The organism is Arsenophonus nasoniae, assembly GCF_004768525.1.
In the GTDB taxonomy this organism is placed as follows: Bacteria; Pseudomonadota; Gammaproteobacteria; order Enterobacterales; family Enterobacteriaceae; genus Arsenophonus; species Arsenophonus nasoniae.
In genome coordinates this window covers 2,816,717-2,874,387 of record NZ_CP038613.1, presented here as the reverse complement: position 1 = coordinate 2,874,387, position 57,671 = coordinate 2,816,717, and the positions used below count along the sequence as shown (strand labels likewise).

Genomic DNA, 57,671 nt, shown 5'->3' with positions numbered 1-57,671 from the left:
AAAGAAACTCGACATTAGTAGTAATCAATTAACTGCTTTGCCCGACAGTTTGCCAAATCAATTAGGGCATCTTAATGTCAGTGATAATCAATTGGAAATGCTGCCAGTAATTTTCTCTGCTAAATTAAAATATTTAAATATTAGTCATAATAAATTATCTGCATTATCTAATCATTTGCCTGATGTGCTAAGATACCTGAATGTCAGTGATAATCAGCTAATGGTTTTGCCGCCTAATCTGCCGGCTAAATTAAAATATTTGAATGTTAGCGGTAACCAGCTGAAAGAATTACCGGCTCACTTTCCTGATAAACTACTTTTTCTTGATATTGACAACAATCCGCTCACTAGGGATCATACCGCTATTTCCATTGCTACTATTGAAAAGCAGACTGCACAATTACCTAAATTTTTTAGCGATACGTATGAATTAATTCCAGAATGGTTCAAATGGTTAGATCAAGCCCCCACAACGGAAGCCAAGGCTAGAAACACTGCTGTTCATCGAATGATTGATTGTCTTTGCTTGCAAGAAAGATCGCTTGATTTATCAAACTTAAAGCTAACTAGCCTACCCGATCATTTACCCAACAATCTGATAGTATTAAATGTTAACGATAATCAGCTGACAGCGTTGCCGGCGGAACTCCCATCCACTATCCAAAAGCTTTATGCTAATAATAATCAGTTAACTTCTCTGCCGGTTAGCCTACCTGAAAGGTTAATACTATTGGATGTTAACCATAACCAGTTGATGGCGTTAGGCAATACTTTACCAACTACATTGCTCGGTATAGATATCAGTCACAATCAATTGCTTCGCTTAGCGGATCATTTACCGGCGGGTTTATTATTACTCGATGCCGATCATAACCAGTTAACCTTCTTACCTGATAGCCTGCCGGCTAATTTAACGCACCTGATTGTGAGCAATAATCAATTAAAAACATTAACTAACTATTTGCCAAATTCATTAATCAGGATTGATGTCAGTAATAATCAACTTACTAACCTGCTTGATTATATTCCTGATAAATTAATAAAAATTAACTTTACCGGAAATCAACTTAAAACCAAATCGATTCATCTACCTATTAACCTTAGCTTGGCTAGTTCAAGTCAGAATGATGCAAGCTTGACCTCTGTTCGTAAGGTGTCAGATTGGCAACTGCCAGCGGTGAGTTTTCAGCATGAAGGTGAAAGCAGTCGTTTTGATGGCCAATTAATTATCCAACTGGAAAATGATCCGCTAGTGAGAGAGGCGGCGAGTCAATTAGTCAAAAAACATCCGCAAATATCGGTGTTAGTGCAGCTTGATAGTCAGGGAAATAGTTTTACGGTGCATGGTAATATCGAGCATTTGCAGCAGCAAACAAGACAGCGCTGGCAGTTAGTTGGCCATGGTCGGGAAAGCCTGCTTGATGGAGAGCATGTCAGCTTGGCCTGGCGTGAGGCTAAACCACTGGCACAGCAATTAAAAAAATTAGCGACAGATCTGGCGTTGGCGGTTTCGCCGAAACATATTAATTTAGTTGGCTGTTCATTGGCTGACGATAAGCAGCAAACCAGTTATGTCAGGCAATTTGCTGCTGCTTTAGATGAAACGATTCGCCCCTATTCAGTTTCTGCCTACTCTTCTAAGCTGATGGTCAATGATGAGGGCAGAAAACGCTTGTTTGAAACGGGTAATAAAACCACGCTGTTTTTTAATAACGAGAAAAATGACTGGCATATAGAGAAGGTGGCCGGTAAAACCGTTAATCATCTGGCAAAAACAGCGATTGAACCAGCGACCTTAGGTGCTCCTGCTAGGTTGGGGTCTATCTCTTATAAATTAATGTCTTTCATTAAAGAGGCTGAACAATTTCAGTCGATTATGAGTCAGTTTTATCAATATCATCGCTTGTCGCTACAAAAGTGGGTACCACTTTTTGCCAGTTTTAGCAAAAGTAAAGTGCAGCCGGGCAGTTATGATTTACATTTTATTCATAATGAGACCCATCAATTAAAGAAATTAGTCACTAATAATAAACATATTGTTGATTTTATTAATAAATGTAATCAATATCTGGAAATGATTATTAAAGTTTATTATTACAACGGTAAAACATTAGTTTTACGGACTAATATGACGGATGTTGATAGTGTGCGTGGATTAAATGCCGCTTTTCTGCTCAAAGAGCTGATCCCCTGGTTTGCCAATAAACATCGGCTTGGCGTAGTAGATAATGAGTTATCAGACACCCTCAGTGTGGCACTAAATATACACTCTTATCTCAATTTGACGCAAATAGTGCACGGGACAGTGGAAGATACCTTAAAGTTGGTTAATTTATATCAAATGGCTGCCTACTAGGGGCAGCAGGCAACAAAAGGATTATTGAGCCCGTTGTTTTATGGCAGCTATGTTTTAGCAGGTGTATTTAATATTGCTAGTATCGTTTTGGATAGTATTGAATTAGCGCATGCGCAAAATGATCTGCAACGAGCAGTTTTTAGTGCTCAGTTAGGGGTTGATATTACTAATTTAGTGGTTGTTGGCACAGGAATAGGCGCTAGCATGTTAGGGGCAACCACGGTTGCTACCTTTACTGGTGCGCTATCTGTCCCGTTGCTAGGGATAGAGATTGGTATCACCGCGTTGGCTGAAGCGTTTGGTAATGTCACCCATAATGTTCAGATAGTTGGCAACTATTTTGCCGATATCGATTTGGCTTATCAAGAAGGTGGCTATCGGCGGATAACGAAAAAAATCGCTGATAGTGATGCGGTTATCACAATTATGCAGCCGATTCCAGGCGCCGTCATTACTGAACTGAACTTACGCCACAATACACTGACTTATGATAGCCAATATCTTTATCGTAATGATCCTACTTATTCCAGTGGATCAGGTCACAGTAATTATTTCTTGTTCTGGCCCAATCGAGGCGTAAATCGAGATAAAAGCCAGGCGATCAATATTCGACAGGGATTGGGCTATCAAAGTAGTCAATCCAACTTTAAGCCAGGTGATGATGTTCTGATCCTGCCAGGTACGCCGATTACTTACCTAGATTATGCCTATATGATTTTACCTTTTGTCACCACACGTGATGATAGAGGTTTTGCTCTATTAAGAAAACTGGAAGAAGATGGTCGGTTTGATTTCGATTTTTATGCTTTTCCCGGTGAACGGGCAATCTATCGGCTTATACCAAATTATGTGGCAACCCCGATTAAAGTGATTTTGGACGATCGCGACAGGGATTTGGTGCTCCCTATATTACCGGTCGAGTTTCAGCGCTATATAAGTTATCAGTTGATTGGTGGTGAAGGAGAATATCGGATTAGCTTAACGAAAGGTGTATCAATAACCTTACAATCAAATCATGCCAATACACGTTGGCTATTGGATGCGCGTTATCTTAAGTTAGGCACTAGTATGCAGGTTAGCGAAGAGGGTAACTATCTCAATATAGATAATGTTATCGTCACGTTACCGAAAAATGCCAGTCGGATTACGGTAATAAATAAACAGGGAACCTTCGTCTTTGATGAAAAGAGTAAGCAAATGCATATTATCCATATGGATGCAATGCATTTCAATAATAGTAATTCACTGGATGAATATCTAAAAATGTTAGCCAATATTCAGGATCATTCGACGCCATTTGTTATCATCGATCACTATCAACCAGATAATGCAGTGGGACAGGTCGGCAGAGCTTATTATGAAATCGCTCGTAGCCGAATTATTTATACCAATCGGCCAGATGCAGCGGAATTTCTCAGCCAAGCAATGTTAGCCAAAGTTGATGGTGATAAAGCCTGGTTTTATCGCGATACCGCTATTTGGCAGGTCGAAATTAGCACGGGCCAGTTATTGCGGCAATATTTGCCATTTAGTTTTCCTGTGGTAAATGATGCCGCTATTCGTAGCTATACGATCCAGGGAAATGGTAAATTGCTGTTTGTGATTGAGCAGAATGGCATGCGCTGTGTTTATATCGTTGAGGATGCAGCGCTGAAATTGGTTGCAATTAATGGCAGTAAAGATCTTTTAACATTGTTAAATAGGATAAAACAGCTGGTAGATTTTGCAGGGCAAAATAAAAATCCGAGGTTGTTGTTATCTGAGTCTAACCAATTTGACGCTTCCCCATCCCTTAATATCGACCACTTAGATAAGCATGTTTCATCAGCTACTCTTATCCCCAGTCGGCTGGCAGAAATTGTCTATTTATCTGGCTATAAGGACGGCCAAGAGCAGCATTACTGGTTAATAACCAAGGGTAAGTATGTAAATAATGTGATCCGCTTAAACTTAGTCGCTCAATCAGAGCGTGATGCGCAACCCCATACCGATATGGTGATTGCCAACCAAACGCAGTTATCAGCACCACTGTCAGAATTTATACTTGTGGCGACTACGGTAGGGGAGTCAACCGGTTATTATTTTTATAATCCACAAACCCATGCACTCTATTTTCAACCAGATAATGGTTTGTCTAATAGCCAGGCGCAATTGGTTGCCAGCAATATTCAGTCACTTTTTCCGATTAATAATAAATTATTTTGTCAGCAAGAGGGTGGGATATTTAGTTTACTGGATAACCAGGGGAAAAACGTCTTACTCGGCGTTTCACAAGATTGGTTACGTCAGCATAGTGACGATGTTATATTAGATTTGAATAAGCTGATTGATGCGATGCCAAATTCTGCCGATTACCTCATGTTGCAGGGTTTACAGGATCGAGAGGGAAATCCGGTAAGAGCTTGGTATGATAGTAAAGCCGGTCGGATAGTCCAGGGCGGAAGTAGTTTAAATGCTAATCATGATCTGGTTTATTTAGGTTTATCAGAAGATCGGCAGGAAGCATTAATTTACGATAATGATGAGCAACAGCAATATCGTTTTTTGCAACCCGCCAATGTCACATTGACGCCGTCTGAAAGTGGACTTTTGATCTCAGATATTCCGACTGATCCTTTATGGGCAACTTTTGCTTAGTCGTCTTTTTAGATCATCATTGTCTTATTATCAAACAAAAACTGATTTTAATTATTTAGTTAGCTCTGTTGAATATCAATTTATTTGAACGCATCTATTCGGTTAATCGTTGGATGATTTATTTTTATCATTGCTATTTTTTATCTGTTTTAATGAAGATTAAGTTAGCTTGGTTATTTAGTATTGTTGGAATACGTTATTACCAAATAATGGATCATTGGGGGTTGTTAAATAATATCCAAAGGCACCAGAGCTTGAATCCTTGGCAAGCATGCCGCTATTTATGATTATCTATCTCGATCAAGTGGAGTGATAATGATTTAATAACGTTTATTCACACCTATTTTTTATTCGCGCAATGCAACTGCCAGCCACAAATTAACGCTCTTGCGGCTGGCAACAATTCTCTTTTTGTTCATCCCGTTATTTGCTAATGCTTTCGGTTTTCTAGCCATTATTTTATGCAATATTTGTTGCAGTTAACATTTTGCGTTGTTAATAAAATAGCCTAATTATTAAATTTTACTAAATTTATAAGTTATTTTTAACAATTAACCTGCATTAGGATGGCGGCACAATGGATATTACACCTGCTTTATTGAATCTGACCACTGAATGGCGTGATTGGGCATCACAACCAAACATCGATCCAGCGGAACAGAGAAGTGTTGCGCTAAGGAAATTTTTTGACTGTGTTGAGGATAAAAATTCATCTCTTGACTTATCCGACTTGTCTTTAACTTCGTTGCCTACTATACCGGAATGGGTAATAGAATTAGATGTTAGTGATAATCAGTTAACTAACTTGCCCAATAATTTACCCAAAGCATTAACTCATTTGTATGTAGGTCAAAATCAATTAACTAGCTTGCCTGAGTATCTGCCTGAGGAATTATTAGCATTGCGTGCTAATGCTAATAAGCTGACGGCGCTATCTGATCATCTGCCAAAAAACCTAATGTCTTTAAATATTTCAGAAAATCAAATAATTAGTTTGCCTAGTGAGCTGCCTGCAAACTTAAGATTATTAAATGTTGGTGATAATAAATTGTCCGCTTTACCTGATAATTTACCCTCATCATTGGGCGTTTTGTTTGTAGATAAAAACAACTTGGAGAGCTTGCCGAATAAGCTGCCCAATAGTCTCTGGTATCTTAAAGTTAGCGATAATCCATTGACTGCTTTGCCTAATCAGTTGCCATCTATGCTACAAACATTAGAAGTTAAAAATGCATTTTTGACCGCATTACCAAATTCTCTTCCTGACACATTATGGAATCTTAAGGTCAGCAATAATCAGATAACCGCGCTGCCTGCTAAACTTCCACTTAACTTGCAAGTACTCAAAATCGATAAAAATAAGTTAAGTGTATTACCCAATCAACTGCCAGAAGAGCTAAGAGAGCTGAATGTGGCATCTAATCAATTAACTAACTTAACGGAGGTGTTACCAAGTAAACTAAGTATATTGGCTGCTAGTCATAATCAATTAAAAAAGCTGCCGCAAATTTTACCCAATACATTACGTACTTTACTCGTTGATGACAATCAACTTACTTTCTTGCCATTGGATTTACCAAGTGAATTAACTAATCTCAATGTTTACTGCAATCAGTTGAAATTTTTACCTGATAAATTACCACCAAAGTTAACAATATTAGATGTTGGTGATAACCGATTAAAATTCTTACCTGACAATTTGCCGGTTAAATTAGAACAGTTATATGTTAATCGAAATCAATTGACAAAATTACCTGACCATTTACCGAATTCATTAATAGTACTTCATGCCAGTTTTAATAAGTTAAATTTAATAGCCAATAATTTGCCTAACTCGTTAGAGCACTTATTTATTGCTGGCAATCAATTAACTTCATTATCGATAGATTTGCCGCCTGGGATCATTAAATTAGATGTTAAGCGCAATCAATTAACGGCGTTACCCGAGTTACCGAATGGGATCACTTAATTAGATGTAAGACACAATCAATTAACCGTATTACCTGTTGATTTACCCACATCACTCGAAGCTTTACATGCTGCCTATAATAAACTCACTGAATTGCCGGGTAGGTTACCGACTAATTTACTTTTTCTTGATGTTAGCTATAACCAACTCACTTCACTGCCTAATGAATTTCCTAATAGCCTTCAGTTTCTCTATGTGCAAGATAATCAATTATCCCAATTACCTGCTATTATGCCTAGGTTTTTAACCCATATCGTGTTAGGTAATAATCAATTAACTGAGTTACCGCATTTTTTTGCAGATTTAATCTACCTTGATGCCAGTTACAACCGATTAACTGCGTTTCCCGTTGGTATACCTGAGGATTTGGATACTCTTATTTTGCATAATAATCAGTTGCATGCTTTACCTGCTGATTTATCTGAAGATCTAACCTTTTTTGATGTGCATAATAATCAGATAGCCACCTTACCTGAACATCTGCCTTTAATGTTAGAGTACTGTGATTTTAGTGGTAATCCATTGGACGCAATCCCGACTCGTTTTCCATTGCAATTCCCTCAATGGTTCGCTGCTGAGCATAGCATCGACATTTCAGCGGAGGCGTTAGGTAATTGGGCGGCTGATAGCAATATTACTGTTGACGAAGCTAACGGCAGGGCGATTGCCGTAGAAAGAATAACAGCTTGCATTGATAATAATAGTAATTCACTTGATTTATCCGGTTTACATTTAACCCGTTTACCCGCTCATTTACCCGCGACTATTAGCGAACTTAGAATAAATAACAATCAACTGTCAATTTTACCTAGCCATTTGCCAGCTAAGCTAAAATATTTATATGCGGCCGATAATCAGTTAAATGCTTTACCCGGCAATCTGCCTGATTCATTGGTTTACCTTGATATTAGTAGTAATCAATTGACGGCTTTGCCGAATACTTTGCCTATGATGTTACAACATTTAGATGCACATAATAATTTATTGACTAATTTGCCAACTTATATACCCGATATTTTAATGACGTTGAATGTTAGTCATAATCAGCTGGTATCCCTGCCAAATAATTTATCCAATAAATTAAAAAAACTTGACATTAGTAGTAATCAATTCACTGCTTTTCCCGACAGTTTGCCCAATCAGTTAGGGCATCTTAATGTCAGTGATAATCAATTGGAAGAAATACGGCCAGCAAGTTTCTCTGCTAAATTAAAATATTTAGATGCTAGTCATAATAAATTATTTGCATTATCTAATCATTTGCCTGATGTGCTAAGATACCTGAATGTCAGTGATAATCAGCTAACGTTTTTGCCGCCTAATCTGCCCACTCAATTAAAATATTTCAATGTTAGCAGTAATCAACTGAAAGAATTACCGGCTCACTTTCCTAATAAACTGCTTTTTCTTGATATTGACAATAATCCAGTCTCTATGGGCCATGCCCCTATTTCCATTGCTGCTACTGAAATGAAGTCGCATCCACAATTATCTGAGTTACCCCGCTCTAAATATGAATTAATTTTAGAATGGCTTGAATGGTTAAGAAAAGCACCAAAAAATGAAATACATTCCAGAAAAACTGCTTTTATGCGCATGAGTGATTGTCTTCGTTTGCAAGAAAAATCGTTTGATTTATCAAACTTAAAGCTCACTAGCCTACCCGATCATTTACCCAACAATCTGATAGCATTAAATGTTAACGATAACCAGCTGACAGCGTTGCCGGCGAAACTCCGATCTACTCTCCAAAAGCTTTATGCGGATAATAATCAGTTAACTTCTCTGCCTGCTAGCTTGCCTGCTGGATTAATACAATTAGATATTAGCCATAACCAGTTGGTGGAGTTAACCAATAATTTACCCACCACGTTGCTCGGTATAGATATTAGTTACAATCAATTGCTTCGGTTACCGGATCATTTACCGGCTGGTTTACTATTACTCAATGCTGATCATAACCAGTTAACCTTCTTGCCTGATAGCCTGCCGGCCGGTTTAACCAATTTGGCGGTTAGTAATAATCAATTAAAAACATTAACCAATCATTTGCCAAATTCAATAATGAGGATTGATGTCAGTAATAATCAACTTACTGCGCTGCCTGATCATATGCCCAATAAATTAGTAAAATTTAACTTTACCGGCAATCGACTGAGTGCTGAATTAATGCAACAGCCGATTAATCTTACCCTGGCGGCCGGTTCAAGATGGGATTATGCCAGCTTGACCTCTGATCGTAAGGTGTCAGGTTGGCAACTACCCGCGGTGAATTTTCAGCATGAGGGGGAAAGCAGTCGTTTTAATGGCCAATTAATTATTCAGTTGGAAAATGATCCGCTAGTGAGAGAGGCGGCGATCCAATTAACCAAAAAACATCCGCAAATATCGGTTTTAGTCCAGTTAGATAGCCAGGGTGATACTTTTATTGTACATGGCAATATCGAACATTTGCGGCCGCAAACAATGCAGCGTTGGCAGTTAGTCGGTCATGGCCGGGAAAGCCTTCTTGATGGAGAACATATCAACCTGGCCTGGCGTGAAGCTAAATCGTTGGCACAGCAGTTAAAACAATTGGCGACGGATTTTGGGATAACGGTTTCGCCGAAACATATCAATCTGGTTGGCTGTTCGTTGGCTGACGATAAGCAGCAAACCAGTTATGTCAGACAATTTGCTGATGCTTTAGATGAAACGATTCGGCCCTATACTGTCTCTGCCTATTCGGCTAAGTTGATGGTCAATGATGAGGGCAGAAAACGGTTGACTGAAGCGGGTAATAAAACCACGCTGTTTTTTAATAACGAGAAAAGTGAATGGCATATAGAGAAAGTGGCTGGCAAAACAGTTAATAACCTGACAAAAACAGGGATTGAACCAGCGACTTTAGGGGCGCCTGCCAGGCTGGAGGCTATCTCTTATAAATTAATCTCTTTCATTAAGCAGGCTGAGCAATTTCAGTCGACTATGAGTCAGTTTTATCATTATCATCGTTTATCGCTACAAAAGTGGCTACCACTTTTTACCAGTTTTAACAAAAGTAAAGTACAGCCGGGCAGTTATGATTTACATTTTATTCATAATGAGACCAATCAATTAAAGAAATTAGTCACTAATAATAAACATATTATTGATTTTATTAATAAATGTAATCAATATCTGGAAATGATTATCAAAGTTTATTATTACAATGGTAAAACATTGGCTCTACGCAGTAATAGTAATATAACGGATGTTGATAGTGTACATGGATTAAATGCGGCTTTCCTAATCAAAGAATTGATCCCTTGGTTTGCCAATAAACATCGGCTTGGTGTAGTGGATGGTGAGTTATCAGACACCTTAAGTATGGCACTGAATATACACACTTATCTCAATTTAACGCAAATGGTGCATGGGACAGTGGAAGATACCGTGCGGTTGGTTAATTTATATCAAATGGTTGCCTACCAGGGGCAGCAGGCAACGAAAGGATTATTGAGCCCCTTGTTTTATGGCAGCTACTTCTTAGGTGGAGTATTTAATATTGCCAGTATCGTTTTGGATAGCATTGAATTAGCGCATGCGCAAAATGATCTGCAACGAGCGGTTTTTAGTGCTCAGTTAGGGGTTGATATTGTTAATTTAGCAGTTATTGGTATAGGAATAGGGGCTAGTATGCTAGGGGCAACTACGGTTGCAACCTTTGCTGGTGCGTTAGCTGTCCCATTGGCCGGGGTAGGGGTGGGTATCACCGCGTTGGCTGAAGCATTTGGTAATGTAAGCCATCATGTTCAGATAGTTGGCAACTATTTTGCCGATGTTGATTTAGCTTATAAAGCGGGTGGTTATCGGTTGGTAACGAAAAAAATACCTGGCAGTGATATGACGATTACGATTATGCAGCCGCTACCGGAGGCCGTCATTACCGAGCTGGACTTACGCCACAATACACTGACTTATGATAGCCAATATCTTTATCGTAATGATCCTACGCACTCGGTTGGTTCAGGTCATAGTAATTATTTCTTCTTCTGGCCCAATCGTGACCTAAATCGAGATAAAAGTCAGGCGATCAATGTTCGACAGGGATTGGGCTATCAAGATAGTCAGAATTTTAAACCTGGTGAGCACGCGTTGCTCCTACCAGGCACGCCTATCAGCTACTTATATTATCATTATATGACCTTACCCTTTGTCACTGCGCGAGGTGATAGGGGATTTGAGCTATTAAGAAAACTGGAAGAAGATGGTCGCTTTGACTTTGATTTTTATGCTTTTCCTGGTGAACGCGCAATCTATAGGCTTATACCCGATTATGTTGCAACTCCGATTAAAGTGATTTTGGACGATCGCGACAGGGATTTGGTGATGCCAACATTGCCAGTGGATTTTCAGCTCTATATTAGTTATCAGTTGGTTGGAGGTGAGGGAGAATATCGGATTAGTTTAGCGAAAGAGGGATCAGTAACCTTGCTATCCGATAATGCCAATACGCGTTGGCTATTGGATGCCCGTTATCTTAGCCCGGGCACCAATCTACAGGTTAGTGAGGTAGATAACTGTCTCTATATTGATAATGTAACGGTAACGTTACCGAAAAGAGCCAAACAGATTGTGGTGGTAAATAAACAGGGAACTTATGTCTTTGATGAAAAGAGTAAACAAATGCATCTCACTCATGTGGATGGCCGCTATTTCAATAATAGTGATGCACTGGATAAATATCTTAAAACGCTAGCCGATAGTCAGTACCACTCTTCGGCATTTGTGATCATCGATGACTATCAACCGGATATTGGCGGAGGTAACGTGGGGAGAGCCTATTATGAGACCGCTCGTGACCGTATGATTTATACTAATCTGCCGGTTTCGGCCGACTTTCTGAACAAAGCGATTTTAGCCAAAGTTGAAGGCGATAAAGCCTGGTTTTATCGCGATACCACAATTTGGCAGGTCGAAATTAGTACGGGACAGTTATTGCGGCAATATCTGCCATTTGATTTTTCGGCTGCGAGTCACACAGACATCCGTAGCTATACGATCCAGGAAAATGGCCAATTGCTGTTTGTAATTGAGCAGAATGGCATGCGTTGTGTTTATACCGTTGAGGATGCAGCGCTGTATTTGGTTGCGATTCATGGCAGTAAGGCTATGTTGAACCTGTTAAATAGTCTCAAACAGCTGGTAGATTTTATTGGGCAAAATAAAAATCCGGTGTTGCTGTTATCTGAGGCTAACCAATTTGACGCTTCCCCATCCCTTGATATCGACCAATTAGATAAGCATGTTTCATCAGCTACTCTTATTCCCAGTCAGTTGGCAGAAATAGTCTATTTATCTGGTTATAATGACGGCCAAAGGCAACATTACTGGTTAATAACCAAGGGTCAGTATGAAAATAATGTGATCCACTTAAATTTAGTCGCTCAATCAGAGCGTGATGCGCTACCCCATGCCGATGAGGTAATTGCCAACCCAGCGCAGAGGTCAGCATCGCTGGCAGAATTTATTCTTGTGGCGACCGCGACAGGTGAGTCAACCGGTTATTACTTTTATAATCCACAAACCCATGCGCTCTATTTTCAACCAGATAATGGTTTCTCCAATAGCCAGGCGCAATTGGTTGCCAGCAATATTCGCTCACTTTTTCCGATTAATAATAAATTATTTTGTCAGCGAGAAGATGGGATATTTAGTTTACTGGATAACCAGGGGAAAAACGTATTAATCGGCGTTTCACAGGACTGGTTACATCAGCATAGTGACAGGGTTATATTAGATTTGAATAAGCTGATTGATGCGGTGCCACACGCAGCCGATTACCTCATATTGCAGGGCTTACAGGATCGAGAGGGAAATCCGGTAAGAGCTTGGTATGATAGTAACGTTGGTTGCATAGTACAAGCGGCAAGCAGTTTAGATAGTAATCATGAACTGATTTACTTAGGGTTATCAAACGATCGACGGGAAGCATTAATTTATGATAATGATGAGCAACAGCAATATCGTTTTTTACAACCCACCAACGTTACATTGACGCCGACAGAAACAGGACTTTTGATCTCAGATATTCCGGCCGATCCTTTATGGGCCACTTTTGCTTAGCTATATTGACATAATAATTAGGTTGTGATTGAAATAAAACCATTGATATTTCCGTTATCAATGGTTAGTTTTATATTGACGCTAGAAAATTTTCAGATTAAGAGAGAATATTTATATTGGCGAGTTTATTTTAAAAATAACTAACTATTTTAATATGTTAAATATTTACTAGTTAATTAAATGCTTCCATTCGATATATTATTCACTTGTTATTGTAATTGTTTACATTAATATTTATTTTCAACATTGAGCCGGTTTATTTTTAAACTGTCTTAACTCACTCTACTACTTATATATCACTGCTATACTCAATTTCTTTATCAATAAATTTTCCTTTATCGCAACATGTAATGCCATGTTCATATTGGAGACTTATTTCTGAAAGAATACTTATTACTGAGATAATAAATAAAATGAATGCAGAAAATAATATTAAGTTGCATATGATCGAGTGGAAAAAATGGGCGAATCAAGCGCATTTAGAACCAACAGAATATAGAGATATTGCTTTACAGAGAATAATTGATTGTTTAAAAAATAAAAGTATCTTTCTTGATTTATCGGGTTTAGGGTTAACTTCTTTACCTGATCATTTACCGAATAATATACGCTTTCTTGATATTTATAGTAATCAATTAACTCAGTTACCGAGTACTTTACCCAACGCATTAAAAAGTCTGGTTGCAAGTAATAATCAATTAATTGATTTACCTGATTATTTGCCAGAGAATTTAACTAAGCTTGATGTTCATAATAATAAGCTAGCAAGTTTACCGACTAACTTACCTGGTAATTTAGATTTACTTGATGTTCATAATAATCTGCTCACTGATTTACCTGCTAGTTTACCTACTGCTTTAAAATATATTTCTCTCAGTAGTAACAAACTAACGGTATTACCGAATCATTTACCCGATGGATTAGAAATTATAAATGTTGATAATAACCAGTTAGGTAGTTTACCTAATCATTTGCCTACAGCTTTAAACCGGTTAATTGCCAGCAATAATAAATTAATTACACTACCTAATAGCCTACCGAATGGATTAATAGAATTAAAACTTAATGATAATCAAATAACTGATTTACCCACTCATTTACCCGAGCGGTTGCAAAATCTGGATGTGACTAATAATCGGCTGAAAATTTTACCTGATAATTTACCTGATTCGTTAACCTATCTTATTGCTAATAATAATCAGTTGGTAAGTTTGCCAGAGAGTTTGCCAGGATCTTTGGCTTATCTGTTAATTAATAATAATCAATTGGTCAATTTACCTGAGACTTTACCGGCTAATTTAGTTGATCTTTATGTAAATAATAATCCGTTAATCGCCATATCCGATAAGCTACCCGATAATTTAAAGCATTTAGCTATCAATGGAGCCAGTTTAATTTCGTTACCTAATCATTTACCCAGTAATCTAATTGCCCTTAGTGTTACAAATAGCCAATTATCTTTTTTACCCGATACACTGCCGACTGATTTAAAAAGACTTGATGTGCATGGTAATCAATTGCAAAAATTACCTGCTATTTTGCCAGCGAATTTAATGAGTTTGAGCGTCAGCAATAACAAATTACTTGGTTTGCCTAATGAGTTGCCAAACATGTTAATTTATCTTAATGCCAATGATAATCAGCTAGCCGCTTTACCAAAATATTTGCCGGCAGAATTGGAATATCTGAATGTTAGTAATAATCAATTGACTAAATTAGCTGATAATTTACCAAATAAATTAAAACATATTAATATTAATGGTAATTTTATTAGCAAGTTACCTAATCATTTACCCGATTTTTTAGAAGGTCTTGAAGTACGAAAGAATAAGTTAACTGATTTGCCTAATAATTTACCCTATAACTTAGTATTACTCGATGCCAGTAATAATCATTTGGATCATTTGACTGATAAATTGCCTTATAAATTAAAAAGCCTGATTGTCAGTAATAATAAACTGACAGCCTTACCCGAAACTTTACCTCACTGGTTAGTTACCATCGATGTTAGCAATAATCAATTGAGTCATTTACCTAATGATTTACCTGCTGCTTTAAAATATCTCACCGCTAGCAATAACCAATTAAAAATGTTACCGCTCAATTTACCAACAACATTGAAAAATCTACTCATTGAACATAATTCATTAAATGTTTTGGACTATGTTTGGCCAGCTAAACTTGAAAAATTGAATATTAGCGATAACAAATTAATTAGTTTGCCGAATAAGTTACCCAATTCATTAAAAAGCCTGATTGCGCAAGATAATCAAATAACTAGTTTGCCCAAACATCTGCCCAATCAGTTAGTAGAATTTGATGTTAGTGGTAACCCATTAGTCACGCTATCTTCGGAACAATTGGGGATGCTTGCACGTTACAATACAGAAGGCCAACCTCAGACTGAATGGTCGGTGTGGGTAAAACAAGCATCAGCAGGCGAACAAAGAGATATTGCCTTGCAAAGAATTGTTGATTGCTTGAATAACAAGCATACCGTGCTTGATTTATCAGATTTAGCACTCACTTCTTTGCCTAATTACTTACCCGCGACATTAAATGAAATTATTGCTAATAATAATCAACTAACTCAGTTACCGGATATACTGCCTGATAAGTTAATAACCCTCAATGTTAGCAACAATCGATTAACGCAGCTGCCAAATAAACTAGCAGATAAGTTAATAACGCTTAATGCGAGTCATAATGAATTAAGGCATTTACCTGATCAATTGCCTAATGGGTTAATTGATCTTACGGTTACTCATAATCAATTGACGACGCTATCGAATAATTTACCTGATTCTTTAAAGTATCTAATTATCAGTCATAATCAATTTACTCAATTGCCGGATAAATTACCTAATTCTTTAAGGTATCTTACTGCTAATAATAACCAACTAAGTAGCCTACCCGATAATTTGCCTGCTTCGATAAAGTATCTTACGGTTGCTAATAATCAACTTACTGAGTTACCGAGCTCTTTGCCGAATGAGTTAATTGAGCTTACCGTCAGTCATAATCCTTTAGTTAAGTTACCGGATACGCTACCCAATACATTAAAAAATCTTATTGTTAATTCTGCATGGTTAACTGAATTGCCGAGTAAACTACCGACCACGTTAAATGTGTTGGAAGTTTATAATAATCGATTAATTAAACTGCCCGTTAATTTGCCAGATTCATTGATATTACTGGATGTGAATAATAACCAGCTACCAGTCTTACCTAAACACTTACCTGATAGTATAAAAATTCTTGATGTCAGTAATAATCAATTAACCAGTTTGCCGCTGATTATGCCAGGCATGTTAGAAAATCTTTATATTCGTAATAACCGATTGAAGACGTTGCCCAACACGCTACCGAATAAATTAAAAAATTTAGATGTTAGTCATAACCAACTCAATTTATTACCAGACCATCTACCCGATGCTCTACAGTATTTTTATCTTAGTCACAACCGATTGACTGAGTTAACCGATAATTTGCCTGATAGCTTATTAGGTTTGGATGTTGATGGTAATCAGTTAGTGACCTTACCGCATCATTTACCAAATGATTTATCTGAACTTATTGTTAGAAATAATAAGTTAAAGGCATTACCTGCGCAATTACCTAATAAATTAGAATATCTAACCGCTAACAATAATCAGTTGACAGTTATACCTAATAATCTATCAAAAACATTAAAATATATTAATGTTAGCAATAATCAATTAATTGCATTACCCGATAGTTTACCGGGAACGGTAAGACAGCTCGATGTTCATAATAATCTACTCGAAGCTTTGCCAGTGAGTTTACCGTATGCCTTATCTGTGCTGGATATTAGCAGCAATAAGTTGGCAAATTTGTCAGTTAATTTGCCTCGTCTTTTGCTTAAACTTGATGTTAGTGATAATCGCTTGATAGCATTACCTAATAATTTACCCAACGATTTACAGGTACTTGACGCGAGCCAAAATAAACTGTTTGCTTTACCCGATCACTTACCTAAAAAATTAGCAGAACTGAAACTTACTCATAACAAACTAACTTATTTACCCGATAATTTGCCTGATGAGTTAGCTTTTCTTAATGTTTCATACAATAAATTGGCGACTTTAACGGATAAACTACCCGCTAAGTTAATCGAACTCTATGTGAATGATAATTTATTAACATCTATTCCCAATCATTTACCAGAACATAAGCACGCCTTTGGCGTGAGCATCGCGGCAAAGGCGCTCTATTTCTAGGCAATTCCCTTCTCGTCTTTTATACTCTGCTCTATGTACATCCCCAGACCTGCAAAACTGCTATTTCAATACGATGACGGATGGAACCTTTTCATCGAAAATAATTACGTGGATGAATGGCAACTACTCTCTGTCGAAAAGATGCTCGCCTGCAGCACCTGCGCTATGGGCGTTCGCCGTTATTGCTGTTCTTCACCTGAATGCTCTCATTCACGCTTCTTTTGTCAAACCTGTAAATCCAAAGCCTGCAGTGCGTGTGGCCTCAAAGGCACCGAACAGTGGATTGCCCAGCAGCGCCATATTTTGCCGGATTGCGAATGGCAACATATTACCCTCACTATGCCTCACCTACTTTGGCTTTTTTTTAACAATAACTGGTACTTGCTCAACCAACTCTTTCGCTGTGCAACCCGCGCCATGCTCAAACACGCCAAGCGCCAAGGCCTAGAAATTGGCATTTTGTGCGCTGCATACTTACGGTCGCCAACTCAATCAACATCCGCATATTCATTTATCCGTCACGCGTGGGGACTCACTCAATATGACACCTGGAAACCGATTTTCTTTAAAAGAAAGACGTTGAAAAGGTCTGGCGCAGTGCGGTCATTCGACTCCTTAGGGATAACTATTTTCAGTTACAACCCAATAAATTGCCTGGCTTCGGGCACATTCGCAATTATCAGACCTGGTGCCGTTACCTCAATGCCCAGTTTCAACGTTATTGAAAGTACATTTTGCCAAAAAGACACGCGGGGCCTGGCATAATGTGAAATATCTGGGCCGTTATCTTAAACGTCCCCCTATCTCCGCTTCTCAATTGAAACACTACAGCGGCGGCACCGTGGTTCATCATTACTATGACCACCACAGCCAACAATACAGACGACAGACCTTATCCCAAGAAGAAATGATACGGCGTTATGTCAGTCATATCCCTGCGCGACATTTTAAGATAATCCGTTATTACGGTTTTTTAGCCAATCGCAAACGCGGGTGCTTATTACCGAAGGTGTATGAGGCGTTAGACATGATATCTCCTAATGTGCCTGAAAAACCTGGGTTTGGGGCCCTTATCAAAGGTTTTTTAAATACTGACTGTCACCGATCATGCAAAACTGATCCACTAACGATCATCTAAAACTGATCCACTTGGTATTATTCGCACATTTTTGTACGGATAATTTATGTTAACCAAGGAGATATTTGTGGATATTCATGTTCGCTTTGCACAAGGACAAAGCCTTCGAAAAATTGCCAGTGAGTTGGGTATATCCCGTAACACCGTAAAACATCATTTACAACAACAGACAATGCCAACTTATGCTAAAAGAAGTCAACAACCGACTAAATTATCCCCTTTAAACCTTATTTGCTTCAGCGAATTGAACTGGCTAAACCTGATTGGATCCCTGCAACAGTCTTATTTGATGAGGTAGTTGAAAACGGCTATCAAGGTGGTATTGCTCAATTACGCCGATTTGTTTGTCAATTTAAACCAAGCATTGTTCCCGAAGTAGTCGTCCGTTTTGAAACACAGCCAGGTCAACAAATGCAAATCGACTTCACCAGCATCCGGCGAGGTAAAATCGCTGAAAGCGTTTGTTGCAACGCTAGGCTATTCGCGTGCGAGTTATGTAAAGTTCTTTGATAATGAACGAGCAGAATCGTGGCAGCAAGGTTTAAGAGAAGCTTTCGACTACTTTGGTGGTGTACCACAGGAAGTATTGTGTGATAACGCAAAATCCCTCATCATCGAACGGGATGCTTATGCAGAAGGTGATCATAAATTACATGTCGAAATGCTTCAAATGTCGAAAGATTACGGGTTTAAATTGAAGGCTTGCAAGCCCTACAGGGCAAAACGAAAGGGAAAGTAGAGCGCTTTAACCACTATTTAAAACAGCTTTATCGTGCCATTAAACACCGACCTTCGTGCTCATAATCTTGAACTGGATATTGAAATAGCTAATGCAAAAGTGGGTCCATGGTTACAACGCGTTGCCCATCAGCGAATTCATGGAACAACGTTAGAGAAGCCAGCAGATAGATTAGCTAAGGAAGTTAAGTCTCTTCTACCCTTACCAGCAAGGGTTTGCCAATCTATCCCACAGACTAATACGCTTAATATCCCTATCGTACCGCCCTTGAATCTGTCAGTTTGCAACACTCAATCAGCGTATACGAAGCATTACTGGGAGGTGAACATGTTATTGCATGAACAAATTGAACACCTGTGTGAGTCATTGAAATTAAATTCTATTCCGACTCATTGGTCATCACTTGCCGAAAATGCATTGCCCAAGACAAAAGCTACGGAGAGTTTTACTGTCCCTGTTAAAATGTGAGCAACAACAACGAGATGAACGAACTCGTAATCTTTTGAGTCGGATGGCAGGATTCCCAGCACATAAAGAACTTAATACGTTCGATTTTAAGTTTGCAACGGGGATCCCCAAACAACACATACAGGAATTAAGCGCATTAACGTTTATTGAACGTAATGAAAATGTCGTGTTGCTTGGCCCAAGCGGTGTAGGCAAAAAGCATTTAGCTATTGGGTTAGGATTAAAAGCAGTACAGGCCAAGAAGAAAACCCGCTTTACCACAGCAGCTGAACTGATGTTGCAACTCTCAACTGCCAAACGACAAAATAAGCTCAAACAATATCTATCACGTTCGGTGATGGCCCCGAAGTTGTTGATTATCGATGAGATTGGATACCTGCCGTTTGGGCGAGAAGAAGCAAACCTGTTTTTCAATGTGATTGCCAAGCGTTATGAGCATGGCAGTGTCATATTGACGAGTAACCTATCATTTGGGCAATGGCCAAGTGCTTTTGCTGATGACGCAACATTAACTGCCGCTATGCTTGATCGTTTACTTCATCATTCGCATGTACTGCAATTAAGCGGTGAAAGCTACCGATTGAAAGATAAGCGGCGCTCAGGAGCAATAACTGAGTAAAACAGTGGATCAATTTTGATTGATCGGATTTAGATAAAAAGTGGATCAGTTTTCGGTGATCGTTGACACTGACCCGTACCAATGTATTTTATGTGGAAACCGATTGCGGTTTATGAGTGCGGAAAAAGGAATACACGCCGTCACTTTACTGTCAGAAAGGCGGGATAAAATGGTCAAAAAACGATGGTTACAAACCGCAGCCTAGGAGCAGTGTGCCTATTATTAGGCTTTTAGATGATAATTTAACCGAATTACTGTTCTCATGGTTAATCAACGAGAAAACTGTCAGAATTTAATAGAAATATTGAGTTCAAAACACCTCCATTAATGCCTTACTGTATTGATTGAGATTCCTAACCATGAACAGTTGGTGAAACTCGATGTTTATAATAACCCGTTAATTAAGCTGCCTGATGATTTTCCAGCCACATTACAAGATCTGGTCATTGATTCTACCTTACCGCTTCCAGAGAAAGTATTGCATCGGTTAATATCCCAAAATACCAGCAACCATTCGAATTCTATTACCGTATCAGCGATTACAGAATGGATGAAATGGACGAGTTTAGTTGATAAAGATTCGGGAGAATATAGAGACATCGCATTACAGCGGTTGATCAGTTGTCTTAAAAACGGCGAGAAGTCGCTTGATTTATCCGGTTTGGCACTAACGACTTTACCTAATCATATACCAAATAGTGTTGAAAATTTAGACGTTCACAATAATCAACTGACAACGTTTGCCGATAATTTGCCCGATAACTTAAAGCATCTTGATGCGCGGAATAATCAATTAATTTCTTTACCGACCCTTTTACCCAATACTTTAACCTATTTGGCACTGGGTAATAATCAATTAACTCACTTACCAGATTATCTGCCAGATTCATTACGCTATCTTAATGTTAGTGGTAATCAATTAAAAGTGTTGCCTGAACAATTACCCGATCAGTTAGTTTATTTTAATGCTGGTAATAATCAGTTAACTGAATTGCCAACTAGTTTGCCTGCTGGATTAGAAAATCTTTATATTCATCGTAATAAACTCACTTTTTTACCTGATAATTTACCGGATGATTTAAGAAATATTGATGTACATAGTAATTGGTTAGCGGTTTTGCCTGATAAGTGGCCAAAATTTTTACAATTTCTTTCTGTTAGCAATAACAAATTGAAGACGTTATCTAATAGCTTACCCGATGCATTACAGCATCTAAATGTCAGTGGTAATCTGCTGAGAAATCTGCCTGATCATTTACCAAATCAACTCAAAATTTTATTGGTTGACAATAATCATTTGTCTGTCATAGCCGATAATCTCCCCGCTGATTTAAATGTACTTGATGCGCATAATAATCAACTTGTTAAAATACCTATCTATTTACCCTATAAGCTTACCAGCCTTGATCTTAGTCATAATAAATTAACAAATTTGCTAACTGATTTGTCTAATAACTTAACAACACTTGATGTTAGTAATAATCGATTGAGTGATTTGCCAGATAAGTTGCCAGATAAGTTAGAAAAACTGGCTGCACATGATAATCGGCTAACAAGCTTGCCCGAACAGTTGCCAAGTAGTTTAGTAAGCCTTAATGTTAGCAACAATCAATTGGATAATTTACCTGATCATTTGCCAGAAAAATTAAGATATCTTACCGCTAATAATAACCATTTGACGCTTTTGCCGGTTAGTTTACCTTATAAAATCGAAGATTTGCATGTTCGCAACAATCAATTAACTTATTTAACTAATCAATTGCCACAAATGTTATTGAGATTAGATGTTAGTGGTAACCAATTGTGTTTATTACCAATTAATCTGCCTCATTCATTATTAGTATTAGATGTCAGTAATAACCAATTAAATAGGTTACCGGATAAGCTACCACCAGCGTTAAATACGCTTGATGCTTATAGTAACCAATTGAGTCATTTGCCTAAAGTTCTGTCAAATGAACTGCAATATATAAATGTTTATAATAATCAAATTGTTAAATTACCAGATCAGCTACCACAAGGATTAATAAAGCTAGATGTAAGTAATAATCAGTTGGCAAGCATTCCAACTGATCTACCGAATACGTTAAAAGAAATTATTTTTAATAATAATCCCGTGTTTGACAAATTGATCTCGCTACCTAATAAGTTTACCTTGACGGCATCAAGCGGAGATGCTGATACCATAGCCTCTGACCGTAATGTATCAGATTGGAAAATTTCGCCTATTCATTTTGATAATGAAGGGGAAAGTAGCCAGTTTGATGGTCAATTAATTATCCAGCTGGAAAATGATCCGATAGTAACTGAAGCTGCGCTCCAATTACTGAAAAAACATCCGCAAATATCGGTTTTAATTCAGCTTGATAGTCATGGAAATAGTTATGTTGTGTATGGCAATACAAAAGGTTTACGAGAGCAAGCTAAGCTGCGTTGGCAGTTAGTGGGTCATGGACGCGATAATCAGCTTGATGGTGATCAGGTCAGCCTGGCCTGGCGTGAGCCTAAACCGTTGGCACTGCAATTAAAACAGTTGGTGGCTGATTTAGGCATGACGGTTTCGCCAAAACACATCAATCTGGTTGGTTGCTCGTTGGCTGATGATAAGCAGCAAACCAGTTATGTCCAACAATTTGCTGAGGCCTTAGATGAAACGATTCGACCTTATTCTGTTTCTGCCTACTCATCTAAGCTGATAGTCAATGATGAAGGCAGAAAACGGTTGATGGAAGCGGGTAATAAAACCACGCTGCTTTTTAATCATGAGACAAATGATTGGCATATTGAGAAAACAGCCGCTAAAACAGTCGATAGCCGGATAAAAAATGGGATGGAAAAATCGACTTTAGGTGATCCGCTCGGGCTGGGGTCTGTCTCTTATAAATTTTTGTCTTTTATTAAGCTGGCAGAGCAATTTCAATCGACTATGATCCAATTTTATCATTATCACCAATTGTCGCTACAAAAGTGGTTACCGCTTTTCACCAGTTTTAGCAAAAGTAAAACGCAGCCAGGTAGTTATGTTTTACAGTTCATTCATCAAGAGACTCATCTACTAAAAAAATTGATTATCAATAATAAATATATTATTGATTTTATTAACAAATATAATGAATACCTAGCAATAGTTAGCAAAGCTTATCATTACAATGGTAAAACATTAGCTCTGCGGGATAATATCACTGATGCGGAGGGGGTACATGGATTAAATGCCGCTTTCCTGATAAAAGAGCTGATCCCTTGGTTTGCCAATAACCATCGGTTTGGGGTGGTGGATAATGAGTTATCAGAAACCCTTAGTACGGCAATTAATATCCACGCTTATCTTAATTTGACTCAGATAGCGCATGGGACAGTGGAGGATACCCTGAAATTGGCCAGTTTGTATCACATGGCGGTAAATCAGGGCAAACAGGCAACGAAAGGATTACTAGGCGAAGTCTTTCATTTTCATCGTGCGACTGATTTTATATTAAATTTTAGTAGCATTGCTTTGGATAGTATTGAGTTAGCTAATGCGCAAAATGATCTGCAACGTGCGGTTTTTAGTGCTCAGTTAGGGGTTGATAGCACTAATTTAGCGGTTGCTGGTGTAGGGATAGGTGCGTGGATGGCTGGAGCACAGACGACGGCTGCGTTTACTGGCGCTCTATCTGTCCCACTGGCAGGACTAGGGATAGGGGTTAGCGCGTTGGCAGAAGCGTTTGGCAAGGTAACCCATAATGTACAGATAGTCGGTAACTATTTTGCCGATGTCGATTTGGCTTATAAGCAGGGTGGTTATCGGCAGATAAAGAAAAAAATAGCTGACAGCGATGCGGTCATTATTATGGAGCCGATCCCGGGTGCAGTTATTACCGAGCTGGATTTACGCCAAAATAAACTCACTTTTGATAGTCAGTATCTCTATCGTAATGATCCTACTTATTCCAGCGGATCAGGTCACAGTAATTATTTCTTGTTCTGGCCCAATCGAGGCGTAAATCGAGATAAAAGCCAGGCGATCAATATTCGACAGGGATTGGGCTATCAAAGTAGTCAATCTAACTTTAAGCCAGGTGATGATGTTCTAATCCTGCCAGGTACGCCGATTACTTACCTGGATTATGCCTATATGATTTTACCTTTTGTCACCACACGCGATGATAGAGGCTTTGATCTATTAAGAAAACTGGAACAAGATGGTCGGTTTGACTTCGATTTTTATGCTTTTCCCGGCGAGCGCGCGATCTATAAAATTATACCCGATTATGTTTCGACACCCATCAAAGTCATTTTGGACGATCGCGATAGGGAATTGGTGATCCCTGCATTGCCGATCGATTTTCAGCGCTATATGAGTTATCAGTTAATTGGTGGTGAGGGAGAATATCGGATTAGCTTAGCGAAAGGTGTGCCAATAACCTTAGTATCAAATCATGCCAATACGCGTTGGGTATTGGATGCGCGTTACCTTAAATCGGGCACTAATATGCAGGTTAGTGAAGAGGGTGACTATCTTTATATTGATAATGTTATCGTCACGTTACCGAAAAATGCTAGTCAGATTTCGGTGATAAATAAAGAAGGGATTTTTGTTTTTGATGAAAAAAGTCAGCAAATGCATATCATTCATATGGATGCAATGCGTTTCAATAATAATTCGCTGGATGAATATCTAAAAATGTTAGCTAATATTCAGGAGCATCCGACGCCATTTGTCATTATCGATCACTATCAACCGGATAATGCGGTGGGACAGGTAGGCAGAGCTTATTATGAAACCGCTCGTAGTCGTATGATTTATACTAATCGGCCAGGTGAGGCAGAATTTCTAAGTCAAGCGGTGTTAGCTAAAGTTGACGGTGATAAAGCCTGGTTTTATCGCGATACTGCTATTTGGCAGGTAGAAATTAGCAGTGGAAAGATTATGAAACAATATCAGCCATTTAGCTTTGCAACTGAAAGTCATGACATGATTCGTAGCTATACTATACAGGGAAATGGCCAATTACTTTTTGTGATTGAACAGGGAAAGAATATGCGTAGTGTCTATATTGTTGAGGATACGGCGTTAAAATTGGTTGCCATTAATAATGATCAACGTCTATTGGCAATTCTAGATGAGATGAAAAAGCCGGTAGATTTTATCATTGAGGATCACAATAGTGGGCAGTTATTAGCTGAACGCAATAAAATTCCTTTTTTGGCGCTAGACACCCGATATGAACTTGTTTAACCAACGGCGCTTGTTCCGAGTCAGGTGGCTGATACACTCTATTTATCCGGTTATCTTGATGGACAGGAAAAGTATTATTGGATAATAACGAAAGATAAGCATGTCCATAAAACGATCAGCTTAAACCTGCCCAAAGTCAAGCCGCAAACGACTGATCCACTAGACCCTGCAAATGAGCTGCCAGAAAGTCAGTTGCCGTCATTAACTGCGATGACAGAATTTATTCTTGCGGCGAACACAACCGGTGATGCGCCCAGTTATTATTTTTACAATCCACAAAAACATGAACTCTACTTTCAATCAGATGATGGTTTATCCCATAATCAGGCGCAATTAGTTGCGAGCAATATTAAATCACTTTTTCCTATCAATAATAAGTTATTTAGTCTGCGTGATGATGGGGCATTTAGTTTGTTGGATAACCAGGGTAAAAATGTCTTACTCGGGGTTTCACAGGAGTGGTTACGTCAGCATCATGACGATGCTAAGTTAGAGTTGGATAAGCTTATTAAAGCGATGCCATACTCAACTGATTACTTAATGTTGCATGGATTGCAGGATCAGGCGGGGGATCCGATAAGAGCTTGGTATGATAGTATAGCTGGTCGGATAGTCCAGGCTGGAAGCAGTGTAGATGCGAATCATGATCTGGTTTATTTAGGGCTATCAGAAGATCGGCGGGAAGCATTGATTTATGATAATGATGAACAACAGCAATATCGTTTTTTGCAGCCCGCCATCGTCACCTTGACGCCGACAGAAAGCGGGCTCTTGATCTCAGATATTCCAGCTGATCCTTTATGGGCCACTTTTGCTTAGTCTACTTTTCAGACCATTGTTGTTTTGTTATCAAACAAAAACTGATTTTAATTATTTAGTTAGCTCTGTCGAATATCAATTTATTTGAACGTAAATATTTGGTCAGTAATTGGATGATTTATTTTTATCATTGCTGTTTTTTATCTGTTTTAATGAAGATTAAGCCAGCTTTGTTATTTAATAGGGTTGCAATAGGCTCTTAACAGATAATTAATCATCGGATTTTGTTAAATACTAGTGGCTGGATGTGGCAATATCGCGCTAGATTTTACCGGCACTATTACACATCAGAATCTTATTCTCTACGACTTGCTGCATTGCTTGTTTTCCTGGTGTGATATATTTGCGCGGATCGTTAGCATCAGGATGTTCAGATAAATATTGTTTTACTGCATCAGCAAAGGCAATCTTTAAGTCGGTGGCCACATTGACTTTACAGATCCCCAATGAAATAGATTGACGTATCATCTCTTCAGATATACCTGATGCTCCATGTAACACTAATGGAATATCAACTTGACGCTGGATCTCCGCCAGGCGTTTAAAATCAAGGTGAGGTTCATCGTGGTAGAGTCCGTGAGCCGATCCAATAGCAACGGCCAGTGAGTCTATGCCAGTTTGTGCAACATATTTTTTAGCGGCACTTGGGTCGGTATAAAAACTCTCTTTACTATCAACGATTAATTCATCTTCTTGCCCCCCTAAGCGTCCTAATTCGGCTTCGACACTTACATCGTAGCGGTGGCAAAATTGAACAACATTAGCTACTGTATCGATGTTTTCTGCAAAGGGTAGATGGGAGGCATCGATCATCACCGAGCGAACTCCGGCTTTAACTTTATGGCAGATATCGGTCAATTCTTCATGATGATCCAGATGAAGCGCAAGGGGTAGTTTGTTTAATGAAGCGGCCTGGGTGCAAATAGATACTATGTATTCAAGGCCGGCATAGGTAAAGGTACTCGGTGTACCGGCCAGAATGACCGGTGAAGCCATGTTGGCCGCAGTTTCTACCACAACTTGAATAGTTTCTAAATTGTGAACATTAAACGCCGGTATCGCATATCGCCCCCGTTGGGCATTTTTTAGCATTTCTCGGGTAGAAATTAAATACATGGTAACTCCTTAAATACCATCATTATTATGGGATCCTTTATTTTGCTGTTGTTGATGCCATAAACTGGTTAATCCTTGATGGCCACAATCCAGCGCCATATCACGAAATTTTTCTGCATCGAGACTTTGTCGTTCTAGCATCATTTCAACTGCCATTTGCATATTTGTTCCGGTTAGGACTTGCCATTGTGGATGGGGCAATGTTAACTGCGCGGCTTGATAAAAGGGTGTGCCGCCTAGTAAATCAGTAAGAAATACTAAGCCATCACCCTCATCACAAATTTTACTGGCTTGATTTAGTGCTTCATATAGATCTTCTGTTGTCATGCCTTCAGTAAAATCAATGGCAGTACATTGCAATTGTTTGCCAACAATTTGCTCCATTGCTTGCATTAAACCACTAGCAAAGCTTCCATGGCCAGTAATGACAATGCCTAACATATTTACTCCTTATAAGAATCCAACTAATTTACCGGCCAGCCCAAATAGAATGGTAATGCCGATCATTTTTACTGGTGAAAAGCCTCGTTTCAAAAAACCGTAGACGATCAGTGTGAAAGCCAGTGGTAATAAATTGGGCATTAATTTATCCAGCACATCTGTTTGTAATGCTACCTTAGCCTCACCGGCTTTTAGTACTAACGGCGTAGAGAGATGAACATAGGAAGCTACTAATGCCCCAATTACCGTCATACCGACAATAGAGGCAGCATGAGAAATATTTTTGGTATGCGTTTTTAGTATCGCAATTGCTTTAGTCCCTGCTTGATAACCGTAATGCGCTAAACCAAATCGTAAGGCAAAATGAACAATATTAAATAACAATAAGAAAACGATCGGGCCAAAAATACTACCCTGTAAAGCAAGTGAAGCACCAATACCAGCACAGATTGGTAGTAGAGTCAGCCAAAATAAGGCATCACCTATTCCCCCTAATGGCCCCATCAAGGCAACTTTAACTGCGCGAATAGTCGAAATTTTCTCTTTACTGCGCTCCATTGCTAATACTAGGCCGGATAAAAAAGTGACATCAAACGGGTGAACATTAATAAATTCCATATGCATTTTCATGGAATTGGCAAGATCTTGTGGATTTTTATGAATTTTACGTAAAGCGGGAATTAGCGTATATAACCATCCACCGGCTTGCATACGTTCATAGTTAAAAGAAGCTTGTAAAAGGAGAGAACGTAATGCCATAACATTGATGTCATAGGAAGTTAATGCTTTACCGAGGGTGTAGTGGTCTAATAAAACTGTAGAGATTTATAGCTTATAATTAAGCAAAATCTTATAGGTATAAATATGACCCGAAAAGTAAAAGTAACCTTTAGCGGAAAGCAAAAACTGGAATATGCAAAACTCATGGTTGAAGGTGGATATAGCAATATCCAAGTTGAAAAAATATCCGGTGCGGGTAAATCTGCCGTATCACGATGGAAGCAACAATATCTTGCCGAGTTAAATGGGAATACGCCTGTAAAATCAAAAGCGTTAACACCCGAGCAACAGCGCATACAAGAATTAGAAGTTCAACTTAAGCGTGCTCAGAGGGATAATGACATATTAAAAAAAGCCGCGGCTTACTTCATCCTCGACAATCAAAACTCAAAATCGTGAAGCAACTGAAAATCATGTACCCCAATTTTACGGTCACTGAGTTATGCCATCTTTTTGAAGTAAGCAGCAGTAGTTTTTATTATGAAACGAAAATACCGACAGTTGAAAATGAAAGACTGTGTGGCGAAATCAAACGTATTTTTTATACATCGGGTCAAATTTATGGCAAAAGACGTATTCAAGCCGAGTTAAAGGGTTTAGGGCACCAAATTGGCACTTATAAAATATCGAACATCATGAAATTAAATCAATTAGTTGCAATTAGACCAACGAAAAAGCACTACTATCACTCATCGGGTAACGAACATCGATATGCCCCTAATTTGCTTAAACGACAATTTTCCCCTGAACAGCATAATCACTATTATGTCGGGGATATCACGTATATTAGACATCACTATGGGTGGAGCTATTTAGCCTGTGTGTTGGATTTAGCCACCAAAGAAATTATTGGTTATGCCTTATCAACAAAACCGGATTCGAAATTAGTGAAAGAAGCCTTAGATAACGCAATTGAACGGCAATTACCGGATACGACAAGTTTGATGTTCCATTCAGATCAAGGTTGCCAATATTCATCGGAGGAGTTTAGGGCGCACCTCTTTGAACGGAAAATAACTCAAAGCATGAGTCGGCGAGGTAATTGCCTCGATAATGCCGTGATGGAAAGATTTTTTAGGAGTTTAAAGACAGAAAGACTTAACCGTTTATCGTTTATGAATCATCAATCTGTTGTCTGTGAAGTTGAAAATTATATTCAGTTTTACAATTATTATCGACGCCATTCAACGATTGGTTATTTAACGCCACATCAAAAATATCATGAACTAAAAAATGCCGCTTAGATCTTCTACAGAATTTGTTGACCATTACAGGGGTGGTATCAATATAGTCATCACTTTCTACCTGGCTGGTAGCAAGAGCTTGTGCCATGCGTTTTTCGCTTTTTTTTGCCATTTCTTCATCAGAGCCATTAAATGCCATCATTCATCTCCTGCTGATTGGTTTGTGATGGCATGTTTGCTGTCTCGCCATCATTATTACGAGTGCGGTTAAAGAAATCGATTAAAGCGATAGCAAAGGCGCCTAAAGCGATGGCGATAATCGGTAGATTAAGGAAGGTAACTGCGAGAAAACCTAAGATAAAATAAGCGACATAAGTTTTTTTCATCATGATTTTCATTAGCAAAGCGAAGCCGATTGCCGGCATCATACCACCAGCAACTGCCAGCCCATCGAGTAGCCATTGTGGGGCTTTTTGTACCATAGTACTGGCGGCGGCAGCGCCGTAATAAATCGGTAAGAAGGCAACGATAAAGTAAAAACAGAATAGAATAATAATGCCAAGATAGTTTACCCACTCAACGCCGCGCCAATTGAGATTTTTGACCATTTGATCGCATTTATGCATCATGGGTGAATAAAGCGTAAATAATAGGGTAATGCAACCTTGCACCGCAATCGAAAAAGGAATGGCAATGCCAATAGCAACTTTAGGATCAGACTGGGTGAGAATCGCAAAAGCAGTGCCAATAATACCGCCGATAACCACATTAGGGGGTTGCGCACCAGCAAGTGGCACCATCCCCATCCAAACAAGTTCTAATGTTCCGCCAACTAATAGACCGGTCTGCACATCACCTAAAATTAACCCGACAATGGGTCCTATAACAATCGGACGATGAAGATGAGTGAGCCCATCAAATAGATCAACGCCGGCAATGCCTGCTAATAAGGCGATCAATAATGCATCAGTGAACATATTTGCCTCCATTAATTCAGCAGATTGGTAATATTTTCACCCGTTTCGTCTGGCACGCGGCGAATTTCACAGGGGATGCCTAATTGACTAAGCTGACGAAAAGCCTCTATGTCACTGTGATCAACGGAAACGGTTTTATGGATCTGTTTTTTTCCTTCGCAGAAATGCATATTACCAATATTGACAAAATTGATGGGTACCTCGCCTTTTACTAGCGTCAAAACATCTTGCGGGGTTTTGCAAACAATGAAAATTTTCTGCCGCTGTGCTGCCTTATGAATAATGTCGATCGTTTTTTGTAAGGTAAAATAGCGGGTTTGGACGCCATCGGATACCACCATGTCCATTAGTGATTGCTGAACTGGATCATTGGCGGCTTCATCATTGGCAACCACAACTAAGTTGGCCCCCAGTGAATTGGTCCAAGTGATACCGACTTGGCCATGGATCAGACGATTGTCAATTCGAGTCATTAAAATGTTTGGGGGGGACATATATGCTCCTTATTATTGTTCTACTTGCATGTAGGGATAAATATGGACACCTTTTACTACCCGATTTACTTCACCGGTTGGACAGGGATTATCAGGTGATAGCCCTAAAAATAGTGAAGTTTCGACTGCGATTAATTGCAAAAATAGTAGGTAGGGAAAAATAAGCCAAATATCAGCAAGCTTGGTGTTAAGTTCAATGGCATTGCTATCAGGTAGACTACTTAAAGCCAGGATATTTTTTGCCCGTCCATCCTGTTTTAATTCATTAAGCAGATCCAGATCATAACGTCGGCAATAGGCTTGTTGAGAAAGGAGAATAATGACTAAGGTTTCTTTATCAATAAAAAACTTTGGCCCATGGCGTACTCCCATCGTTGAGTCATAACGGGTGGCCACTTACCCTGCGGTTAACTCTAGCATTTTAAGCGCAGCTTCCTCGCTAATACCGGTAAAACAGTGGGAGCCCAAAACTATCATGCGCTTGAAACCTTGTTGAATGACAGGTTGAATAATCCTTTGCCAGTTGGCCGCTTGCTTTTCACACAAAGTGGTTAATGTGGTTAAATTTTGTTGCGCATGACTTAAACTTGAATTGCCTAATAGCAATATGGTTGCTAATGCCATACAACTAAAACTGGATGTCATTGCAAAGCCACGATCGTTTGATCCTTCAGGCATAGTGAGTAAACAGACATTTGCTCTGTTTTTTGCATAGTCTGTCAGTGTGCTTTGGAGGTTACAGGTTAATATTAAATGATGGCACTCTGTTAGGCATTGATCGGCGAGCTTTATGGCTGCAACACTCTCCAGACTATTACCTGAACGGGCATAAGAGACAAATAAAGTGGGTTTACTTTTGTCCAGATATTGCCCTGGTGTCGGTACAATATCCGTTGACGCAAAGGCATAAACGTTTAAATGTCTATGTTCACGTAACCAAGGTGGATTGATTTGCCAACAAAGGCTGAAGAGCCGGCGCCACACAGAATAATCTGTAAATTAGTTTGTTTTAGTAATGGCTGAAGGAAGTTTTGCCACATTGCTGAATTATCTGTTAGCGTCTGATATAAGTTACGCCATAACTGAGGTTGTTGCTGGATTTCTTGTACTGTATATTGCGCCTTATGGTTTTTAAGCCATAGGGGATCATATGAGAAAAAAGGGATCATAATACAACGGCTCCTTCTGTTTTTGTCTCACAAGCGATGGCATAATGCATTAATACCGAACGAATTTTATCCTTTACCCATGCTTTCGGATCCGTCGCTGATAAGCGACCTGCATTAATGGCTGCCATTTGTTCTGGCAGATATTGGCTTAACATGGAGAGGGGCACTGGATGCTGACGTAAGTTGGTTAATAACTTTTCAACTGCCGCCTCGACTTTGGGATTTGCCCAATAATAACGAATGCGATCGCTTAAACTGTATTGGCGAGCAATATATTGCTGATGGGCACTGCCTTGGTAATAAGGTCGCCAGTAATTTGGTTGTTCCATCATCACTTGTTCAAGGGTTTCACTAAGATGCGCGGCTGCAAGCTCTCCATTCCATTCACGATCTAATTTATCAAGTGCAAACAGACCTTCGCGCAAGGCAAAGGTTAATGCCGGCCCCACTTTTAAAATAGCAAAATGATCGCGTACCAAATTTTGGTAGGTTTGTGGTGTTTGATAATCTGTTGAGTGGGCTTCGTAAACGATATGAGGATGGCTTTCAATATATTGGCTAAGCACTTTCGCTTTTTCTGGCTGATAGTGTTCTACTTGGTGATGGCCAAATTCAACGCCTGGCTGAACAACTAAAGCGATGACTCTAGGCCAAACGTCGGTGAGTCCTATATTGTGCCAAGTATTTTGATGAATATTAAGGGTCTTAGCGGCGGCTTGAGCTGATGTGATTTGTATTTTAGCAAGCGCTGATTTAACGCCACCAGGGATAGGAACTTCAGTACCAATAACATAAACCGGTGCTTCACCGCCATTTTCTCGCCAACTGCGTTCCGCCACTGCGCACAAACGGGCTGCTCGTTGCGCAACAATGTCGTCGGTTAACGGTGTTGCATCATCGGCACAAGCCATTGAACAATCAAGATGGATTTTTCGAAATCCTGCTTTGACATAGTCATAAATCAGTGTTTCTGAAAATGTCATGGCGTGTTCTGCACTAAGTTTCTGCCAGACATTAGGTCCTAGATGATCACCCCCTAGCCAAATTTGTTGGGTGGGAAACTCCAGTTTATTCGCGATGTTAAATATTTTATCGCGAAAATCGCTGGGTTGCATGCCAGTATAGCCGCCAAATTGATTGACTTGATTGGAGGTAGCTTCAATTAATACCGCTGTTTTTCTTTCTTTTGCAACCTGTAAAGCACTTTCTAATACCCAAGGGTGGGCGGAACAGACCGAATAGATCCCGACTGCATCACCTGATTTGTGACGATGAATCAGTTGTAATAGCGACTGCATAATATTTCCCTGCTAGCTGATGTATATTTATATTTAGAATTAAATCAATAGGGTGTTATTCGTCGACAATAATGACATTAACCCCAAGTTCAGCTAGTTTTTCACGATACTGTTTTGGGATCCGACTATCAGTAATAAGATGATGAATTTGCTTTGTTTCACAAATTAAACAAAAGCTTTTACGGCCAAATTTACTGCCATCCGTTACTACAATAATCTGCTGTGCTACATCACACATAATACGATTAAGATGGGCCTCACCAGGATGAGGCGTTGTGATGCCAGCTTCAAGATCAAAACCATCAACCCCAAGAAACAAGGTATTGAAACGATATTGAGCAAGTTGTTGTTCTGCCACAGAACCATAAATTGAATAGGAGTTTTTACGCGTATTACCGCCTAGAACGATCACATCAATTTGCTCAAAATTGGCTAATTGGTAAGCGATGTTAAGTGCGTTAGTCATAACCACCAAGGCGTGATGATTACGTAAAAAAGGCACCATTTCAGCAGTTGTAGAGCCTGAGTCGATAATTAGCGAATCGCCATCTTGCACAAACTCAGCCGCTTTTGCTGCGATTAATATTTTTAGTGCTCTATCTATTTGACCTTTTATTTGAAAAGGTCTGTCAAAAGCAAATTTATTATTTGCCATTGCACCACCATACGAGCGTAAGGCACAGCCTTTTTTTTCTAAATAACGTAGATCATTACGAATGGTCACCAGGGAGACATTAAAACGCTGGCTAAGAGTTGTCACTTTTACACTACCATCATGGTATAACATGTCGATAATAGTTTCTCGGCGTTTTATTGTATCAGTACTCATTTTAACTCCTGTTACGTTATTAAATCGTGGTGGTAAACAATAGCAACTAAAGTTAATTACACAAACAACGCATTAGTAATTACAACAAAAGCAAGTAAACGAAACTGTGATCATGATTAAAGTTCATTTTTATAGCATATTGGCCTTATATTACTTTCGATTTATGACATATCGAAAGTAATAATATTGTGATGATTTTTTTATTAATGAAATTTAAGCCAGATAATATGGCATTTGATAAAAAACCAGGCACAATTAAAACGAAAGATATTTTATTTAATCACAGTATCATCGCTTATACAGTCGGGCTAGTGATAGCGATCACAAAATAAAAAATACTTAGTCTATGAACAAAGTAGATATTTACACTTTCAGTGAAAAGAAAATAAAAGGATTATTTGAAATATTATCAAAATACCATATTTGTTATTTTATTGATCATAATTAATAGCATTAACGATTAAATTAAATTGATTGGTAGATTATTATAATTGTTAAAAAACAAGTTGGCTTAATATTAAAGTTTATCTGTTATCGGTGTAAAAATAATATCAATTTTTTTAATTAATTTTTTTTATATAATTACAGATAATAATACTAAATAGATAACAAGATTTTTATTTTTGTGAAAAAATAAAATATTAATCTTATTTGATGTGTTTGATGGCATATTATTTTAGTTTTAAAAAAATCAAATAGCTGCCATAAGTATGTAAGGTCTTTTATTTTTTTATCAACATTAGTGGCCTATTTTTTACTATAGTTAGAATTAACGATTGTTCATTGCAGGCTATTTTTATCTAATGAGCAAGATCAAATCGCTGGCAAAATTTCCCTAACGGTGAGTAGAGGGAAATACGGCTGTTGAACAATAAGCTGCTGAGTACATTAAGGACATTGAACATTTTATCTGCATCATTTATCACAGTCGGATAAGTAACCTTAAGGTATAGCGCCGCTACATGGCTCATAAAGATATTTTTTCAATAGATTAAATTGAAAAACGGTCAACTGCTGAGACAAGCATCCTAATGAAGAGTTTATAAAAAGGATAAAGATTATGACACGAGGAATTGCAAATAAAGTTATTGTCGTGGTCGGAGCAAGTAGTGGAATAGGTGAAGAGTTGGCTCGCCATTTAGTTAAAGAGGGCGCCAAGCTGGTTTTAGGGGCGCGTCGTCTAGATCGCTTGCAATCATTAGCCGAAGAATTAAATCTTGATAAAGAAGCTGTTGTCACAACTGATGTGACGAAACCTGAACAAGTGCAGGCATTAGTTGATAGAGCAATTGCTTTGTATAACCGAATTGATGCGATAGTTAATAATGCCGGTATTATGCCGCAATCACTATTAGAAGATTGTCATATAGATGAATGGAATGAGATGATTGATATTAATTTAAAAGGGGTGCTTTATGGCATAGCAGCGGCGCTACCCTATATGAAAAAACAGATGAGTGGCCATATTATTAATACCTCGTCAGTCGCAGGACATAAGGTAAAGCCAGGCAGTGCAGTTTATTCCGCTAGCAAAGCGGCGGTGCGGGTGGTCTCAGAAGGTTTGCGTCAAGAAATGATACCGTATCATATTAGAACAACCGTGATTTCGCCCGGGGCAATCACGAGTGAATTACTTGATAGTATTATAGATCCTGATATTGCTGCCAGAATGCGATCTTTTTATAACGATTATGCCATTCCGGCAGATTCCTATGCTAGAGCGGTGATTTTTGCTATAAAACAACCAGAAAATGTTGATATTAATGAAATTTTATTTCGTCCAACCCGGCAAGAATTTTAATAATAATTTCAATAGACCTAAGTTAGATAGGTCTATTTATTTTATTAATTACGAATAAATAAGTTTGTTAGTAAACTAGCATTACTAATCTATTTATCAGAAAGCATAACCGAGTTGGATGGATGTTTTGGTACTAATCCGCTTTGGTGCCGAGAGTGGAGGATTGTCATTCCAGTTAATATTGTAAATCAAATTAAGTGATAGGCGTTCACTCATGGCAACTTGCAAAGCAGTTTCTGAAATAGCGGAAGAGTCATCAGTGAGTCGGGTAAAAAATGATATACCTTGTTTAAATTTAGTATTGTCACTAATTTTCCACTCATAGCTTGCACCAATGTAACCTAATCCTGTTATTTCATGGCCACCATTAGTAAAATGTTCATATCTAACACTTGGACCAGCTTCAACTTTCAGTGAATGAATGGGGTCATCGAAGATTTGTCGACCATAACCGACAGCAAATACGTCTTTAGAATCAAAGCCATTATATCTATCCGTTAACCAGCTAGCCTGAGTGAATAGATAATCAAATTTAGTTAAATTGTATCGTGCCCTGGCACCTAACTGATAGGTTTCCGATGATCTTTTATCATTGGAGGAGTTATTGGTGGCATTTCCCCAAAAACTATAAGCTAAGTTTGAAGAATAAAGCGTTAGTGCCGTTTTTGCTGTTAGATTTGAGTTCTTGGAGTTTCCTGTTTGTACTTGATAACCACCTGATATTGACATTTCAATATCTTTTTTTGCCGTTGCAGGATCATCCATAACGGTAAATAGGCTATCATTACCTATCGCAAGCGGACTAATAAAAAATGTCATCCATAAAACTTTTTTATCAAAGGTGATCATGCGTTCTCCTATTATGCCTTGCATGTTATCTAAATTAAACGAACAAAGTAGTTTAATAATTTTCCAATATAGATAAAATTATGCTTTTATGCCAGCAATGTTTAATTGTTGCCATTTATTTAAACTAACTGACTAGATAGTGAAATATATTTCAATCAATATTTTACTTGATTAATTTTAACTGAAAATGATAATTTAACCTATTAATATCTATAATAAAAAATTAATTCACTATTTAGTAATCGTCTATTTTGAATTATTAAAAAACAAACAAAATATAGGAATTTTCTTATAACAAATTTACTATAAGCCTGATTGCTTTTTATCATTGTCAGGTGTGAAAAATGAATTTTTACAGCAGAATAATATTATTTAATTTTTTATCTATTGGTATAAATTAATATAATACTTATTTTCCTAGTAAGGCTTGCTTTATTGCATTGAGTTGACTCTCAATAGTGGCATTTAACATACCGACTTCGGTTTCTAAAATACAATCTTTCTCTTCTAATCTCGGATCTTCAACAATATCGATATACTCAATTTCTGGTTGTATTTTATGTAGTTCGCTTAATTTAGTTTGCAAAAAATTAACTTGCTTAGGTGAAATGCGTAAGATAACTTTTTTATGTTGATGTACTAACGCAAGATTTTGGCTGATATTTTTATATAAAAGTGCATCAGGTTCATAATTAGCAATAATTTTGCGCATCGCTTCTATCGTAATGTTAACTAATTGGCTTTCTACTTGTTGATAAAAAATTTGGCAATTTATTAAAGTTTGATGAATGATTTCTGCTTGTTGTTGGGTTGATTGTGCCAAGCCTTCTTGCCAGCCTGCGGTATAACGAACTTCATAAATACTATCCGCATCATTTTCAATTTTTCTAGCATGTTGTTTAGCAATATCAATAAATTCTTGGCCATTAAGGTAGGATTGATAATCGGCTTTTTTTAAAATTTTTATTTCATCATTAATTTCAATCTGACCATCTATTTGAGTAAATGGTAGCATTGTAAATTGACTTCTTTGGTTATCTTTTGACATAGTATCTCTGCAACGGGTTTATACTTATCGGATAGGGTAATATTTTTCTCTATCTTTTTTTTGGGTAACCGTAGTTTTAGGCGTTTAATTAAATCGACATTATTTTGGTTGATCGTTTCTAACCAAAAATTAAGTCCAACTTGACGAAAATAGTCTATATGCATCTCAAGGGGTAATTTTTGTTGCCAACCTTCTGGCCAATTACCAATAATAAAATTCGCATTGGCTAAACAAAAGCGATATTTCTCTTTACCGATCTCATTAATAATAAGACCAATTTGTTTACTATTAATGCAATGAGAAAGCGATTTGATATGTAACATTATACCTAATAAAGCTAAAATTTGATTAAATTCATATTCGGGGAAAAGGGCAATATTTTCACTTTTCTCAATTTTTATAATATTGTTAGTTAATTTATAATGTTTAAAAATAATTTTATTTATATTTTTTGAGTGGCGCCAATGAGGTAGATATTGCAGCGTTTTTTGCCAAAGATTAGGGAAATTTTCAATATTAATGTAAAGTGCAGGGCAATATTGTAATTGGAAAAGTGTCAGCATATTTTATTACGATTTCCTTTTATTAAGCAAATATTGCAGTAAATTAGTGCTAATAAGTAAAAAAATGAGTAAACTGACAAGAATAATAAATTTATTATAAGAATTTTCATTAACCTCAATACCTAGAAAATGTTTATCTTGACTAAATGTATTGCTGGGTAATATCTCATTGCCGGGTATCAGTGCCACGCTAATTCTATCATAATCTAAACCAGCAATACTGTTATTAATTAATCGCTTTATTTGTGGAGTATAATTGTCCAATTGAGCATTGGGTGCATATTTTATAAATACAGAAGCTGAAGAGTGGCTTTTTTTGTCATTGCTATCTGGCAACACCACGTGAACCCTGGCATTAAGGACACCATCTATTTGTGAATATTGTTTTTGCCAGCGCCTGCTCTTTGACAAAATTAAGTCGAGCTTGTTCTTCAACGGGAGAAGAAATTAAACTTTCTTTTGGAAAAACGTCTTTTAACGAAGAAAAAACTTCTCTCGGATAACCATGTTGCTTCAAGATTTCAGTTGCCTGAGCGATGTCTGATTCATCAACCAACAATTTGATCGTATTATCTTTATCAGCTTCTTTATGAATAGCAATTCCCTCATTTCTGAGTAATGCATACATCTCATTAGCCTCTTTTTGTGCTAGGCCAGTATAGAGATCCGTTTTACAGCCAGTTAGCAGCAGGAATAATAACAACGTTAAGTTAATCGGCGTTTTCTTCATATTACTATTGTGCCTTTAATAAAGTTTCCATACTTTGCGTGACCTTACCAGCTGTTTTAGCAATCAATTCTTCCTGTAGGGTAATTCTCATCAGCGACCATTGTACTTGCATTAATTTTTGCGGTGATAACTCTTCATTATTGATATTTTGCTGGAATTCGCTTTTTGCTTGACTCATATTTCGGCGTACCGTTTCTATTTGGTCGATAAAACTGTCACCATGCGTTGTTGAGCTCGATGTGGTTACGAATTGATTATTGGTTGGATTACCATTTTCTATCGATTGATTAATTTCATCTAAATTAAATTTTATGTTGTTATTGAGCTGTTTAATATCCATTATTCATCCTTGTCAATTTGATGTGTGTGTTGACTTAAATTTCTTATTAATCCATTAAATAAAATTTTTTGTTTTTTAATCGCGATATTATCTGTTGTAGCCATAATCTGGTTATTATCTGTTGGTTGCTGTGTTATTTCAAAATTGTAATGATAAAAATCGTTATTTATATTCATGTTAATTATTCTGTGTAATTTCTATTAATGATGTGGTTAAATTAATTAAATCAGCATGTTCATTTTTATTAATAGTGAGTTTAGTAAAAAAATCACTTTCTTGTTTTGCTAACCCTAACTGATGGGCAGATAAAATAAAAAAAGGCATTAAATTTAGTTGCTGATGGTGTTGTGCCAGCTCTAAAATAGTTTGATATTGCTCCTGGCGCAGAAAAATAAGTATTTTTATCAGTAATGCTGATTCCAGATATTTTTTATCTAATTGTTTTAGCCAGCAATAAATATCATTAGCTTCTGTTAAATACGCTTTTTCTACGGCGATAATTGCCAGTTCAATTAATAGTTTTTCTATTTGCATGGCCATCATTAGATTTTTTGTAAAATACTCTGGATCATATCGCGCATTGAGCGGGTAATCGTTGAATTCATATTAAAAATGGCTGACCATTTATTAATTTTATGCTGTAGTTCAGCCACTAAGGCTGGGTTGTCCGGGGAAGTATTGAGCGCGTCAATAGCGGTTTTGACATCTTCAGATGTTGTATCTGCAACGCCTTTTAGTTTATCTGCAACATCATCTAGTTTTATGCCTTTATTATGATCAAAAATAGCGGCCATATTAACTCCGTTTAATCTTTTCTAAAACAGTGATCCCTGCCCAAATGGCTGTTTGCTGCTGGGCGACTTGCTGATGCTCATTAGGTAATAGTGGTTTATTAAGCTTTTTACGACAATTATTTAATTGGTCATAAAGATAATGTTGAATTTTAATATATTCAGTGTTATCGCTGACTATTTTTTCCAGCTCTGTCAACATCGTTTATTCCTTTAGCGTAATGATAATTTCCTGACTATTTTTTTTAAGGATAATTTTATTATCTTCGATTGCGGTAATTGTTTCTCCTGTGGGTAGGATTGAATTTATCGAATATTTCATATTATTTCTTAGAATAAGATAAGGTGAACGTCCCAGTGAAATACCTTTAATATCCAATCTGCTCTCTTTTTTTTTAATATGATTATCGGCTTTGATTAATTTAAGTTTATACCTTTGTTTAAATTCAATATTAAATGTTTGCTGTAATTCAATAAATTGTTGTCGCTGTTTTTCATTTAAATAACCATATAATTCAATAATATTATTCTCTTTTTCATTATAAATAAGAACATTTATCAATTCGTATTGCTCTAGTAATTCGACTAATTTTTTTAGGTGATCGTCGTTTATTTTGACATGATTGTTAATTCCTTTTAAGCCGACAACATCCCGTTTGAAAATCGTTGCTAAGTTACTCCAGGATTTATTATTAATAAAACGTACTTCACCAAATAGATCGATCCAACCGACTTTTTCGCTGTTGTTCACTTCAATGTGATTATAACCCATCGTATGTAGAATATATTTTACGCTTTGCTTAATTTCTTCAATCGAATAAATATTCAATTGATGATTTAAGTTGTTATTATCCAGGTAACGCTTTATCAGCAAACGTTGCTGGTTATTTTGTACATAACCACCGACAATAAAGAGTTGCTTATCTTGCTCAATGCGCATGGTAATATATTTGTATTCTTCTTTATTTAGGTAATTTTGTAGTTTATGTTGTTCCTGAATATAATCAATCTCAGCCGGGCCGGCTAAAAACAGTAGATACAAACTGACGAATAATATCGAAAAAATAGCAATAACAATAAAAATAACTCTTTTTTTGTGTGTATGCTGTTGTTGACTATTAATCAGCTTAATATGATTATCAGTTAACTCATCTGGATTAGCAGGCAGTTGCTGTTTGACCGTGCTATAGCTCCAAATTAGCATACCTGCATCTTGTCGGTTACAAGGAAGCAGCATTTCACCCTGATTTATCGCCTGGCCATTTTGTTGTGGTGTTTCTTCACAAGACCAGTCGATAACTCGAATGCCTTCTTCTTCAATTTCCAGTATTAAATGAACGGCTTCAATACCTGCATCAATCAGAATTAAATCGGCTTGTACAGGATCTGAGCCAATAATAAAGCGCCCATTAGCCAGTTCTGTCTCAACGCCCTTATTTAAGCCACTGTAAAAGCGTATTTTCCAATTCATTGGTATGCCTTATAAATACATTCTATTTGATCTTCACTGCAAGAGAGATCAATAACTCGCCAGCCTGGCTGATCAGCTTTATTGCAACTGGCAATAATCGCCTCTTTATTAGCTTGTTTAAACATGCTTTGAATGCGTTTAGCTTGAGCAAGGGATTGGCATTGGGCGTCGCTTAAAATTTTGCTTAATGGTAGGTTCTGATTGGAAATTTCATCAATATTTAATAATCGCTTGGGTAATATTCTTTGATTACCGACCGATAAGTATTTGGCTAAACCTTTATCAATTATTTTTGGCTCGACAATGAAAATCCTGACCACTCGGCGGGTTTGGTTGCTTTGACTACGAAATAGTGCGCCTAATAACGGAATATCACCGAGTAAAGGCACTTTTCTGCTAGTTTTAATCACTTCGTCACGGAATATACCGCCAATAACGAGGCTTTGACCCTGTTCAACTCGAGCAACCGTATCGATAATGGTTCTATTGATGGTCGGAATGCCATCGACCCCTGAGCTATTGGGTTTTTGATTGCCATCTTCAATATGTAAAACCAGATGAATTTCAGGTTTATCACCGATTTGAATTACCCTTGGTGTCATCTGTAGTAGTGTGCCATAAGTAATGCCTTTTAATTCGGCAACCCGTTCTCCATTGACTTTGATATAGTAGGTTTCATTGTGATCGATGATGGCTTGAGTATTTTCTTGGGTAAGTAAAGTGGGTTTAGAGACAACTTGAGCAATACCCTGACTTTGCAATAAACTGACTTTAGCCACTAAATAATTTAACCCTTGTTTATCCAGCAGGCTACCGAGTACCGGCGAGGCGGCTTGAGTTAAAGTGGAGGCAATATTTATTTGATGATGTTGTCCAGCCTTGAGTCCGACACCCCAATCAATGCCTAATTCCGAGAGATTATCGGCATTCACATCAATAATTGATAGCGCAACTTCAATTCTGGCAGTTGGTTTGTCGAGCGAATGGATCAGGCGTTGATACATTGGCATTCTTTCAGGCAGATCGCGCACAATAATGGCATTAATAGACGGCTCTGGTTGGATCATAGCCTTATGACCATTGGGTTTTTGTGATATTATTTTGTCATCATTGATTTGGCTAATTTCCGCCGCACTGACCATATTCGCTAAGATGGTAGCCAGGCCAGGTACTTGAATTTGTTCGTCACGATATTTGATGATCCGATCAACAGCAGAAGCATATTTTAAACTGAAAACTTGAATCGCTAAGGGTAGACCCTGTTCTTGTTGCATTGTCGCTTGTTGTTCTAGCGCTGATACAGTTTGCATAACTAATTCAATGTAGCGAGGTGGGCCAGAAACATAAACTAATTGATGATGCGGATCAGGCTTCCAACTAAATTTTTTATCCCATATGCCAGAGTCAATTAATGTTTTTCTTAATGTTTTAACGGTAGTATTTTCTAATTTGATCAACTTTGATTGCACTTCACTGTTTTTAAAAACATAAAGTACACTACCATCATAATACCAAGTAAGATTATAAAGATTAGTCAGTTGTTGCAGGAACGCTTTTGGTGTCTCTTGAGCAAAGTGGCCACTCACTTGTTCGTTTACTTTGTGACTAACAATGACGGCGCTATCATAATTAGCGCCGAAATTAACCAGAATGTCCGTTAAACTTTCATCTTTAGCAATATAACTATAGGGGATAGGTAGCCAATCTAGATCTTGTGCATAGCTATTAATAGCGAAAAAAAGGAAAAAAAAAGAAATGGTCCGCCCATTCCATGATAACGATGATCGGGGCACATAAATTGTCTACTCTATTTACCTTTGTTATTGATCTGAACACCAGTAAAAACTGTCGTTCTCCAAGCATAGATGACGAACATACAACCAATCATGTATCAGTGCTGAAACATCTTTCCCTTTGGCCAGTTGAGTTAGTAATAGCCATAGATCACGGATATTTTCAGGTACTTCCATAAATGTCGTCAGATTGATCTGTTGACTCATTTGTTCAATGCCAACGAACCAATTTGGCCACATCTGCGTTGCTGTTTGTTCTATTTGGTGAATTTTATGCTGATAATCTCGCTCTTGATCTAAAGATAAACGCTTTTTTTGCTCAATTTCTTGTTGAATTGATGATTTATTGACTAATTCAGTGTGGGTTATTGTCCAAAATTCAGACTGGGCTTTCAGTTGATTAATATGCACTTGTAGCTGTATTAATTCATTTTTCAGCATCGGATAAGAGGGCGCTAAGCTAGTTAACCACCATTGATAAACTGGCTCTAATAGCCAGTAACGTAAAAAATGGGGTTCAGTTAAATTAATGGTATCGCCTAAAAGATGATCCCAATTAATGGATTGTTGAGATGCAGTTCGAATAATAAATTTTAATTCTTCACGTTTAAGCGGAATATTGCATTCCACTCGACGTCTGAACCATGTTGAAGCAAAAAACGATTCAAATAGGGCTCGCGGTAGTAAGCGTCTTAGTAGCTCAATTTGATGTGCATGAATGGGTTCAGCATGCTTATAATGAGTAATGACCTCATTTCCTAATAAATGATTACGATTCAAGTTATTTGGATTTATTATAGTAATCTTTCTATTAGACAATACAGGGTTAGAATGCAAGCGATTGTTAATAGATCCCATCGTTATTTACCTTATTGTCCGTTATTTAATATTGCATAATATCGCTTTATCTTAATTAAACATTTTTTTTTCAGATTGTAATACTAGCCAATAATTTTTAATTATTCGTCATGATCACCTCGGGCACGACTCGGTGTAAAGCCAAATCTTTTACGATAACTTTGGGTAAAATAGGACTGGCTGGAGAAACCGGCTTCCATTGAGATATCTACAATACTCAGATCGGTATTTATCAATAATTGGTGGGCATACATAATGCGTCTTTCACTGATCCATGCACGTGGAGAGGTGTTATAAATGGTACTGAATAACTCTTTAAAAGTCGTTAATCCCATACCAAATTCTTTGGCAAATTCATTAAGTTTCCATTCTTTTAAGTAATTATTTTCCATAAAAGATTGTAAACGCTCAGCTTGTCGATTGCTGAGTTGGCGAAATACTGATAACAGACTTGCACCTTGTTGACCATGAGCAAGCAATAATAGTAATTCTTTAATGCGTAAATCAATTAAGGCGTAAATCAATTAAGGCGCTATGGCAATCATAACTTAATAGTGTTTTTAATCCCTTAATACTTTCTTCCAATAAGGATGAATGGCTAAAGGCAATTAAACTAGCGGTATTATTTTCATCCCGCTTTATTTCACTTAATAAAGTGCCAAATAGACCCATAAAATTTCTTAAGAAATCGTCATACAAAGGTATCCAAAGAAGTGTGCAGGCTTTTTCTTCGGTTTTTACTGTATAACTCCCTTGTCTAATGAAGATAATTTCATTACTCAATACTTGATAAGTGTTGGAGGGATCTTGCCAGCTAACTTTCCCATCTAACACAATATAAAGCCCCTTGTTCCGGTGTTCTATAATATTATAATTAGGCATATTCCACACTATTGTGCTCACAAAGCCTTCATCAAAACTGATATTGTCTTTCATATCATATAATATTCCGATTTTTTATATTACTGTAAAATATCTTAGTATAGGTACCACCGATAATAGTGGTCCTAGACACAAGAATAATGCCATATTAAATTAGTCAATTATTTATAGGGTTTAAGTAATATTTAAATATCTCACTATGTTTGTGAGTTATAAATAATTATATATTTTATTTTTCTAATTGTCAGAATATATTTCCAAATATTAAAAAATATGTCCTTATTCACTTAATTGATTGGATGCTATGTTATCATTCGTTTTTTCCGTTTTTAATGATCGATAATTACACGAGCCAGGTTAATGAAAATACTATTATTGTTTATTTTTTGTTAATATTGATCTTTTTTTATTAAAAATTTGATCGATTTTAACATGTAAAATTAGACTAAAATTGCATTTTTAGGCTAAAAAATTTTTAAAAAAGGGTTTTAACGGCAATAAATAGTTGTTTTTGCTTATGATTTAATCAATTGATAAGTTTTTTTTATAATTTGACTGGTTTATCCAGTTGCTGATTAATAAGTTAAGTTAAATTTATGTTAATAAAGTATGTTTTTTTGGTAAAAAATAAGATTTAAATTTTATTTTTACTCGTATTAGGTGTTAGCTTCATAATAGTAAAAAAATTAACGATAAGAATTTCTAACAGGTAAATAATCACCTACTTGATGATATTAACGATAATCATTTGTTTGTTTGATTGATTTGGATTAACCAATGTAGCACTTCAGCCATGGTCTCAATGGTATTTTCTGGAATATATTGATCAATAATACCTTCAGCATATAAGCTGCGGGCTAATGGAATTCGTTGAATAATAGGAATATTTTCTTGGATAGCAATTCTTTTTACTAATTGTGCTAAGGCATCTGTTTGTTTTAAGGTGACGATAGGTAAAGGGGTTTCATGTTTAATATAACGTATACCAATTGCAATATGAGTTGGATTAGTAATAATGACTGAAGACTGTTTAACTTGTTTGCGGATGTTATTAACAAGTAGTTCTTTATGTAATTGTTTTCTTCTCCCTTTAATTTCTGGATTGCCATCCATTTCTTTATATTCTTTTTTTATTTCTTCTTTACTCATTTTTAACTGTTTAATATAAAAATGATATTCGAGACAATAGTCTAATATCGAAATGATAATTAATCCTAATATACAAATAATAGTCAGTTGAGTAAGTAATTGTCCAATAAATATTGGAATACATTTTAATCCACATTTTGGCAAGTGGAAAAAAAAATTAATATTTCCTTTAATAACAAACCAGACAATAAAACCAATAAAAATAACTTTTAATAATGATTTAAAAAATTCAAGTAAAATTTTAAGTGAAAATATTTTTTTTGCACCGGCAATTGGATTAATATGTTTAATATCAGGTTTTAGCGATGATGGGCTAAGTAAAAAACCAAACTGAGCAAGATGAGATAATACGATAATAAGTATTGTTATGATGATAATTGGTAATAAAATATTAATCGTAATATGCCAGATATGGGGCACAATCCTCGCTTTTGCCGTTTGAAAATCCAGCAAACTACTGTCTTGTAGATAAGCAAACAGTGATAAAAAATGTTCAATAAAGAAAGAGGATAAACTTAATAGCAGTGATAACAAAATAACAATGATACAACTGGAAACAATTTCTTTACTTTTAAGTATTTGTCCTTTTTTGCGTGCATCTTTTATTTTTTTTGCTGTTGGGGTTTCGGTTTTTTCGCCACTCATTAGTTAGCTCATAATTAGAAGTAATGTTTTAAAACTTTTATTTATTTGATTTTGTATTCTTTCTGCATTAAAAATTAATACACTAAAATAACTGACTAACAATAAACTCGAAATGGCCCCCTTCAAGGGCATGGATAAGATAAAAACATTTAGTGAAGGGGCAAAACGGCTAATGAGTGCTAATCCCCATTCAACAATAAACATCGCAATCACTAAAGGTGCTGCTAATAGCAGAAAGTTATCTAACATCAATTTAAATTGCTGAACGAAAAATACGCATAATTGCTGATTAAAACCCGGTAAAAAGTGATAGATAGGCCAAATGGAAAAACTGTGATAGAGAGTTTGTATTAGTAATAGAAAATTGCCACTAATAAAGAACAGCGTGGTAAAAGCTTGACTAAAAAATAATCCCATTGGTGAGGTTTGTTCATCAAACAAAGGGTTAACAATAGAAGCCATTGTGGTACCGCGTTGATTATCGATCATAAAACCGATAGATTGCATCATCCAAAAAGGTATTGCGGCAATAAAGCCGAAAAAAAAGCCCAATAATATTTCTTTAATAATGAGTAAAATATATTCATTGCCACTGATATTGAGGATTAATTGTGCATCAATGGTAGGTATTAAAAAAAATAATAAAGAAAATAGGATACCATTTCTCAATAGGGTTCCGCCTAATAATTTTTTACTCAAAATAGGTAATGTGGTGAAACATCCCAATAACCGAGGAATAAACAGCGAATATGTTAATAAGTAGTGTTGTAACTCTTGAAAAAGCATTATAAGTTTATAATCCGTTGAAAGATCAGCTCAGTAAAACGATAAATTTCATTTCCCAACCAATCGGCAATCATCAGCAAAGTGACAATGACACTGGTTAGTTTAAATAAAAAACCTAATGTTTGTTCCTGGATCTGGGTTAAAGCTTGAATTAATGAGACTAAAGTGCCGACAATAGCAGCAACCACAATAGGCGGCATGGAGAGCATAAAAACTAACCATAATGACTGTTCTGATAAATAAATAAAATCTAGGCTATTCATCTTAATGTTACCCAGCATAACTTAATACTAACCCGTGACTCAGACGGCTCCAGCCATCAAACATAACGAAAAGAAGTAATTTGAAGGGTAAGGAAATTGTCATCGGTGAAACCATCATCATTCCCATTGCTAATAGAATATTTGACACAATTAAATCGATAGCAATAAAGGGTAGATAGAGTAAAAAACCAATTTCAAAGGCCCGAGTCAGCTCACTAATAGTAAAAGCAGGTAATAAGATAAATAAACTATCTGATGACACGCTATTGGCATATTTGGCGGGCCAATATTTAGCAATATTTTCGTTAAAAAATTCTTTTTCTCTGGGGTTAATATGTTTGGTCAGGAAAGATTTATAAGGTTTAGTACCTTCCTCAAAAAAATATTCGAGAGAAGCGTTTGCCGATAAAGAGATCGGATTTTCGTTAAGAAAATCTTTGGTTGCGAGTGCGACAGGTGCCATAACATAAAGTGTAAGGATGATGGATAAACCATAAATCGCCATATTAGGGGGTATTTGTTGCACACCTAGTGCATTGCGTAGCAATGAAAAAACCATCGCCATTTTGACAAACGAAGTGGCCATGACAGCAATAAACGGAATTAATGCTAATAAAATTAAACCAATAATCAGCGATAATTCATCAGGTAGTTGGTTCATGAGGAGAGTTCCCCATTTTCATCGCTTAGATTTGTTAACGGGCTTAACTCTTCGCTCTGTGTAAATAAGGGTTCGGTTTTTTTAGCAAATAATTCGACGACTTTGATACCTAATCTTCCTTGAATTTCGACCAACTGTCCTGTGCCTAGCGGTTGTTGATTGGCGATGATTCTGACGTCGCCATTAACGGGCACTGCAAGATCAATCAATGATCCCTCGCTAAGATGAGTGAGAGCTTGTAATTCAATATATTGTCTCCCCACTTCAAAACGAATAGGAATTTGTATTTCTTCTAAGTTAGTTAGTGACTGATTAGCTAAATTATCGGTTTCAGAATACATATTAATAAGTTCCAATTGGTGAGAAGACAAAGAAACCCATGCCCAGGGTAAATGTTCAATATAAGCCAGTTGTTGATGTTTTTTTACGTAATGAGGTTGTAACAGGATATCGCCTATTTCCAACGTGTTAAGGGTATTTATCGTTAGGTAAATGGGAACCATGCATATTGATAAACTGACTACCAGCGGATATTTTTCTGCCCATCGCCGTTTAGGTAATAAGCGCTGAATAGCTTCGATTTGCGGAAACCAGAGTGAAAGCGCTTTACCTGCCATATTGAAATGGCCTTTAATGCCTAATTTAGCTTCGGTGATATGCAGTGACTCAATATTCAGCCACTGTAAGGAGGGAAAAAATTTTCCATGTTCTTTTAATAAACTCAGTTGTAACTCGAGCGGTAGGTAACTGAAATCGGCGCTGTCTAATGCTTCAGATAACCAGTAAACTAAGCTAGATTGATGGCAGTAAGCGATAATCGTGGTATTTTTTAATAGTATTGTTAGCTTTAGATTATAGTTAGCATCTGCTTGTTCCAGTGTTAATGTTAATAATTGTTCAGCAAATTTAAAATGATGACGATATTGCATAAAACATTTTCTAAGCTGAAACTCTTGTTCATTGATAATAGGCAATGTGGGTGTCTGCATTAAATCATCTCTTCTTCAATGTCATCGGATGATTGTGGCTGATCTTTTGAACGCTCTTTTGACTGTTGATCATTTAAAATGACGAGTTGGATATGTTGATCAGGATGAATGCGTTGTAACTTGTCAATGAGATCTTGTCGATGGTCAAGTAATATCTTTTGTCCCATTGTCTGAGCGACAAATTCGATCATAATATTTTGTTGTTCTTGTTGAATTTTAATTTGTAGATGTCCAATCTGAGGTAAGTTTAATTGGATAATTGGTGGCTGATAGTTTTTGTTGACATCGACATTGATTACCGCATTGAGTTTGTTAAAGAGGGTATTAAGTAACGAAGCTGGGGCTTTTTCATTATCGACGGTGGCCAACATTTTTTCTGTTGTCGTTGCCGCCGATAAGACGGCGGGTAAACTGGGTGGTTCAATCCTATTTTCCTGCCGTTTGCCTTTATCTTGCGCTTTATTAGCTGAATGCGGTTTTTTTTCTGGCGGGAAAAGCGCCGCCATTGGATCAATGATTTTATTTGGATCAGCGACCGATGATATTTTTTTTGTGCTAAGTGGTTGTTGTTTGTTGGCTGGATAAGTCAGCACTATTTGCTCACCTGTTGGCAAGTTTACGATAGGTTTTGCTAAATCAGCCGATGTTATTGGTTGATTGGTTGATTGGTTATTGGATTGGCAGATAACGTATTCGCTGATAGTGGTGCTTTTAGCGGCTTATTTCGCCCCGCTTTATCCGTTGGCGGATTAGCCAAATGTGTTATTGGCTGCTTCTGTTTGCTAGAAGATGGCGGTAATTTGTCATTATTGTCGATTTTAGTTGCCGTTGTATGGGCAATAATGGTGTAGGGTGGATTGTCATAGGCTTGATCGCAATTGTCCGCTATTTCCTCAGTAGCGATAGATAATCTGTGGCGTGCTTTATCTTCTGCCTTTGCGGTTGATTTTTTTTTAATTCCCTGGCTGAACGGGTGAGCGTCCTCTGAGGAATGCTCAACTAATAAATAACTCACTGCGGAGAGGTTTTTATCCGCTTCTAAAGGGGAGACAGGCGTCGCTGAACCGGCTAATTTGAGCGCTGATTCAAATCTCTTTTTTAAAACAGGATCACTTTCTAATGGTAATTTGGTCGTTGATGGTAGCGGCAAAGACTGCGGTTGTCGATCATGTAATATATGACTGACCTGCTGTTTTTTCATATTATTTCCCTATAGATAACCTAACAAACTCTTCCTGCTCTTGTTCTTCTCGTTGTTCGTTTAATTGCTCAACCGCACATTTTTCTTGTTGTGTTAGTTGAGTAAATTTTTCTGTTTGCTGTATACAAAAATTGAGCTTTTTTCTTGATTCTATAAGTTGATTTTCTAATTGATTAACTTTATCGGTATGTATTGCCATATCTTTAATTAAATTGTCTTTTTGCCATTGAAAGTATTGCAGTTGTGCCAGCCAGTGATGCCATTGGGCGGCAGAAATAGCCTTTTGCTGATGCGCTTGAAAAAATTTTTCTTCCCGCTCTTTATGGTTGTGGTACAGCATATGTAATTGTTGCTTAGTTATTTTTAATTGTTGTTGTTGTTCAGTCAGTTGTTTTTTATCCTGTAAAACCTGTTTTTCTGCTTTTTGCTTTCTTAAATGTTTAATTTTTAATAAATGGGAAAATATCATTGATTGATTGCATCTAATTGGCTAAGGGTTTGTTCATAGCGACTTTTTTCATCAGTAGATTGACAAAGCCAGCTTTGAATTTGTGGATAACGTTTGATCGCTTCATCGGCCAATTGATCATTACCTGGCTGATATTCACCAATTTGTAGCAATAATTCTATTTCTTCGTATTTGGCTAACCATTTTCTTAGCTGTTGTGCTTGTTGTTGATGTTTTCGACTAATAACCCGATCCATCACGCGACTGACTGAGCGTAAAACATCAATAGCAGGATAGTGGCTGGCAGCGGCCAATTTTCGTGACAGAATAATATGCCCATCTAAAATTGAACGGGTTTCATCGGCAATCGGTTCAGTCATATCATCACCTTCAACCAACACCGTATAAAGGGCCGTGATCGAGCCTTTATCAGACTGGCCGGCACGCTCCATTAAGCGTGGTAGTTCAGCAAAAACGGAAGGTGGAAAACCTCGTCGGGTTGGAGGTTCACCGGCAGCGAGTCCGATTTCTCGTTGCGCTCTGGCAAAACGAGTCACTGAATCCATCAACAACAATACGCGCATATTTTGGTCACGAAAATATTCGGCGATACTGGTCGCGACAAAACCAGCTTTGGCGCGTTCAATGGCTGGGCGATCAGAGGTTGCTACAATTAAAACGCTGCGCTTTAATCCTTCTTCACCCAAATCCTCCTCAATAAATTCGCGCACTTCGCGCCCGCGCTCACCAATCAATGCCAGGACTATTACATCCACATCGGCACTACGAATGAGAGAGGCGAACAGGGTACTTTTGCCACCGCCGGCAGCGGCAAAAATGCCCATTCTTTGCCCTTCTGCGCAGGTTAATAAACCATCAATCGCCCTGATACCCAGGGAAAGTGGTTTTTCGATTAATTTTCGTTGCATGGGGGCGGGAGCATCACGGTAGATAGGATACCATTGTTCAGGTTCAATATAATTTTCGGCCGTAAAGGGATTACCTAATCCATCAAGTACTTTGCCTAATAGATGGCGGCCAACGCCAACTAAGTGACTAGTTCCTGTTGGGCATACTTCCGTATAAATAGATAATCCGCGCGTATCGCCAAACGGAGTAAGGATAGCTTGTTGTTGTTTAAAACCGATAATCTCTGCATCTAACGATTCACCGGTATCACTATTGTATAATTTACATAGCTCACCCACTTTAACACCAGGCAATTGAGCAGTGATCAAGGTACCTGTAACTTCTGTTACACGCCCTCTAAGCAGTACTGGCCGGCATGTTCTCAGTGCCGCTAGCATTTTTTCTGGAATAGAATAAAGATTAAGCTTGCTTTGCATTGTTTACCTCAATGCAAAACATATCGGAACAACAGCAATAAATGTTTAGTTTTTGGCGCGTTTTTTTTATTCCGGCCAGCTATTAAAAATAGCGACTTCTAATGACATCCAGCGAGATTATCTAACTCTATACTCATATCCAAAAAATAAATAATGAACAATGCATATGAGAAAAATAAATAGGTTAGATTCACCATCAGCAATAACGGCCATTAGCGACCATTTTTCCAGCGAAATTGTCGAGCATAACGAAATAGAACAAGTTTTGTTATTGCCGAATGGTCAAGCGGTAGAGGCACATTTTTCCCATCTATATCCGACTTTTTGTGTAGAGGCGACATTATTAAATTATGTAACACCTAAGTTAATTACGCCGTTATTAATGACACCTATTTTTTTTAAATTAACCATGGCACGTCTCAAACAACAATTAGCCGCTGTTAATTTGCCAGAAGTGGAGGTCGCTTATGACCTATTAATGGAACTGGCCAGTCTAGAACGGCAATTGGAACTGGCAACCGGCTTACTGCATCGAGGATAAAGTTGATTTTAGATCCTATTACCCAAAATGCCTTGTTACTCCAGGGATGGCTAGCACTGCAATATGGCCAGTTGACTCGTAGTCAAATATTGCTTGAAGCATTGTTAAAAATGGCACCAGATGATTATCAAGCCAGAAAAATGCTTATTGTAGAGTTATTAAAACTTGATCTGCCTGAACAGGTGTTGACGCATTGTGTAAAGCTAAAAAACGCTAACATCAATGAGGCTGAACTATGGTTATGTGAATCACAGGCCTATTTGATGATGGAACAACAGGAAAAGGCGCAACAGGCCTATCAGAATTATCTGTTATGGAAATCTAACTGATGAATAAAGGAATAAAGCTGTTGCAACAGCTTGGCCAACGTAAAGATATTATGTTAGCTATTTTACTACTTGCTGTCGTATTTATGATGGTATTGCCATTGCCGACGGTGATCCTGGATGTCCTAATCGCGATTAATATGACTATCTCAGTCGTGTTGTTGATGGTCTCGGTTTATATCACTTCGCCATTACAGTTTTCGGTTTTTCCGGTTTTATTATTAGTCACCACCCTGTTTCGTTTAGCTTTAGCGGTCAGTACGACGCGAATGATTTTATTACAAGCCGATGCAGGACAAATTGTTTATACCTTTGGTCAATTCGTGGTTGGCGGTAATTTGATCGTCGGTATTGTGATCTTTTTAATTATTACTATTGTGCAATTTTTAGTCATTACCAAAGGTTCAGAGCGTGTTGCCGAAGTGAGTGCTCGTTTTTCCCTTGATGCGATGCCGGGTAAACAAATGAGTATTGATGGTGATATGCGGGCAGGCGTTATTGATATGGACGAAGCTCGCGAAAGGCGCAGTCAGGTTGAGAAAGAGAGTCAGATGTTTGGTTCAATGGATGGCGCCATGAAGTTTGTCAAGGGTGATGCCATTGCCGGTCTTGTCATTATTTTAGTCAATATTCTAGGCGGTATTGCCATTGGGGTCAGCCAGCGTGGTATGAGTGCTTCAGATGCGCTAAGCCTTTATTCCATCTTGACGGTTGGGGATGGTATGGTTTCGCAGGTACCTGCGTTATTGATCGCCATCACTTCTGGCATTATCGTTACCCGCGTCTCATCAGAAAACTCCGCCGATTTGGGCTCAGATATTGGCGAACAGATTATCGCGCAACCAAAAGCGATTTTTATTGGCGGCGTGTTATTAGTGTTATTTGGCTTGATCCCCGGCTTTCCGACCATCACTTTTTTTATTTTAGCGGCATTGATGACAGCGGGTGGTTACTGGTTAATTAGGCAAAATAAGCAAAGCGCGGAAAAACCACCGAGTGATATTAATACCTTGATCAAACAAGGTGCCGGCGCACCGGCGATCAAAAAGAAAAATAGTGCGCCGTTAAAAAACGATAAATTAGAACGACAGGAAGAATTTGCTTTAACGGTACCGCTATTAATTGATTTGGATATTAAATTAAAAGAACAGTTAGAAGCCGTGGCGTTTAATGAAGAATTAATGCGAGTAAGAAGGGCGCTTTATTTAGATCTGGGGGTACCCTTTCCCGGTATTTACTTAAGATTTAATGATGGCATGGCAGAGGGCGAGTATATTTTTGAATTACAGGAAGTACCTGTGACGCGAGGGATATTAAAAGCGGGTAAATTGTTGGTACAAGAGAATGAGAAACAGCTCAATTTGTTAGCTATTCCCTATGAAAAAGGCGACATGCTGTTAACGGGCAAAAGAGCGCTTTGGGTGGAAGAACAATATTTAGAGCGATTAGTACGCTCAAATCTATCGGTGCTCACTATGTCACAGGTATTAACCTGGCACTTATCTTTTGTGTTGAAAGAGTATGCTGCTGATTTTATTGGCATCCAAGAAACGCGTTATTTACTGGAGAAGATGGAGTCTCACTATAGTGAATTGGTCAAGGAGGTACAACGTCTACTACCGCTTTATCGGATCACTGAAGTATTACAACGTTTAGTCAGTGAAAATATTTCTATTCGAAATATGCGCACCATATTAGAGGCACTCGTTGAATGGGGACAAAAAGAGAAAGATATTGTGCAATTGACGGAATATATTCGCAGTAGTTTGAAAAGGTATATTTGTTATAAATATGCCAGTGGTAATAATTTTTTACCGGCTTATCTCTTTGATCAACAACTGGAAGAAATTATTCGCGACAGTATAAGGCAAACCAATGCTGGCAGTTATTTAGCACTGGAACCTAATGTCAGTGAAAAGCTGATTGAAAATGTACGCAATACCGTGGGTAATATCCAAAAATTGGCTAATAAACCGGTGGTAATTGTTTCAATGGATATTCGTCGTTATGTGCGTAAATTATTAGAAAATGAATTTAATGAATTACCGATTTTATCTTATCAAGAATTAACTAATAAAATTAATATTCAGCCATTGGGGAAAATATTATTATGAATAGCGATCCCTTAAATAATTATTTTAAACAACAAGGCTATTTTATCGCTCCCTATTATTGGCAAAAAAGCCATTGGCCTATAGGTTATTTTACCGTAATTAATAATATTGAAATTGCCTGGCGTTGTGAAGGCAGCCGAATATGGATTTTAATGTTAAGACGAAAAGAAAAAAATTTAGGCTTAGGTAATGCATTTAAACCATTATATATTTTGGCCGATATTGTAAAAGCAGTATTAGGTGAACACTATACTTTATATGGTCAAGTTAATGTATTAAGCCGATCACCTTTAACGCAACAGCGATTACAACAATTTTATCAACGCTGGACCGGCGCCATTGAAGTTGAGAGCGGCTGGTTTGAATTAGCAGTGGGTAAAGTGATTAGTTTAAAAGATAATAAAATTAAAAAAATATTATCCGCTAACTGACAGAATAGTTATTAAATTTACGTTAGATTGAAATAATAAATAGATTTTAATCTTACTTATTTTAATAAAATTTAATGTGAGGATGATTTTATTATTTAATCACAGGGAATAATTATGGCTACCATAAATGGATCTTCTAATAACGTAACAAACCAAAATTATATCAATAATCTTTTTGCACCGACAACCGCGACGCCGGATATTAATAAAATAACCAATGCAATTATCAATAAATTAGCTCAATCAGGCGTAAAAGTAGAATTAGATCAATCTGTGGCTGGTGGTAAGCAAACCTTAGATGCCAATATTGCTGCCGACAGAGATAAATTAAAACAATTATTTAGTCAGATTTTTCAATTGGCGCTGCCACGCAATATAAAAAATTTAACTGACGCCGAAAATGATATTCAAGATTTTATGGCCAAGTTAGATAATCAACGACAAGGTGCTTCCTTGGTATCAGCAAATATGTTGTTAACCGTGATTGAAAGCTACTTTTCTTATGCCAATTTGGATGAAGATATTATTGCTGTGTTTGCCAAAAACATGGTGTATCACGATGATAAACGTAAAGAATTAAAAATTGAACTGGAAGAAATTTCCGCTGAGATGAAAATTTATAGTGTTATTCAGTCGGAAATTAATAGCGCGTTATCAGCAGCCAGTTCACAAACAATTAATACCGATCAGAATGGTATCAATTTAATGAATTATCAGCTTTATGGCTATTCATCAATGGCAGAATTTAAAACTAAAGCTGAATACCAGTTATTGCAAAAAATCGCGCCATCCTCAACGACAGTGACGATAAAACAGTTTTTACTCAGTGCCGATAAAAAGAGTGGCGCGATGGGTCGGGTAGAGAATTCTTATAAATATGATAAGGATAATAATCGTCTGGCTAATTTTTCTACTATGGTCAGTGATCGTTCTCGGCCATTGTCTGACAGTATTAATGAAAAAACCACTCGATTGAGTGATATCAGTGGGCGTTATAACGCCGCCATCGAAGCACTCAATCGTTTTATTCAAAAATATGACTCAGTTATCCAGGATATTCTGAGAG

At 37.4% G+C, this 57,671-nt stretch carries 40 protein-coding genes and 9 pseudogenes (2 of these 49 running past the window's edge); 17 read left to right on the top strand and 32 right to left on the bottom strand.

Annotated features, from left to right (window positions below; translation table 11 throughout):
• The 10 genes and pseudogenes from ArsFIN_RS27580 to ArsFIN_RS14585 all read left to right on the top strand — a co-directional run.
• Positions 1–4,993, top strand: a pseudogene (locus tag ArsFIN_RS27580) (TcdA/TcdB pore-forming domain-containing protein) (it extends 131 nt beyond the left edge of the window).
• Between the two features lie 577 nt (positions 4,994–5,570).
• Entirely contained in the window at positions 5,571–6,962 is a 1,392-nt protein-coding gene (locus tag ArsFIN_RS14625) for a leucine-rich repeat domain-containing protein (RefSeq protein WP_051297022.1), read from the top strand.
• 93 nt (positions 6,963–7,055) lie between these two features.
• Positions 7,056–13,049 (top strand): TcdA/TcdB pore-forming domain-containing protein, encoded by a 5,994-nt coding sequence (locus tag ArsFIN_RS14620; RefSeq protein WP_135677929.1) that lies wholly within the window; start codon positions 7,056–7,058, stop codon positions 13,047–13,049.
• Positions 13,050–13,462: 413 nt separating this feature from the next.
• Entirely contained in the window at positions 13,463–17,290 is a 3,828-nt protein-coding gene (locus ArsFIN_RS14615) for a leucine-rich repeat domain-containing protein (protein WP_051297024.1), read from the top strand.
• Between the two features lie 33 nt (positions 17,291–17,323).
• A pseudogene (locus tag ArsFIN_RS29155) lies at positions 17,324–18,386 on the top strand (IS91 family transposase); the annotation flags it as partial.
• An 88-nt stretch (positions 18,387–18,474) separates the two neighbouring features.
• Positions 18,475–19,508, top strand: a pseudogene (gene istA, locus ArsFIN_RS14600) (IS21 family transposase).
• Positions 19,495–20,254: pseudogene (istB, locus tag ArsFIN_RS14595) on the top strand (IS21-like element helper ATPase IstB). The pseudogenes istA and istB overlap by 14 nt, the downstream one beginning before the upstream one ends.
• Before the next feature lie 67 nt (positions 20,255–20,321).
• A pseudogene (locus ArsFIN_RS26475) lies at positions 20,322–20,459 on the top strand (IS91 family transposase); the annotation flags it as partial.
• A 165-nt stretch (positions 20,460–20,624) separates the two neighbouring features.
• A complete protein-coding gene (locus tag ArsFIN_RS14590) occupies positions 20,625–25,472 on the top strand; it encodes a TcdA/TcdB pore-forming domain-containing protein (RefSeq protein ID WP_026823749.1) in 4,848 nt (1,615 codons plus the stop codon).
• Positions 25,473–25,496: 24 nt separating this feature from the next.
• Positions 25,497–26,291: a hypothetical protein gene (locus tag ArsFIN_RS14585; protein WP_026823750.1), complete on the top strand. Its 795-nt coding sequence runs from the start codon at positions 25,497–25,499 to the stop codon at positions 26,289–26,291.
• A 261-nt stretch (positions 26,292–26,552) separates the two neighbouring features.
• Here the strand turns inward: ArsFIN_RS14585 and ArsFIN_RS14580 are convergent, their stop codons facing one another.
• The 3 genes and pseudogenes from ArsFIN_RS14580 to ArsFIN_RS14570 all read right to left on the bottom strand — a co-directional run.
• On the bottom strand, positions 26,553–27,407 hold the full coding sequence (locus ArsFIN_RS14580; protein WP_026823751.1) for a tagatose bisphosphate family class II aldolase: 855 nt from the start codon (positions 27,405–27,407) through the stop codon (positions 26,553–26,555).
• Between the two features lie 9 nt (positions 27,408–27,416).
• A complete protein-coding gene (gene agaF, locus ArsFIN_RS14575; protein ID WP_026823752.1) occupies positions 27,417–27,848 on the bottom strand; it encodes a PTS galactosamine/N-acetylgalactosamine transporter subunit IIA in 432 nt (143 codons plus the stop codon).
• A 9-nt stretch (positions 27,849–27,857) separates the two neighbouring features.
• A pseudogene (locus tag ArsFIN_RS14570) lies at positions 27,858–28,637 on the bottom strand (PTS system mannose/fructose/sorbose family transporter subunit IID); the annotation flags it as partial.
• 75 nt (positions 28,638–28,712) lie between these two features.
• On the opposite strand from ArsFIN_RS14570, the gene ArsFIN_RS14565 reads away from it, so the two are divergent.
• Positions 28,713–29,872 (top strand): IS3 family transposase gene (locus tag ArsFIN_RS14565; RefSeq protein WP_135677411.1). Its coding sequence is split into 2 segments (ribosomal slippage): positions 28,713–28,992 and positions 28,992–29,872, totalling 1,161 coding nucleotides; the frame shifts between segments, so codons are not numbered across the junction.
• A 28-nt stretch (positions 29,873–29,900) separates the two neighbouring features.
• Here the strand turns inward: ArsFIN_RS14565 and ArsFIN_RS27570 are convergent.
• From ArsFIN_RS27570 to agaR, 6 genes and pseudogenes are all read right to left on the bottom strand, one after another.
• Positions 29,901–30,011: pseudogene (locus ArsFIN_RS27570) on the bottom strand (PTS N-acetylgalactosamine transporter subunit IID); the annotation flags it as partial.
• Positions 30,001–30,801 carry a PTS N-acetylgalactosamine transporter subunit IIC gene (gene agaW, locus ArsFIN_RS14555; protein ID WP_406934084.1) on the bottom strand — a complete coding sequence of 267 codons (801 nt, stop codon included), beginning with the start codon at positions 30,799–30,801 and terminating at the stop codon, positions 30,001–30,003. The gene agaW and the pseudogene ArsFIN_RS27570, both read right to left, overlap by 11 nt.
• A complete protein-coding gene (gene agaV / locus ArsFIN_RS14550) occupies positions 30,801–31,283 on the bottom strand; it encodes a PTS N-acetylgalactosamine transporter subunit IIB (RefSeq protein WP_026822285.1) in 483 nt (160 codons plus the stop codon). The genes agaW and agaV overlap by 1 nt, the downstream gene beginning before the upstream one ends.
• 12 nt (positions 31,284–31,295) lie before the next feature.
• Positions 31,296–32,452: pseudogene (locus ArsFIN_RS14545) on the bottom strand (SIS domain-containing protein).
• Positions 32,449–33,750, bottom strand: coding sequence for a D-tagatose-bisphosphate aldolase, class II, non-catalytic subunit (locus ArsFIN_RS14540; protein ID WP_026822289.1), 1,302 nt, complete (start codon positions 33,748–33,750; stop codon positions 32,449–32,451). The pseudogene ArsFIN_RS14545 and the gene ArsFIN_RS14540 overlap by 4 nt, the downstream one beginning before the upstream one ends.
• 55 nt (positions 33,751–33,805) lie before the next feature.
• Positions 33,806–34,579 carry a transcriptional repressor AgaR gene (gene agaR / locus ArsFIN_RS14535; protein ID WP_026822290.1) on the bottom strand — a complete coding sequence of 258 codons (774 nt, stop codon included), beginning with the start codon at positions 34,577–34,579 and terminating at the stop codon, positions 33,806–33,808.
• 1,060 nt (positions 34,580–35,639) lie between these two features.
• Here agaR and ArsFIN_RS14530 point away from each other — a divergent pair.
• Complete coding sequence (locus ArsFIN_RS14530; RefSeq protein WP_026822291.1) at positions 35,640–36,380, top strand: SDR family oxidoreductase; 741 nt, start codon at positions 35,640–35,642, stop codon at positions 36,378–36,380.
• Between the two features lie 96 nt (positions 36,381–36,476).
• On the opposite strand, the gene ArsFIN_RS14525 is transcribed toward ArsFIN_RS14530, so the two are convergent.
• From ArsFIN_RS14525 to sctN, 23 genes and pseudogenes are all read right to left on the bottom strand, one after another.
• Positions 36,477–37,229 (bottom strand): DUF481 domain-containing protein, encoded by a 753-nt coding sequence (locus ArsFIN_RS14525; protein ID WP_026822292.1) that lies wholly within the window; start codon positions 37,227–37,229, stop codon positions 36,477–36,479.
• A gap of 409 nt (positions 37,230–37,638) precedes the next feature.
• Entirely contained in the window at positions 37,639–38,277 is a 639-nt protein-coding gene (locus tag ArsFIN_RS14520) for an HrpE/YscL family type III secretion apparatus protein (RefSeq protein ID WP_081700627.1), read from the bottom strand.
• Complete coding sequence (locus tag ArsFIN_RS14515; RefSeq protein WP_026822294.1) at positions 38,223–38,840, bottom strand: SctK family type III secretion system sorting platform protein; 618 nt, start codon at positions 38,838–38,840, stop codon at positions 38,223–38,225. Before ArsFIN_RS14515 ends, ArsFIN_RS14520 begins: the two co-directional genes overlap by 55 nt.
• 6 nt (positions 38,841–38,846) lie before the next feature.
• Positions 38,847–39,179: a hypothetical protein gene (locus tag ArsFIN_RS28265; RefSeq protein ID WP_276324659.1), complete on the bottom strand. Its 333-nt coding sequence runs from the start codon at positions 39,177–39,179 to the stop codon at positions 38,847–38,849.
• A 16-nt stretch (positions 39,180–39,195) separates the two neighbouring features.
• On the bottom strand, positions 39,196–39,570 hold the full coding sequence (locus ArsFIN_RS28260) for a hypothetical protein (RefSeq protein ID WP_276324660.1): 375 nt from the start codon (positions 39,568–39,570) through the stop codon (positions 39,196–39,198).
• Positions 39,571–39,574: 4 nt separating this feature from the next.
• The gene (gene sctI, locus ArsFIN_RS14505) at positions 39,575–39,910 is read right to left on the bottom strand and encodes a type III secretion system inner rod subunit SctI (protein ID WP_026822295.1); all 336 of its coding nucleotides are present in this window, start codon (positions 39,908–39,910) and stop codon (positions 39,575–39,577) included.
• A complete protein-coding gene (locus tag ArsFIN_RS26470; RefSeq protein ID WP_167876700.1) occupies positions 39,910–40,086 on the bottom strand; it encodes a hypothetical protein in 177 nt (58 codons plus the stop codon). The genes sctI and ArsFIN_RS26470 overlap by 1 nt, the downstream gene beginning before the upstream one ends.
• A gap of 1 nt (position 40,087) precedes the next feature.
• Complete coding sequence (locus ArsFIN_RS14500) at positions 40,088–40,453, bottom strand: YscG family type III secretion protein (RefSeq protein WP_026822296.1); 366 nt, start codon at positions 40,451–40,453, stop codon at positions 40,088–40,090.
• Positions 40,453–40,704 carry a type III secretion system needle filament subunit SctF gene (gene sctF, locus ArsFIN_RS14495; RefSeq protein WP_034249376.1) on the bottom strand — a complete coding sequence of 84 codons (252 nt, stop codon included), beginning with the start codon at positions 40,702–40,704 and terminating at the stop codon, positions 40,453–40,455. Before sctF ends, ArsFIN_RS14500 begins: the two co-directional genes overlap by 1 nt.
• 1 nt (position 40,705) lies before the next feature.
• A complete protein-coding gene (locus ArsFIN_RS14490) occupies positions 40,706–40,903 on the bottom strand; it encodes an EscE/YscE/SsaE family type III secretion system needle protein co-chaperone (protein WP_026822298.1) in 198 nt (65 codons plus the stop codon).
• Between the two features lie 3 nt (positions 40,904–40,906).
• On the bottom strand, positions 40,907–42,172 hold the full coding sequence (gene sctD, locus ArsFIN_RS14485) for a type III secretion system inner membrane ring subunit SctD (protein WP_026822299.1): 1,266 nt from the start codon (positions 42,170–42,172) through the stop codon (positions 40,907–40,909).
• Complete coding sequence (sctC, locus tag ArsFIN_RS14480) at positions 42,169–43,965, bottom strand: type III secretion system outer membrane ring subunit SctC (protein WP_034249377.1); 1,797 nt, start codon at positions 43,963–43,965, stop codon at positions 42,169–42,171. The genes sctD and sctC overlap by 4 nt, the downstream gene beginning before the upstream one ends.
• A gap of 27 nt (positions 43,966–43,992) precedes the next feature.
• Positions 43,993–44,745, bottom strand: coding sequence for a T3SS regulon anti-activator ExsD domain-containing protein (locus tag ArsFIN_RS14475; RefSeq protein WP_167876699.1), 753 nt, complete (start codon positions 44,743–44,745; stop codon positions 43,993–43,995).
• Positions 44,746–44,924: 179 nt separating this feature from the next.
• A pseudogene (locus tag ArsFIN_RS28590) lies at positions 44,925–45,759 on the bottom strand (helix-turn-helix transcriptional regulator).
• A gap of 690 nt (positions 45,760–46,449) precedes the next feature.
• Positions 46,450–47,499, bottom strand: a complete 1,050-nt coding sequence (sctU, locus tag ArsFIN_RS14465; RefSeq protein ID WP_026822302.1) for a type III secretion system export apparatus subunit SctU — start codon at positions 47,497–47,499, stop codon at positions 46,450–46,452.
• Between the two features lie 3 nt (positions 47,500–47,502).
• Positions 47,503–48,285 carry a type III secretion system export apparatus subunit SctT gene (gene sctT / locus ArsFIN_RS14460; protein ID WP_051296960.1) on the bottom strand — a complete coding sequence of 261 codons (783 nt, stop codon included), beginning with the start codon at positions 48,283–48,285 and terminating at the stop codon, positions 47,503–47,505.
• Positions 48,285–48,548 (bottom strand): type III secretion system export apparatus subunit SctS, encoded by a 264-nt coding sequence (gene sctS / locus ArsFIN_RS14455; RefSeq protein WP_026822303.1) that lies wholly within the window; start codon positions 48,546–48,548, stop codon positions 48,285–48,287. Before sctS ends, sctT begins: the two co-directional genes overlap by 1 nt.
• Before the next feature lie 7 nt (positions 48,549–48,555).
• Complete coding sequence (gene sctR / locus ArsFIN_RS14450; RefSeq protein ID WP_026822304.1) at positions 48,556–49,209, bottom strand: type III secretion system export apparatus subunit SctR; 654 nt, start codon at positions 49,207–49,209, stop codon at positions 48,556–48,558.
• Positions 49,206–50,198, bottom strand: a complete 993-nt coding sequence (locus tag ArsFIN_RS14445; protein ID WP_026822305.1) for a FliM/FliN family flagellar motor switch protein — start codon at positions 50,196–50,198, stop codon at positions 49,206–49,208. The genes sctR and ArsFIN_RS14445 overlap by 4 nt, the downstream gene beginning before the upstream one ends.
• Complete coding sequence (locus ArsFIN_RS14440) at positions 50,198–50,791, bottom strand: hypothetical protein (protein WP_026822306.1); 594 nt, start codon at positions 50,789–50,791, stop codon at positions 50,198–50,200. The genes ArsFIN_RS14445 and ArsFIN_RS14440 overlap by 1 nt, the downstream gene beginning before the upstream one ends.
• A gap of 53 nt (positions 50,792–50,844) precedes the next feature.
• A complete protein-coding gene (locus ArsFIN_RS14435; protein ID WP_026822307.1) occupies positions 50,845–51,399 on the bottom strand; it encodes a hypothetical protein in 555 nt (184 codons plus the stop codon).
• 1 nt (position 51,400) lies between these two features.
• Positions 51,401–51,868, bottom strand: coding sequence for a type III secretion system stalk subunit SctO (sctO, locus tag ArsFIN_RS14430; RefSeq protein WP_051296961.1), 468 nt, complete (start codon positions 51,866–51,868; stop codon positions 51,401–51,403).
• Positions 51,865–53,193: a type III secretion system ATPase SctN gene (gene sctN, locus ArsFIN_RS14425; protein ID WP_026822308.1), complete on the bottom strand. Its 1,329-nt coding sequence runs from the start codon at positions 53,191–53,193 to the stop codon at positions 51,865–51,867. The genes sctO and sctN overlap by 4 nt, the downstream gene beginning before the upstream one ends.
• A 166-nt stretch (positions 53,194–53,359) precedes the next feature.
• Here sctN and sctX point away from each other — a divergent pair, with 166 nt between their 5' ends.
• The 5 genes from sctX to ArsFIN_RS14400 all read left to right on the top strand — a co-directional run.
• Entirely contained in the window at positions 53,360–53,734 is a 375-nt protein-coding gene (gene sctX / locus ArsFIN_RS14420; protein ID WP_026822309.1) for a type III secretion apparatus assembly protein SctX, read from the top strand.
• 2 nt (positions 53,735–53,736) lie between these two features.
• Entirely contained in the window at positions 53,737–54,063 is a 327-nt protein-coding gene (gene sctY / locus ArsFIN_RS14415; RefSeq protein ID WP_034249380.1) for a type III secretion apparatus assembly chaperone SctY, read from the top strand.
• Positions 54,063–56,174 carry a type III secretion system export apparatus subunit SctV gene (gene sctV / locus ArsFIN_RS14410; protein WP_026822311.1) on the top strand — a complete coding sequence of 704 codons (2,112 nt, stop codon included), beginning with the start codon at positions 54,063–54,065 and terminating at the stop codon, positions 56,172–56,174. Before sctY ends, sctV begins: the two co-directional genes overlap by 1 nt.
• Entirely contained in the window at positions 56,171–56,605 is a 435-nt protein-coding gene (locus ArsFIN_RS14405) for an LcrR family type III secretion system chaperone (RefSeq protein ID WP_026822312.1), read from the top strand. Before sctV ends, ArsFIN_RS14405 begins: the two co-directional genes overlap by 4 nt.
• Before the next feature lie 114 nt (positions 56,606–56,719).
• Positions 56,720–57,671: the 5' portion of a virulence-associated V antigen gene (locus tag ArsFIN_RS14400; RefSeq protein WP_051296962.1), read on the top strand. Its footprint extends 8 nt past the window's final position; only the first 952 of its 960 coding nucleotides appear in the window; it begins with the start codon at positions 56,720–56,722; the stop codon falls past the right edge of the window.

What these genes read in the sequence shown, in the direction of transcription:
- sctF (WP_034249376.1), bottom strand. Translation starts at nt 40,704, where the DNA reads ATGGCCGCTATTTTTGATCATAATAAAGGCATAAAACTAGATGATGTT.
- sctI (WP_026822295.1), bottom strand. Translation starts at nt 39,910, where the DNA reads ATGGATATTAAACAGCTCAATAACAACATAAAATTTAATTTAGATGAA.
- sctU (WP_026822302.1), bottom strand. Translation starts at nt 47,499, where the DNA reads ATGAGTGGCGAAAAAACCGAAACCCCAACAGCAAAAAAAATAAAAGAT.
- ArsFIN_RS14615 (WP_051297024.1), top strand. Translation starts at nt 13,463, where the DNA reads ATGAATGCAGAAAATAATATTAAGTTGCATATGATCGAGTGGAAAAAA.
- ArsFIN_RS14500 (WP_026822296.1), bottom strand. Translation starts at nt 40,453, where the DNA reads ATGATGGCCATGCAAATAGAAAAACTATTAATTGAACTGGCAATTATC.
- agaW (WP_406934084.1), bottom strand. Translation starts at nt 30,801, where the DNA reads ATGGAGGCAAATATGTTCACTGATGCATTATTGATCGCCTTATTAGCA.
- ArsFIN_RS26470 (WP_167876700.1), bottom strand. Translation starts at nt 40,086, where the DNA reads ATGAATATAAATAACGATTTTTATCATTACAATTTTGAAATAACACAG.
- ArsFIN_RS14625 (WP_051297022.1), top strand. Translation starts at nt 5,571, where the DNA reads ATGGATATTACACCTGCTTTATTGAATCTGACCACTGAATGGCGTGAT.
- ArsFIN_RS14530 (WP_026822291.1), top strand. Translation starts at nt 35,640, where the DNA reads ATGACACGAGGAATTGCAAATAAAGTTATTGTCGTGGTCGGAGCAAGT.
- sctT (WP_051296960.1), bottom strand. Translation starts at nt 48,285, where the DNA reads ATGCTTTTTCAAGAGTTACAACACTACTTATTAACATATTCGCTGTTT.
- sctN (WP_026822308.1), bottom strand. Translation starts at nt 53,193, where the DNA reads ATGCAAAGCAAGCTTAATCTTTATTCTATTCCAGAAAAAATGCTAGCG.
- ArsFIN_RS14540 (WP_026822289.1), bottom strand. Translation starts at nt 33,750, where the DNA reads ATGCAGTCGCTATTACAACTGATTCATCGTCACAAATCAGGTGATGCA.
- sctS (WP_026822303.1), bottom strand. Translation starts at nt 48,548, where the DNA reads ATGAATAGCCTAGATTTTATTTATTTATCAGAACAGTCATTATGGTTA.
- sctD (WP_026822299.1), bottom strand. Translation starts at nt 42,172, where the DNA reads ATGAATTGGAAAATACGCTTTTACAGTGGCTTAAATAAGGGCGTTGAG.
- ArsFIN_RS14520 (WP_081700627.1), bottom strand. Translation starts at nt 38,277, where the DNA reads ATGTCAAAAGATAACCAAAGAAGTCAATTTACAATGCTACCATTTACT.
- ArsFIN_RS14490 (WP_026822298.1), bottom strand. Translation starts at nt 40,903, where the DNA reads ATGTTGACAGAGCTGGAAAAAATAGTCAGCGATAACACTGAATATATT.
- sctO (WP_051296961.1), bottom strand. Translation starts at nt 51,868, where the DNA reads ATGATATTTTCCCATTTATTAAAAATTAAACATTTAAGAAAGCAAAAA.
- ArsFIN_RS14580 (WP_026823751.1), bottom strand. Translation starts at nt 27,407, where the DNA reads ATGTATTTAATTTCTACCCGAGAAATGCTAAAAAATGCCCAACGGGGG.
- ArsFIN_RS28260 (WP_276324660.1), bottom strand. Translation starts at nt 39,570, where the DNA reads ATGAAGAAAACGCCGATTAACTTAACGTTGTTATTATTCCTGCTGCTA.
- ArsFIN_RS14525 (WP_026822292.1), bottom strand. Translation starts at nt 37,229, where the DNA reads ATGATCACCTTTGATAAAAAAGTTTTATGGATGACATTTTTTATTAGT.
- agaF (WP_026823752.1), bottom strand. Translation starts at nt 27,848, where the DNA reads ATGTTAGGCATTGTCATTACTGGCCATGGAAGCTTTGCTAGTGGTTTA.
- sctX (WP_026822309.1), top strand. Translation starts at nt 53,360, where the DNA reads ATGAGAAAAATAAATAGGTTAGATTCACCATCAGCAATAACGGCCATT.
- sctV (WP_026822311.1), top strand. Translation starts at nt 54,063, where the DNA reads ATGAATAAAGGAATAAAGCTGTTGCAACAGCTTGGCCAACGTAAAGAT.
- ArsFIN_RS14405 (WP_026822312.1), top strand. Translation starts at nt 56,171, where the DNA reads ATGAATAGCGATCCCTTAAATAATTATTTTAAACAACAAGGCTATTTT.
- ArsFIN_RS14515 (WP_026822294.1), bottom strand. Translation starts at nt 38,840, where the DNA reads ATGCTGACACTTTTCCAATTACAATATTGCCCTGCACTTTACATTAAT.
- ArsFIN_RS14445 (WP_026822305.1), bottom strand. Translation starts at nt 50,198, where the DNA reads ATGCAGACACCCACATTGCCTATTATCAATGAACAAGAGTTTCAGCTT.
- agaV (WP_026822285.1), bottom strand. Translation starts at nt 31,283, where the DNA reads ATGTCCCCCCCAAACATTTTAATGACTCGAATTGACAATCGTCTGATC.
- agaR (WP_026822290.1), bottom strand. Translation starts at nt 34,579, where the DNA reads ATGAGTACTGATACAATAAAACGCCGAGAAACTATTATCGACATGTTA.
- sctR (WP_026822304.1), bottom strand. Translation starts at nt 49,209, where the DNA reads ATGAACCAACTACCTGATGAATTATCGCTGATTATTGGTTTAATTTTA.
- ArsFIN_RS14435 (WP_026822307.1), bottom strand. Translation starts at nt 51,399, where the DNA reads ATGAAAAAACAGCAGGTCAGTCATATATTACATGATCGACAACCGCAG.